Raw genomic sequence first — 43,771 nt, forward strand, 5'->3', positions numbered from 1 at the left:
TGGGTAGACAAAGATCGAAAATTTATGCTTCAAAAAGACTGGAATCGTCCTATTACTGATTCTAGTTTCTTCTTGAATGAAAAGCTCGCTTGGATGGAGCATTTTAAAATTGATCACGCTGTTGTTTTAAATTTATCTCAGTTATACGGAAATGGTTTAAGACTTGAAGAAATGAAGCAAGCCTTGCGATTTCAAAATGATTTTAATGCAAGAGTACAAAAAGAAAATCCAAGCAAATTCACTACAGGCTTTGTAGTACATCCTGGTTTTGTTAGAGGTGCATGCTGGGAAATTGAACGTTGTGTTGAAGAATTAGGCATGCAACTACTATGCTTACCTACGCATTACATGGACACTATTGGGACTTGGCGTTGTATTTTTGATGAAGAAAATGAACCTATTTTTGAACTGGCAGACAAATACAATTTAGCAGTTGAAGTACACCCTTATGATGGTGAAAAATTCATAAAATTAGAGAACACATCTTGGCGTTTTCATTTAATTTGGATGTTAGCACAATGCGCTGATGCGTATCATTTTTTAACCTTAAATGGGTACTATGAAAAATATAAGAATATGCGAATTTGCTTCGCTCACGGTGGACAATTAGCTCAGATAAATTTAGGGAGACGTATTCAAGGTTTTGATGGTCGTCCAGATTTATTTGAAGACAAAACGCATCCAAGAAAAGCTGTTGGACATAAAAATATATTTTTTGACACGTTAGTGCATGATACTGGTGGACTGGAGTTATTGATTAAAAATCAAGGGTCTAAACAAGTTCTTATGGGTTTAGATGACCCTTATCCTTTAGGAGAAATGGAGAGTGAGCAACAAAGTTCTTATCCAGGAAAAATATTAGATCTAGCAGTCGACAGAAATATTATTGATGACATACAACGTGATGCCATTTGGGAAGACAATGTCATTCAATGGTTGTGTGGTGATAATAAAGCTGCGAAACAGAAATTAGTGAATAGAATTCTGTCGTAATTTTAAATTAACTCATAAAAAAAACCCTTTCAACTCATTAAGAATTGAAAGGGTTTTTAGGTAGTAGAATATTTACAATCCTAATGCACTTGTACCTTGTTCAAAAACAACATCAACAGGAATATTAGCATCACTCAAACGATCTAAATCAGCTTGAAGCTCAGGAGAAATGATTCCACTTTCAGCTACTAAGTTTGAGACGCCTTCATAATCACCATTACCTTGTAATGTCAAGATTTTGTTTGATAATTTTTCCATAGCAGTTATCATTTTATCGAAATCTACTTTATAGGTTCCATCTTCATTTCTAGAAAAAGCACCTTGTTCTTTAAAGAAATTAAAACGAATCATATTAGCTTTTCCATGAGCAGAAGACGCTCCAAATCTCACAGAACGGAAAATACCTGCCATAAATGTCACCATATTATCTTTTAAATCTTCTTTTAATTCACCTTTAGCATTTAATTGTTGAATCATATATAATCCCAAAATATCTGCCTTACCTTCTTCTAAAGCACTAGCATGTTCTTTTAATGACGTTCTTACTGTTCCTTTACCATTAATCGTATTCTTTATACCTAAACCATGAGCAACTTCATGAAACATAGTATTGGCAAAAAACGCATCGAATGTAATATGTTTACGTTGACTTTCGTCAATTAACACATCAGAAATTGGCATTAAAATTTTATCAAATTTAGCACGCATCGCATTTTTAAGCTGCAAACGACGTGTTCCTTTTTGCAACTGTACTTCTTCATCATTAGGAAGATTGATAGCAATGGTTTTACTGCCAGAATTACAATCTCCAGCATAATACACAACATCATATGCATTTAAATCACTGTCTGTACCAGGTTTTTCTTGTTTGTATTTTTCATCAACTGGCAAACCTTCTTGAAGCTCAGGTAAGTAAGCACTAAATTTAGCTAACCTTTTACTCCACTCCATATCTTTAATGAGAACGTAAGCTTCGTGAGCAGCTTTGTTTCCAAATAGTTGATCTTCATAGGTTTCAATTGGTCCAATAACAATATCTAGTCTATTATTTTTCATGTCCATCCAAGCTAAATCGCTAAGTTGGTAGTTGTCATTTAGTAACGCTTCAGACCTGAGCTTAAGATACTTCTGTAAATCTTTATCATCTTCAGCAAGTTCAGCACATTGCTTAAGTAAATTTGATACTTTTTTCACTTCCTTTTCAAATTGTTTATGGTAAGGAATTGACATTAATTTTCCGTCATCATCACGACGAATAAACGTATACAAACTTGATTTATTTTTAATATCAGAAGCCTCAAACTCTTCCTTAGTCATGTCTTTAGGATAAAAATTTGCTCCTAAAGGTTTACCATCTATTCCAGAAACAAAAGAAGAATTGCCATCAAGACGATCCCATGGACCATAATTAATTTCCACATATTTTTTGGTATCTTCATCATCAATAGAATTTAATAAAGTGCTCTTATCGCCATAAGATTCAAACCAAAACAAATCATTCATTTTATCGGCAGCTTCAATAAGCAACGGAACCATTTGACGTTCTTTTTCTGTCAAACTACCAAGGTCTGCAGTAAGCTTGAAACTTACATATTTACTAAGGTTCTTCTCCATTGATGTCATCTTTTTTTCAGGTGTAACGACTTCCTCTTTTTTATCTTCTTTACATGAAGTAACTATCACTAATATGGACAGCAAGGCTATTATTTTTTTCATAAAATTTTATAAGTTATTAGTTTTCCAAATTTAATTAAATAAAAAGATTTTAGAAGAGCGTACAGTTATTTTTTTTTATTTTTTTTTAAGGTTTTTAATTAAACCATTTTAAAAACACATCTGCAAACGGATCTTGATTAACTACTGTATAATAAAACAGTGCTCCTAACCATCCATGTAACAAACCTAGAACGTATAAGTTTTTTGATTTTAAATAAATATATCCATAAACTAAGCCTAAAACAAATGTACCTATCATTAACCAGTTTATAGGATAGTGCACCAACGAAAACAATACTGCTGTTATTAATATTACTGAGATCTTGCTCAACTTCACATGTCTTAACGTATTCAAATTACCAGCAATGAGTCCTATGGTAAGAAATTGTTGTATCGTTCCCCAAATTGGATACGTTATTAGTAATGGCAAGATATGCCATGATAAATTAATTGTTCCTTGAACATATCCAATGATAAAAAATGAAAACACAGATAGAGCAGTAAAAGGCATCATCATTTTAAAAACAGCCTTAAAGTTATCTAAACGAAATCCCCAATCTTTTAAAACAAGCTGATCCTTCTTATAACGATAACAAACATAAATTGACCAACTCAAAATAGCAACTATAACGAAGGGTAATCTCCAATTTAAAAAATCCATAACTATAAATTTACCCAGAGCAGTTAAGACTACCCCAATTATTTCTAGCCATCGTACTTTATCAGAGATAGGTCTGGTCAATTTAAGGCTTGAGAATTCTACTAAATATTTTGTGAGTGTTGATTTCATAAGTATCTCTTTTAAAACCTCGCAGTAATTTACCACGAGGTTTATTGTTAGCAATAGCTAACCATCATCAAAACAAAAAAATCATATAGACTATAATTCCTTCAGCAATTCCTGTGATGATACTCATTCCTAAAATATCTTTAATCTTGCTTCTCAAAAAGAATACAGTACTTAAAATAGCCATAATCGCTGCAAGTAATATTTCAAGCGCTTGAATTTTAGATAGTAAAAAAGTGATTCCAGTAAATGCTACTGTAATTCCAGCTGTTATAAGACAAAATTTTATGATTTCATTTTTGGTATAATTACCTTCTTTAAAACCATTTCTTAAATCTCTTAAGATGGATAGAATAAACAGTAAAGGCACTACAGATAGAAAGGGAGCAAAAATAATTTTTATGCCTTTTACTATAGATAAGTCATAATAAAAGAAAAATGCGATGGCAGTAAAGGCCAATAAACCAGTTACTATTATAGACTGAAATGTAAAGAGTAATTCTCTTTTATTAGTATTCGATTTGGGTTTTGGACTGTTAATAATTGGATTCATAATTTAAATTTTTGATGATTGTACTTTTATTATTAAGCCGCTAGAAAAAAAACATGAATTGCTAATGACAGCAAGACACCACTTAAAATTCCGTTGACTTTTAAATTGTTATATAAAATATAATTCAACACATAACTACTAATTGTAGTTGAATTAATTAGGTGAGCAAAAATTAGATGGTCTTCCAGTTTCTGTTGCGTAACATATTCAACTAATTGCATACAACTAATGCTAACAACTAGAGTTGAAATGAGTAGTAAAATCGCTGGTTTTTGATTTTTTAATTTGTACTCATCTGTATTTTGAGGCAAAAAATGTTCTATTAATAGAAAGCGAATAAAAAATAACATTGGTATTGGAAATACTATTGATGCAACAATTTTAACCACATCCTTCAAGGTCTTGATCTCGTCATATCCTAAAAAAACCAAATAGACAAACACAACAACAGAAACACCAGTTGTGATAATAAATGCTGAATTTACTTGCTTAAGTTTCATCTTAAAATGTTAAGATATGTACTTGACTATTAGTTCGTTTTGACAGGAACGAAATAAGACTTTCATACTGTTCAATACATGCAATTTGAATTGACTTTGAAAAGATCACTAATAAACCAAAAAGCGTAATTAAAAGTGTTGTTTTAAAAACTGTTTTCATAATACTTTGTTTTGTTGATTATGAAACAAATGTGCAATGATAACTTGATTTAAAAAACACTGATTATTCAAAATACTGACGATAAAATATTATTATTTAAATAAATAAAGATTATTTTTATTACCATATAAAAAAATATACTGACGACTAAATGACAAACCTTAATACAATTATTGCAACGTTTTCTTCCGATGAGCAGCAGCGATTTATCAAATTTCTAGAAAAGAAGAATAAGCGAAACGACACCAAAAACATCCAACTTTTCAAACTATTAGTCAAAAACGAATTAAACTCAAAAGCACTTTGTCAGACCATTTATAAAAATGACAACAAAGTTGCATATCATGCACTAAGGAAACGCTTACACCAATCACTTATAGACTTTATTGCAAACACTAATCTTGAGGAAGAAAACTCTGTTGACATGCAAATCATTAAGTACATTCTTGCCTCTAGAACATTCTTAATTAAGAAGCAAACTAAAGTTGCTTATGCCATTTTAGAGAAAGCTGAAATTTTAGCTCAAGAGCATTCATTATTTCCAATTCTGAACGAAATATACCACACCAAAATACAATACGCTTATTTAAATCCTTCGGTTGATATTGAGTTGTTAATTAAAGCGTTTAAAATCAATCAAAAAAATCATCATTTAGAAGAAGAACTAAATATGGTTTATGCCAAAATCAGAAAAACCTTAGCAGATATAAATTACAAAGGTGAAGTTTTAGATTTTCAAACCATACTTGATAAATCATTAAAAGAACACAATATTAGCATTAATGATTCCATGTCATTTAAGTCATTATATCAATTAATGACTATCGTGAGTATTTCTGCTTTTGTTACGAATGATTATTTGAATATTGAACCTTTTCTTTTGAAAACTTATTCTAAGATTAAAAGCCATAAACTGAAAGACAAGCAACTGTATTATCATATTCAAATTGTATACATGATTGCAAACACTTTATTCAGAAACAAAAAATTTGAGGCTTCATTGAATCACCTAAAACTAATGAAGACGTTAATGGAAAGTCAACGAAAAAAGCATTTCAAAACTTTCGAAAGAAAATACATTTTACTTAAAGCACTAAATCTCAACTACTCAAATCGAAAAGACCAAGCTATTAAATACCTCGAAGAACACAAACAATCTAATCACCCAGACATTGAATCCGTTTTAGACATACAACTAAGTCTAATTATGGTTTACATTCAAAGTTCTAGATTCAAAGACGCCATACAAATTGTTTCTAAATTCTATCATACAGACAAGTATTATACTGAAAAAGCTGGTAAAGAATGGGTTCTCAAAAAAAGCTTAATAGAAATAATTTTACATATTGAATTAAGCAATATTGATCTAGTTGAATCCAGAATACTAAGTTTTAAGCGCAACCATTCCAACTATTTAAAACAAATTGGTCAAGAGCGAGTTATTAAATATTTACAATTTGTGATTGAATACTACAAGCATCCAGAGTTAGTAACTTCTGAGGCCTTTAAAACCAAAGTTGAAACTTCGTTCAATTGGGTTGAAGCTGAGCAAGAAGATATTTTTGTATTGAGCTTTTTTGGATGGCTTAAGAGTAAAATGGAAAATAAGCCACTTTATACAACAACTTTAGAGCTCGTTAAAATTGCTCAAAAAGTTAAATAGACGTTAAAAACCATTACTGATTAAACCTTACAACAAAGTCTTAGTCTTACCAATATCAATTAAAAACAAATACATACAAATTATGAAAAAATTAATGATGATTGCCATTGCTTTTTTAACTCTATCAGTAACTGCTCAAGATAAAAAAAACAAAAAAGATTTTTTAAAAGATTTATCAGCTGAAGAGATTGCAACTTTAAAAACCAAAAAGATGACTTTAGAGCTTGACTTAACTGAATCACAACAGTTAAAAATAAAATCTTTAATACTGGAAGAAGCAAATCACAGAAAACAACAAAAAGCAAAATTTGAAGAAAAAAAGAAAGACGAAAGACCCTCAAAAGAAGAACGTTTCACTAAGGCTAATGAGCGATTGGACCGTAAAATTGAACTAAAAAAACAAATGAAAAGCATCTTAAATGATGAACAATATAAAAAATGGGAAACGACTCTTAATCAGAGAGGAAAAAAGAAACAAAAAAAGACAACACAGAAATAAATCTTTAGAAAAACAATAATATTGATTGATTGATTTAGTTTTCAAAAAGCATTGGTTTTTTTATCAATGCTTTTTTATTTGTCATTTTAAATTAAAAATCATTAATTTAGTGACTTAAATTTTTATATAAAATTCATGATGATGAAAAAAATATTTACACTCTGCTTTTTTGCCCTTACACTTTTATTTAGCACTCAAGGAATAGATGCTCAAAACATAAAAGAAATAAACGCTGCAGCTTCAGAAAAAGCAAAAGCGGTAGGACAAACTGTAAAGATTCATAAAGACCAATTAGAAGATGTTTACCAAGCATATAAAGTATATGAAACATCTTTCCAAGGCTTAAGCAAAGATTTAGAAGCTAATCGAGAAGAATTAAAAATTATTAATATCGCTTTAGACAACAGATTAAAGGAAATCCTTAATGACGAGCAGTTTGAAAAATACATGGCTACATATAGAGCCAATTAATAATATTCTAAGAACCTTATTATAAAAAAGCCTGCTTAAATTTAAGCAGGCTTTTTCATTATAATTGTTTCGCTACTTTTCCAACAGCAGTAATCGTTTCATCAAGATCTTCATAACTCAAAGCATCTGTGATAAACCAAGTTTCAAATGCACTTGGCGCTATATAAACACCTTCGTTTAGCATGCCATGAAAGAAATTTTTAAAGGCATCGTTATTTCCTTTAGCTGAACTGTCGAAATCAACAACTTCATCTTCTGAAAAATGTATAGAAATCATTGAACCAACTCTATTAATTGTATGTGTAACACCTATTGCACTCAAAACTTTTGAGCACCCTTTATGCAAATAAGCAGTTTTATCTTCCAAACGTTGAAACAATTCGGGATCATTATCTATAGAAGTAAGCATCGCTAATCCTGCAGCCATTGCTAACGGATTACCACTTAATGTTCCAGCCTGATAAACACTTCCCAAAGGAGCTAAATGATGCATTATTTCATTTCGAGCTGCAAAAGCACCAACAGGTAATCCACCACCTATAACTTTTCCGAAGCAAACAATATCTGCATCAACACCAAAAAGTTCTTGACAACCTCCTTTAGCTAATCTAAAACCTGTCATTACTTCATCAAAAACCAGTAAAATATTGTGTGCATCACAAAGCGTTCTTAGTTCTTGTAAAAAACCATTCTTAGGTGGAATACACCCCATATTTCCAGCTACTGGTTCAAGAATTATGCATGCTATTTCGTTCTGATTAGCATCAATAAGTGCTTTTACATTTTCGATATCATTATATCTAGCCAACAAGGTGTCTTTAGCAGTTCCTTGAGTCACTCCTGGACTATTCGGGCTTCCAAATGTAACAGCACCACTACCAGCTTGAATTAAAAATGCATCACTATGACCATGATAACAACCAGTAAATTTTATTATTTTATCTTTTCCAGTATACCCTCTTGCTAAACGAACTGCACTCATACAAGCTTCAGTACCTGAATTCACAAATCGAATTTTGTCAATATTTGGAACCATCGATACAGCCAATTCAGCAATTTTAGTCTCAATTTCAGTAGGCATCCCAAACGAAGTACCTTGCTTAGTTTTTTCAACAACAGCGTTAACAACAGGCTCGAATGCATGACCTAACAGCATTGGTCCCCAAGAATTTATATAATCTATATATCGATTATCATCTTCATCATAAACGTAAGCTCCTTTTGCAGATTTTGCAAAAATAGGAGTACCTCCTACTGCCTTAAAAGCTCTAACCGGCGAATTCACTCCTCCAGGGATAACTTTCTCTGCGTCTCTAAAAAGCGCACTACTTCTTTTGTACAACATAAGTTTTTATTTTACAATCAGAATCTGACCGATTGACAATTCGTTATTTGTTAGATTATTTAATGATTTGAGTTTTTCAACAGTCGTATTATAGGTTTTTGAAAGCGAATATAAAGTATCACCTTTAACAACTTTATGATTAACTTCACTACTTATTTCGTTATTTCTTTCTGTACTACTTCTACCTAGAACTTCATCATCAAACGTGTAAAGTTGATAGCGTTCAATTAGACTAATTAATTTCTGAGGGTATTTCCTATCTGTAGCATAACCCGCAGCTCTTAAACCTTTAGCCCAACCTTTATAGTCATCTTCTCTAAGTTGAAATAATTTCGAATAACGTCCACGAGTCGTTAAGAAAGTAGAATGATCCTCAAAAGAAGATCTTGCATGTTTATATTTTCTGAAACACTCTTGCGATGCATCATCATCATGATAAATTTTCTGACCTTTCCAACCATGACATTTAATTCCGAAATGATTATTAGCTTTAACTGCTAAACGCCCTTTACCAGAGCCAGATTCCAAAATTCCCTGTGCTAAAGTTATACTAGCAGGAATTTTATACTTTCGCATTTCTTCTTTAGCAATCGCACTGTAATTTGCGATATAAGCTTCAGTAGAATTGGCATAAGTTGTTGTTTTTGAAGGCGATTTTGAAATAATATCCTTCTTTGGTTCCGTTTTATTTGAAACCTGCTCAATTTTAGGTTTACTATCCTTCTTTTTTGTAACAATTTTTCGTTTAGAACTACAGCTACAAACCAAAAAAGAGACTAAAAAAATAACACTAACTTTTTTCATAAATTATTAAACGATTAAGGGCTTATTTTGTTGTTGCAATTTTACATTCATGCCTTCAATTCCTTGTAAACCACCTGTATGTATAGCTAAAATTTTTGAGTTTTTATCAAAATAACCTTTGGACATTAAATCATAAATTCCATACATCATTTTTCCAGTATAAATTGGATCCAAGGGCACATTATACGTCTCTTTAAATGTATTAATAAATTGAATTAAATCTTCATTGATTTTTGCATAACCACCAAAGTGATAATCGGTATTAAGCTCCCAATTAGTCTTGGTAACAAATTTAGTGATTTCTTTGCTTAAAAAATCACCTTTTAACGCAGGAAAACCAATAATTTTCTGATCATCAGAACTAGAATTAATTAAACCAGATATTGTCCCACCTGTACCTACTGGACAACATATATAATCAAAGGTTTCATTTACATCATCCAAAATCTCTTCACATCCTCTAACTGCAAATTCATTGGTCCCACCTTCAGGAATGAGAAAAAAATCACCAAACTCTTTCTCTAGTTTCTTTATAAAATCAGGAGTTGACTTGTTTCTATACTGTTCTCTTGAAACAAATTTAAATTCCATTCCACAAGATTTCGAAAAGGAAAGTGTCGCATTTAAAGCATTGAAATCATTCAACTCTTCACCTCTAATTACTCCAATAGTTTTAAAACCATTTTCTTGTCCTGCATATGCTATGGCAGAGATGTGATTTGAATACGCGCCACCAAAAGTTAATAATGTCTTTTTATTACCCTTTTTAGCTTCAAGTAAATTGTATTTCAATTTTCTCAATTTATTACCCGAAACATACTGATGATTTAGATATTCTGGCTTTATAAAAACGTGATTATCAATTGAAATTAGGTTTTTATCCATAAAACAAAACACTTTATCAAATAAGTTAATAAATCTTTAAATTTTAACTAAAATTATATATTTTTGAGTAAATTTGGAAGCCTACATAATTATTGCTCTTCCTGATCTTAGTAAATCCTACATAAATTGACTGCAAAAATAAGTCTTTTTGTTGTGCCTTAAATTTAAAAATTATGATTAGAAAGTTACTTTTCTTCGTTGTATTAACATTTGTGTCTCAAACCGCCTTATCACAAGCCTCTGGTAATGATTGCGCTACTGCAACACCCATAACACTTCAGTATGGTACAACATTGTCTACTGGATTTCATGAAATTACTAACCCTCCAGCATACTTTAACACCTACACTGGCACAAATTGTACGGCAGGAACCACTTTTTATGGTGGTGGTCGCGATGGTGTATATTCAATAACAGTTGACGTAACAGGAGATTACACTTTTGATTTTGCTAATAATGGTACAACATGGAAATCGTTAGCTGTGCATTCAGCATGCCCAATCACTTTGGGTAATTGCTTAGGAAGTGCAGGTACTGCTGGAAATAGAGATCTTCCAACAACACTTACATTAACGTTGACTGCCGGAAATACGTATTACATAGTTATAGATTCTTGGCCACCAGCAGCTCAATATCCACCTACACCAGGTAGTGGTGTATTAAATCCAGCCTATGAATTACTCATAACAGCTCCTCTTTCTAATGACGAATGTATTAATGCTATTGAATTATTTTCAGACGTAGATTGTTCAATTAATACATACACAAACGATATAGCAACTGCATCTGCTGGAGCTCCTGCACCAAGTTGTGCTAATTACCAAGGTGGTGATGTTTGGTTTTCTTACGAAGTAAATTTTACTGGTGAATTCACAATTACCACTGAAGCTGGTGTAATGACAGATAGTGGTATGGCAGTCTATTCAGGAACTTGTGGTTCTTTAACGCAAATAGATTGCGATGATGATTTTGGAACTGGAGCTATGTCAACAATAACAGTTACTGGCAGAACTCCTGGAGAAATAGTTTATATTAGGCTTTGGGAATGGGGAAATAATAATAATGGTACTTTTGGTATTTGCGTAACTACACCTATACCACCAGGTGACACTGGTGTTTTTGATGATTGTGCTAACCAAAGAAGTCAATCTTTAACTTCAGATTTTGTTTGCCCTCCTGGAACAAATACATCTGATACGGTTTTTGGAAACCTTGATGGGCAACCAACTGCAGATAGACAATTTTCTAGTGCAAATTCGACAGTTTGTAATACTAATACTGGTGCTGCTAGACGATATGAAGCGATAAATTTCACAGTCCCTACAACAGGTCTTTATGTATTTGACATGACAGCTGCAGCTGGATTTGATGGGATGGGGTACATCATAGTAAATGATGGACTATACACCATTGGCTCATGTGCAACTGGAACTTTTGTGATTGGTGATGATGATTCTTCTGCTTTTGGTCTTAATTCTAGATTAACTGTAAACTTAACAATGGGAACACCTTACACTCTTGTCACAACAGAATTTGGTGGTGGAGGTACTGGTAATAGCCCATACACATGGACTGTTACTACTGGACCAGACGTTAATTGGGAAACAATATTACCAATTGAATGGTATACTGTGGCTGTCGGAGGAACACCTATAGAAACCGGACCAGGTTTTAACCCAGTAAACTATCCTGGCTCTGGATTAACAGACACTAGTGTGCCTGGTATTTACTCATACTGGTACGCCTGTCCTACTGCGCCTGCGTCAAGAACACGTGTAGATTATGTTATTGGAAAACATTGGTCTGGTGCAACATCAAGCGACTGGAATACTGCATCAAACTGGCATGGAAATTCTGTTCCTACAGATTCACAATGTTTGTACATTCCATCTGGAACTCCAAATGATCCTGTCATTGGAGATGAAATCGATGGCGATGGTTTAAACCTAACCATCAGAACTGGAGCTACCCTGACTTTAGCTGCCAATGCAAATGCAAATAATTTTGGCTCATCATTAACGATACAAGACAATATAGACATACAAGGAACGGGCTCTCTAATAGTTCAAGATGATGCTAATTTAATTCAAGTAAATGACACACCTCCTGCTCCAAACAGTGGAGACATAACACTCAATAGAAACGCAGACATAAGACTCTTAGATTATGTTTATTGGTCTAGCCCAGTACAAAACTTTGATGTCTCTGATGTGTATGGTGCTAACACACCAACTAATAGAATTTATCAATGGACTCCAACAACTGCAACAGGTTATTTAAGCATGCCTGGAAATGTACCGATAATTGTAGGAGATTGGGATTTAACAACTTCAGGAAACATGAGCCTCGGTAAAGGTTACGCTGTTAGAGGACCTAATGGTCACACGGCTGGAGTTTCAACAGCAACTGCATCGTTTGATGGTGTAGCAAATAATGGTGTCATTACACAAGGTATAAGTAGTGGAAATTATTCTGGAGGTGGCTTATTATACAATCCTTATGGTGCAGACAACTTAGCTGTAACTCCATTAGACGACAATTGGAATCTCATTGGTAATCCATACCCTTCAGCTATAGATGCTGATACATTTTTAATGCTTCCAAGTAATAATATTATAGAAGGATCAGTTCACATATGGACGCATGGTACTGCAATTGGTACTGGTAATGGAGATTCATTTTATGATGACTATACGTTTACTTATAGTGATTCTGACTATATCACTTACAACATATCTGGTAGTAGTTATCCTAATGAAACATTTGGAGGCGAAATTGCTTCAGGTCAAGGCTTTTTTGTATTAGCTCTTAATGATAATGAAACTGGCAATGTTACGTTTAATAACAGTATGCGTAGTAGAACTTACAGCAATACAGCATTTTATAGAAATGCAGAGAATGATGAAAATGTCACTAGCACTAACAACTTAGAAAGACACCGTATTTGGTTAAATATAGCTGACCAAAATGGTTCAGCATCAAATACTATGGTTGGTTATATTGAAGGCGCAACTCAACAAAAAGACAGATTATATGATGCGTTTTCAAGAGAAGTTAATAGCTTAAATATATATTCAAAAATTAACGACGAACGAATGGTAATTCAAGGTCGTTCACTACCGTTTGATGAATATGACCAAGTCCCTCTAGGAACTGTTATACCTCAAGCTGGTGAATATACTATTGCCATAAGTAAAGTTGATGGTTTATTTTTAGATGATAATCAGAATATTTATTTAGAAGACACGCAAACAGGAACAATTCACAACTTGAGAGCTACTCCGTACACTTTTACAGAAACTGAAGCCACAGATTATGAAGAAAGGTTCATTCTAAGATATACAAATGAAGCATTAAGTATAGACGATGTAGAATTTACTAATGTGAACATTATAGCGCCAAAAGGTGATTATATTAAAGTTAATTCTGAAAGAACTCCTATTGAAAGTATCGTTATTTACGACCTTTTAGGTAGAGCACTAATTAGTAAAAATGCTGTTGATAAAACAGAGTTTATTATAAACAACCACAATTTATCTAACGGAGCATATATTGTTGAAGTTACACTTACAAGTGGTCAAACTAAAACTCAAAAAGTAATCTTGAAAGACTAAATAGTCTAACAATTTTCTAACTTACACTAAAGACCTTAATTTATAAATTAAGGTCTTTTTCTTTATTGATAACTAGACTTTTAACCAAAAAAAGGAACACTTTAACAAAAAATGAAATAAATCCATAAATTTTTGTTAAAATAATATATTTTTGATTAAATTGTTGAGATTACATTCCCAGTATCTACTAAAACTTTATACCTCCCTAAAATGCAAATAAAAATGCAAAGGATTATGTTTTAAATATTTTAGATTATGATTAGAAAACTACTTCTTGTATTTATAATTGCAATTACACCTAAATTAGTTACTGCTCAAGCTCCAGGAGCAGATTGCGGCTCTGCAACTCCATTAGCTTTAGTTCCTGGTGGAACCATTTCTACAGGATTACAAACCACAGCAGGTTTAGGAGATAACTACGGCGTTGGTATAAGTTGTACTCCAGGATCTGGATTTTATGGAGATGCTACAGATGGCGTGTATTCGATTAATATAACAAGTGGAGGTGATTACACCTTTGCATTTGCTAGCACAGGCAACACCTGGAAATCACTGTCCATTCATTCAGGTTGTGCACCTACAAATGGGAATTGTGTAGGAGGAATAATAACAGCTAGCAATGCAGATGGAAATTCAGGTCCAGTAACTTTGACACCTGGCACCTATTATTTGGTGATTGATTCGTGGACTGCTTTAACACCATCTGCGAATTTCACCTTAGAAATAACAGCACCAATAGCAAATGACGATCCTTGTGGTGCGATTGCTTTAACTTCAAACATACCGTGTTCATATACCACATTTACAAATGCTGGTGCAACAGCTTCTGCGGGAATTACAGCTCCTGGATGTGGAAGTTACAGTGGTGGCGATGTTTGGTTTACAACTGTAGTTCCAGCTAGTGGAACGATTATAGTTGATACAAATACTGGTGTAATAACTGATAGCGGAATGGCTATTTATTCTGTTACTGGCACTTGCCCAACACCAACATTAACCTTAATTGAGTGTGATGATGATGATAGTGCTAATGGTGCAATGTCAGCAATTACTAGAACTGGCTTAACTCCAGGAGAGACAATTTATATTAGAGTTTGGGAATATGGAAATAACAACAATGGTACTTTTGATATTTGTGTCTCTGAGCCTCCTGGACCTCCTGTTAATGACCAACCATGTACCGCTACAAATTTAAATATAAGCACACCATGTTCATTTTCTACATATACTAATGAAAGTGCAACGCCTTCTTTTGGTGTTCCAGGTCCTGGTTGTGGAAATTATAATGGAGGAGATGTATGGTTTACAATTACTGTTCCAGCTGGTGGAGGTATTATTATTGATACTGATACGGGTGTTATGACAGACAGTGGTATGGCAATATATTCAGGAACTTGTGGATCACTTACACTAATTGAATGTGATGATGATGATAGTGATAATGGTGCAATGTCATCAATTACTAGAACCGGTTTAACACCAGGTGATACAATTTATATTAGAGTGTGGGAATACGCAAATAACAATAATGGTACTTTTGACATTTGCGTAACAGAACCACCTCCACCTCCAACAAATACAGATTGTACAACGGCAACAGATATGAATTGCGGACAGTCAATTTTTTCTACTACAACAGGAACAACTGGTAGTTTGGCAAATAATACGGGATGTACCATGAGTGACTATGGTGTATGGTTTCACTTTGTAGGTACTGGAGATATTGCTACAATAGATGTAACTCCTAATGGCTCATATGATACTGAAATTGCAGTGATGCAAGGTAACTGTGGATCATTAACTAACATATCTTGTCAAGATGGTTTTGGCTTAGATTCTTTCACATTTACAACATCTCTCTTAACAGATTACTATGTATATGTAGCACACTATAGCGATATAGGTACTACAACTGGTGATTTTACAATAGATTTATCATGTTCTCCACCAAACTGTACAGCAGGACCTGGAACAGGAATTTCTTCTCTTGGCTTACCTAATCTTGTAGCCACAGATACTAATGGTAGTAATCCAGCTGTTACTTCATGTGGTGTTGTAGGAAGTGTAGACCTTGAAGCTAGTTATTTATTATTAGGGGACCCAAGTGATTATAGTGTATCTTCTATAGCTTACAGTCCTCCATATCAATTTGACTGTTTGGCTAATCAGTTCTCAACTTTTAATGATGATACATGGTCTCCTGTCGTTAATATACCTTTTGATTTTTGTTTTTATGATAATGTCGCAGCTAATGCCTTTTCACAATTTCAAGCAACCGCTAATGGAGCCATGTCTTTTGATACTTATGCAGCTGGTTCGAATTGTGGTTATATCAATGATTGGAATGTACCAAGTGCTACTAATGCTGACGGATTAGGTGGAACACAATTTTATGGACGCTCGATATATGGAGTACATCATGATATTGATCCTAGTCAAGGTGGTGAAGTTGGTTACGAAACGATTACACTTGATACTGGAGAAAGAGCTTTTATTATGTCTTGGCACGATATACCAATGTTTTCTGACAATTCTATTTTGTACAGTGGTATGATGGTTTTATATGAGCATAGTAATGTTATCGATGTTTACATTGAAGAGAAAAATATTGACAACAACAATGTATTTCCTTGGAATGATGGAAATGCAACAGTAGCCATTCAAAATGATGCTACTACAGGTTTAGCTGCCCCAAACAGAAATAGTTTAGATACAAATTGGAACACTACCCAAGAAGCATGGAGATTTACTCCTACAGGTGGTGGCTTAGGATCAATTTCTACATTAACATGGTTTGAAGGCTCTGCGTCAGGAAATGGTAATTCAACAACTGGACTTACATCTTTAGGAAATAATGATATCATAACAGTTGCACCTTTATCTGACACAACGTATACCGCTGAAATAGTTTATAACTTTTGTGATGGTACAACATTGACTAGATTTGAAGAAATCTTAGTTCAAATCTCAAGTACAAAAATTTGGGATGGTTCTGAAGCTACAGATGATTGGATGAATCCACTAAACTGGTCTGACAATGCTATACCAACAGCTGTCGATTGTGTTGTTATCCCAGTCACCGGAAATGACCCTGTTATTTATGATAACGATAATGGAGACGGTTTAAATTTAACGATTGAAACAGGAGCTACTTTAACATTAACTTCTGATACTAATACAAACAATTTTGGTTCATCATTAACTATTCAAGATTATATAGAAATTCAAGGTACAGGAGAGTTATTTGTACAAAATGATGCTAGTTTAATACAAGTATATGACAGTTCTACTTCTGTGGCACCAACACAAATAAATTCTGGTGATATAGAATTATATAGAAATACCAGTATTAGACAAACTGACTATGTATATTGGTCAAGTCCTGTTCAAGGTTATGATGTCTCAAACGTATATGGTACTAATACACCTTTAAATTACATTTATGAATGGATGCCAACTGTTCCTACAGGAACATTTACACCAGGCGTACTCCCAACTGGTGGAATACCAATTTGTTATGGTAACTGGAATCCTTTAAATTCGGGAACGATGAATCTTGGTAAAGGATATATTGTAAGAGGTCCAACAAATCATACTGCAGGTGTGTCTACAGCAACTTCTGTGTTTACAGGAGTTCCAAATAATGGTGTTATTACACAACCTATAGAAAGTGGGTCTAACGCTTTTGGCAATAGTAGTTATACCTACAACCCATATGGCAATGATGTTTTGACAGTAACACCTTTTGATGACAACTGGAATCTTTTAGGAAACCCTTACCCATCAGCCTTAGATGCACAAACATTTTTAACTCATCCTAGTAATAACCTTATAGAAGGTTCTGTTCACATTTGGACTCACGGCACTCAAATTGGTAATAATGGTGATTCGTTCTATGATGATTTTGCATACACATACGATGATAATGATTATATAACTTATAATTTATCAGGTGTCTCAAATCCGAATCCTATTTTTAATGGAAAAATTGGATCAGGTCAAGGGTTCTTTGTATTGGCTTTAAATAATAATGAAAATGGCAGTAACAGTGTTACTTTCAACAATAGTGTGAGAGATAGATCTCATAGCAATACTGAATTTTTTAGACAAATAGATACGAACGAAAATGTTGCTAATTCTGATACAACAGAACGTCATCGTATCTGGTTAAATTTATTTTCTCCAAACGGATCTTCATCTAACATTTTAGTAGGTTATATTGAAGGTGCGACTCAAGAAAAAGATAGATTGTACGACGCATACATTAGAGAAGTAAACAACTTAAGCATGTATTCAAAAATAAATGATGAACGTATGATTATTCAAGGACGTTCATTACCTTTTGATGAAAATGACCAAGTCCCTTTAGGAACTGTAATTCCTGAACCAGGAGAATACGTTATTACTATAGGTAAAGTTGACGGTTTATTCTTAAATGAAAATCAAAACATCTATTTAGAAGATACATACGCTGGAATTATACACGATTTAAGAGCTAGCCCATATTCTTTTACAGAATCAGAAGCTATTGATTATGAAAATAGATTCATATTAAGATATACAAATGAAGTTCTCAGTATTACTGATTTAGAACTTAATGGATTAAATATTATCGCACCTAAAGGTGATTATATTAAGATTACTTCAAACAAAAGTCCCATAGAAAGCATCACTGTTTATGACTTATTGGGTAGAGTTTTATTTAATAAAGACACAATCAACCAATCTGAATTTATTTTAAATAATCATAACCTTTCTAGTGGAGCTTACATTGTTAAAGCAACCTTAGTAAGTGGGAATTCTAAATCACAAAAAATAGTTTTGAATGATTAAAATTTAGTATAATTTATAAAATTCCAAAAGGACCTTGATTTTAAATAATTTAGGTCCTTTTCATTTGTATATGCCTCTCTTTCAAATGAAATATTTTTATAGGCTTTAATCCAGTTTTTATAAACTACAAGACGAACAAAAAACTCAATGACATACCAAAAGTAAAAAGGTATAATTAAAAGTTCCAATTGTTGTCTTAAATGTATTTTTTCATGATTCAAAAGATACTTATTAGATTTCAAGACATCATATTTAAGAAATACAAATGGAAAAAATGTAATTCCTAAATACCCCTTTGGAACCAAATATTTAGATATTAAAATCATAGTTTGTTACACACAAAAATCAATCCATTTTGCATTATCTTTGTAATATATGAAGAAAATCATTCCATTAGAAGAAGGCGACTTTTATTTAACACCTGAAGGTTACCGTTGCTTTACAGAGCAATATCTTTTAAAAAGAGGCTACTGCTGCGAAAGTGGATGCAGACATTGTCCTTATGGTTTTGACAAAAACACTTTAAAAAAAAAGTAATGCACACAACACACGACATATCGTTCCAAGAACAAATAAAAGAAGGAATACCAAATATTCTACCGCAACCTAAACCCTATGAATCTTCAATAAACCATGCACCAAGACGAAAAGACATCCTGTCTTTAGAAGAAAAAAAGCTTGCGTTAAGAAATGCATTACGATATTTTGACAAATCGCATCACGCAGAATTAATTTCAGAATTCAAAAATGAGCTAGATACTTATGGAAGGATATACATGTATCGCCTTCGTCCAGACTACAAAATGTATGCTAGGCCGATTGAAGATTATCCGGCAAAATCTAAACAAGCTGCTGCTATAATGCTAATGATTCAAAACAATTTAGATTATGCAGTTGCTCAACATCCTCATGAACTCATCACCTATGGAGGAAATGGAGGAGTATTTTCAAATTGGGCTCAATATAGACTAACAATGAAATATCTTTCAGAAATGAATGACGAGCAAACACTGGTCATGTATTCTGGACATCCAATGGGATTGTTTCCAAGTCATAAAGAGGCACCTAGAGTAGTCGTGACAAACGGTATGATGATTCCTAATTATTCTAAACCTGATGACTGGGAAAAATTCAATGCTTTAGGAGTTACTCAATACGGACAAATGACAGCTGGTAGTTATATGTACATTGGTCCACAAGGTATTGTTCACGGAACAACAATTACAGTATTAAATGGTTTTAGAAAAATTAAAAAGGAACCTAAAGGCAATCTTTTTGTTACCTCAGGATTAGGTGGTATGTCTGGAGCACAACCAAAAGCAGGTAATATTGCTGGTTGTATCACAGTTTGCGCAGAAGTAAATCCTAAAATCACTCAAGTTCGTTTAGATCAGGGTTGGATAGATGTAAAAATAAGTGACTTAGATGAACTAGTTGCCCGTGTAAAAAGGGCGAAAGATGAAAAAGAAACGATTTCAATAGCATACCTAGGTAATATCGTTGATGTTTGGGAAAAATTTGATGAAGCTAGTATTTATATTGATTTAGGAAGTGACCAAACATCTCTTCACAACCCATGGGCTGGAGGCTATTATCCTGCTGATATGTCCTTTGAAGACGCCAACAACATGATGGCAAACAATCCAAAGTTATTTAAAGAAAAAGTTCAAGAAACCTTACGCCGTCATGCATCTGCTATAAATAAACACACAGCTAAAGGCACCTATTTTTTCGATTATGGAAATGCCTTTTTATTAGAAGCCTCAAGAGCTGGAGCAGATATTATGGCTGACAATGGTATTGATTTCAGGTACCCGAGTTATGTACAAGATATTATGGGACCAATGTGTTTTGACTATGGTTTTGGACCATTTAGATGGGTATGTGCATCTGGAAAACCAGAAGATTTAGAAAAAACAGATCGAATAGCCTGTGAAGTTTTAGAGCATATCAAGAAAAATTCTCCAGAGGAAATTCAACAACAAATGGCGGATAATATTCAATGGATAAAAGGCGCACAAGATAACAAACTGGTGGTTGGCTCTCAAGCAAGAATTCTTTACGCTGATGCCGAAGGTCGTCAAAAGATTGCTGAAGCATTCAATAATGCTATAAAAAAAGGAGATATTGGATATGTTATTTTAGGACGAGATCATCATGATGTTTCAGGAACAGATTCTCCTTATCGTGAAACCAGTAATATTTATGACGGCTCACGTTTTACAGCAGATATGGCGATTCAAAATGTTATAGGAGATAGTTTTAGAGGAGCAACTTGGGTTAGCATTCACAATGGTGGAGGTGTTGGCTGGGGAGAAGTAATAAATGGTGGATTTGGTATGGTTCTTGATGGTAGTAATGATGCGGAAAGACGCTTGAAATCTATGCTATTTTGGGATGTGAACAATGGTATAGCAAGACGAAATTGGGCAAGAAATGAAGGTGCAGTTTTCGCAATAAAACGTGCTATGGAGGTAGAACCAAATCTAAAAGTTACACTTCCAAATACAGTAGATGATAACATATTAGACTCGTTATAATTTAAAAAACAAATGCTATGAAAACATTAAAAACTAGTCTCGTACTCTTAATTACAGTGATTATTACATCTTGTAGTTCAGTAAGAGTTGCGGCAGATTATGATAAAGAAGCTAATTTTAATTCTTATAAAACTTTTGCTTTCTTTAAAACTGGAATAGACAAAGCCGAAATAAGTGATTTGGATAAACGTAGAATTTTACGTGCCATTGAATCTGAATTATTAGCAAAAGGTTTTACTAAATCTGAAAACCCAGACTTACTTGTGAGTATTTTCACCAAATCTAAACAGCGTGTTGATGTATACAACAATTCTTGGGGTATTGGTGGCTGGGGCTGGGGAGGCTTTGGTCCTGGATGGGGATGGGGTTGGAATAACCAACCCGTTGTTTCCACACAATCTGAAGGCACCTTATTTATCGATCTTATTGACAAAGAAAAAAAAGAGCTTATTTGGCAAGGAATGGGTACAGGTTATATTTCTAAAAAAATGGAGAAAAAAGAAGCACAAATCAAAGAATTTGTATCTAAAATAATGGAAAAATATCCTCCAGAAATTAAATAAATAGATTTATAAATAATAGAATGATAAGCATCAACTTGAAAGTTGATGCTTATTAGTTTTATAACATGAGTTTTAAGCTTCATATATAAAAGCCTATATTTGCCGACTTTTAAGGCAAGTATTATGATATTAGGACAAACCACTAGGAAAAACTTTACTCAAAATCCGAAAAATGATATTCTTTCAGGATTAACAGTTGCATTAGCTCTAGTTCCAGAAGCTGTAGCTTTTGCTTTTGTTGCAGGTATTGATCCATTAGTAGGACTCTATGGTGCCTTTATGATGGGAATTGTAACTGCTCTTTTTGGTGGTCGACCAGGAATGATTTCAGGAGCTACCGGAGCTATGGCAGTTGTTATGGTGCACCTCATTCAAAAAGGTAATGAAGTTGGTATTGGTCTTGAAACTCCAATAGAAAATCTTGGACTACAATGGTTATTCATCACCTTGTTATTAGTTGGTGGTATTCAGATACTTGCAGGTGTTTTTAAATTAGGTAAGTTCGTGAGACTTATCCCTCATCCAGTAATGATGGGATTTGTTAATGGTTTAGCTATTGTTATTTTTCTTTCACAATTAGGGCTGTTTCCTAACGCTGTTCCAAAAGACATTTCTATTTGGTCTGATACCTCGGAATGGTTTTCCGCCCTGTTTTCAAATGCTACGTTCTGGAAAATGATGGGATTCATAGGATTAACTATGGGAATCATGTATGGTTTACCTAAACTTACCAAGAAGATTCCTGCAGCACTAATTGCAATTATTGTAGTTGCCTGCATAACTATTTTCGGCGGAATTGAAATGAGCACAGTAGGCTCATTTATTCAAGAAGGAGGTGGACAAGGATTAGAAGGAGGGTTGCCTACATTTCAAGATCAAATATTTGGTTTGTTTAACACATTATCTGGACATTGGGATTTAATCTTTTCAACTGCATTCATTTTAGCCGCAGTAGGCTTGATAGAATCTTTGATGACACTTAACCTCATCGATGAGATGACAGAAACAAGAGGTAATGGTAATAGAGAATGTATCGCTCAAGGTGGTGCTAATATGCTAAATGGACTATTTGGTGGAATGGGTGGATGTGCTATGATTGGACAATCTATTATTAATGTAGATTCAGGTGGACGAGGCAGACTATCAGGAGCAGTTGCAGCCGTTGCCTTATTATGTTTTGTGCTTTTTGGAGCCCCTTTAATTGAACAAATCCCAATTGCTGCTCTAGTTGGAGTTATGTTTATGGTCGTTATCGGAACCTTTGCTTGGAGTAGTTTCAGAATCATTAGAAAAATCCCATTATCCGATGCTATCGTATTAATAGCAGTTTCCGCAATAACAGTATGGAAAGATTTAGCAATTGCTGTAATAGCTGGTGTTATCATTTCGGCACTGGTATTTGCATGGAAAAATGCTACCATGATTAGAGCACGTAAAAGAATACAACCTGACGGTACAAAAACATATGAAATTTGGGGACCATTATTCTTTGGATCAATACAGAACTTTAATTCAAAATTTGATGTCAAGAATGATCCTCAACACATCGAAATAGACTTTGTCGAATCAAGAGTAAGTGATCATTCAGCTTTAGAAGCCATTTTTAATTTAGTAAGTAAATATGAAGCCGAAGGAAAATCTATAAAACTAAGACACCTCAGTGAGGATTGTAAAGTACTACTCTACAAAGGAAACCCTAAATTTAAAGAAGTTATTGTTGAAGATATTGATGACCCAAGATATCATTTGGCAGCAGATCCTGAGAAATTCACGAAACCTTTATCTGAATACAATATATAAAAAAAGCGACCTAATTAGGTCGCTTTTTTTATCATCAATATTAATTAAATTATAAATCTTTAGACATTGCTAAGTATTTTTTTAACTGATCTTCAGTTAAAATTTCTTTCAACGTATCTGAAATATATCTTTCCATTCTTGAAGTAATTGCTTTTTTCTTCTTAGAATCAGCTCCAACCAAAGATTTATTTGATTTCTGTTGAGTTTCTACAAAAAGATTATAAACTTTCTCTTGTTGTTTTTCATTTAAGCCTAAATAATTAACTAAGCTTTCTGTTTTCTTTTTTGCATTTTCCCTGATATAACTTAAATCATAGGTTTTAACTTCTTTTTCCAATTTAGCTTGTGCAGTTACTGACTGATTTCCTGCAAATAAAAATAAAGCTGCTGCTATAAGTAAAATACTTCTTTTCATAATAATGTTAAATAAATTAGTAGCTCAATATACAAAATTTAAAAAGACATAAATCGTTAATCAATAATTATTTAAACACTTACATAATAATATCATTAGTCCATTTATAAGGTTCAGGAATATCTGTATCATCAATAAGCTGTCTAATATCAATTTCTATACCTCTACTCATATTAGTTATTGGTACATCATTCGGACCACCTTCAAAAGGGTTTTCTGTGTTTTCTCCAATAGCTTCCATGGTATGAAACACCCAAGCGAGCATAGTACTAAAAGGAATTGAAAACCAAACAAAATGATGTGCTATAAATTCTTGAATGTGATGTAGTGTTGATGTATGTGATTTATGATTAGCTAAATCAACTAATATATGCTCTCCTATAGATTCAAAGCCTTCCATAATTCCAAAAGGTAAGAGGATTATAAAAATCCAAACAAACAAATAATTTAGTGTAGCAAATTGCCTTGGATAAGGAAAGTTTTTAATTCGTTCGCTTTTACCTTGAAGTGTGTAAAATTCTTTCAGCATGTTTGCCATTTCCATATGCCTAAAATCTTCAATCAACCCTTCTTGCATCAACTCTTTTAATCTACGAGATTGCACTCCTAAAAACTGTGAGGCCTTATTCCCTTTGGCAAAAACTTCATTAAATTCAGTTTCAGAAATATATGACTTAATAGCATCATCAAGTGGTGTTTCTTCTTCACATATTCTATATTGAGACTCTCTAAATTCTTGATTAGACCGTTTCGCTTTTAAGTGCATTTCCCATGGTTTATCTCCACGCAATTGATATCTTAATGCTGTTAACCAAGCCACATGGCGATGCACTAATTCTCTATGAACTTGAAATAGTTCTTCTTTTGAGAGTTTTGTTTTAGTATGATCATTATTGATAAAATCCTTGACCATAATTGTCCAAGTTCGAGACGCATTTACTATTCCTCCCCAAATCTTACGTGCTTCCCATAATCTATCATAAGATGCATTATTTTTAAAACTCACAATAAATGCAACTGCAGTACCTAAAACGCCCAAAGGCAACCAAGGCACATGAAGCCATTTGAGTCCTGCAACATCAAACAAGAAAACAGGGATCGTAGCAAGAATAAGAAACAAAAAAATGTGTCGACGTGTCCATTTTATAACGCCAAGCACTGGAAATATTCGTCTTGTATACATATAAATAATTTATAGTACAGTAAGATACAAAAAGCTAGTAATTAATCAATTCAGTAATCTTAGCCTTTACTTTTTCAGTAGATGGAATCATAGTTTGCTCTAATGTTGAATTAAGTGGAATAGCTGGCATATTTTCACTACCAATAGTCATTACAGGAGCATCTAAATATTTAAAACAGTCTTCTTGAATTTTTCCTGATAAAGCTCTAGCAAAACTATTATTTGAAGGTTCTTCAGTCACAACTAAACATTTACCTGTTTTTTTGACAGACTTCATAATAGTATCTTCATCTAAAGGATATAAAGTTCTTAAATCAATAATTTCAATTTGGTCACGCATATTTAATTCACCTGAAGCATTATAAGCCCAATGCACTCCCATTCCATATGTCACAATAGTTAAGGTTTCTACCGCTTCTTGTTTCCATATTTCTTGTAACACCCACGCTTTTCCAAAAGGCAACACGTAATCTTCTGAAGGTTCCACAGATGTTGCTGTTAAGGTTCCTGGCACCTTGGACCAATACAAGCCTTTGTGTTCTAGAATGACAACTGGATTTGGGTCATAATATGCAGCTTTCATTAATCCCTTTAAATCAGCTCCATTACTAGGATATGCTATTTTGATACCACGAATATTAGTAATAACACTTTCTACTGAAGAAGAATGGTAAGGACCACCACTTCCATAGGCTCCAATAGGTACACGAAGAATCATACTCACTGGCCATTTACCATTTGACAAATAGCAACTTCGACTTACTTCAGTAAACAACTGATTAAGTCCTGGCCAAATGTAATCTGCAAATTGAACCTCAACAATTGGTTTTAGACCAACAGCACTCATACCAACTGTAGACCCAACTATAAAGGCTTCTTGAATTGGGGTATTAAATACACGGTCATCACCAAACTTTTGTGCTAAAGTAGCTGCTTCTCTAAACACACCTCCTAATCGTCCTCCAACATCTTGTCCATATAACAAACACTCTTTGTGCTGTTTCATTAATTCTTCAACAGCAAACAAAGCACAATCTACCATTACTACCTTGTCTGCTCCTTCAGGAGAACGCTCTCCTTTTTCATCAGTAATTGGAGTTGGTACAAAATCATTTGTGAATAAATCTTCTGGTTTTGGATCTTCAGCTTTTAGTGCTTTTTTAAAATCTTTTTCTACTTTCGCTTTCGCGGAATTCTCTATAGCTTGAATATCCTTTTCAGAAAAACCATTATCTAATAATTGTTGTCTAAAAACTGGATAAGGATCACGAGAACGTGCTTCTTCTAAATCATCACGATACCATTCCATACGCACACCAGATGTATGATGATTTAATAATGGTACTTTAGCATGCACTAAAAATGGTCGACGTTCTTTTCTAATTATATTGATTACTTTTTCAATAGCTTCATAACTTTCCATAAAATTTGCACCATCAATTGAGATGGCATCTAAACCATGAAAACCCTGTGCATATTCAAAAGCATTTTGTGCTCTTGTTTCTTCAGCATTGGCTGAAATATCCCAACCATTATCTTGTACCAAATAAAGGATGGGCATTTGTTTTAAAGCAGCCATTTGAAAGGCCTCTGCAATTTCACCTTCTGTGACTGAAGCATCGCCCAAACTGCAAACTGTAATTGGTTTGAGACCTCTCGACTCTACTCGAGGTGACAGTTTAGTAGCTTCATCATCTATATTCTGTAATTCTTTATACTGCATTCCCATAGCTACACCTGTAGCTGGAATTGCCTGCATTCCTGTTGCAGACGATTGATGAGGAATTTTTGGCTTGTCATCATCTTTTAAACTTGGATGTGAATAATAGGTTCTACCAGCAGAAAATGGATCTTCTTTTTTAGCTAACAATTGTAGCATTAAATCATAAGGTTGTAATCCAAATGATAATAACATCGCATCATCTCTATAGTAAGGAAACGCATAATCTTGAGGTAATAGTTGCATACCTAAAGCGGTTTGAATTGCTTCATGTCCTCTGGATGTAGCATGCACGTATTTGGATACTTGTTTGAAATTAGCTTCATATAACTCTGCCATTGCTTTGGCAGTGCATAAATTCGCAAATCCTTTTTTTAATATGTCTTTATTCATTTTTATTTTATTTGTCATTCGGAGCGGAAGCGAAGAATCTCGTAAAAACAATTACCTCGTCATTAGATCTGATATTGACAATTCAACTATATTTTTCTATTGACATCAAATTGCTCAAAATAGTCAGCAACACGACGCACAAAACTACCTCCTAGAAACCCATCAACTACTCGATGATCAAAGGATAGAGACAAATACATCATGCTTCGAATAGCTATCTCGTCTCCTTTTTTAGTTGTGATCACTTCTGGTCGTTTTTTAATAATTCCTAACGCGAGAATAGCGACTTCTGGTTGATTTATTATAGGAGTTCCCATAACACTTCCGAAGGTTCCTACATTGGAAATAGTAAATGTACTTCCCTGAATATCATCTGCCTTTAAATTATTCTCTCTTGCCTTATTAGCCAATTCATTAACCTTGGTCGCTAAATTTTTTAAGTTTTTGGAATCTGCATTTTTTACTACTGGGACAATTAAATTACCACTAGGTAATGCCGTTGCCATTCCAATATTGATATCTTCTTTTACAATAATTTTATTACCATCTACAGATGCGTTAATATTTGGAAAATCCTTTACCGCTTTAGCAACTGCTTCAACAAATAAAGGTGTAAAGGTCAAACGTTCTCCATACTTTTCTTGGAACGCAATCTTATTATCATTTCTCCATTGTACCATATTAGTCATATCTGCTTCAACATAAGCTGTCACATGAGGCGATGTATGTTTAGAATACACCATATGGTCTGCGATCATCTGTCGCATACGATCCATTTCTATCACTTTCCCTTTTCCTTTATCGAAAGTGAGTTGTGGAATGCGATACGCTGTTGGATCTTGAGTTATTGGTTGTGCAAATTTATATGGACGACCATCTTCTATATACTGAAAAACATCGCTTTTTCTTAATCTTCCTTCATGTCCAGTAGCAGGAATCCTACTTAATTCTTCAAAACTAATATGGTGTGCTTTAGCTATTTTAACTACTAAAGGTGAAAAGAATTGATTTGAATTTGATGTTGAAAATGATTGTGATTGAGATTCCTTGACTGGACTCGGAATGACAGTCCGTTTCTTACTAGGCTTGTTTGTGCTTTGGTGAGACCCTTCGCTTTTACTCTGAATGACAGTCGTTTTCTTTTTTGAAGTTGAACCTTTTCCATCTGTTTTTATAATGGCCACGGTTTCTCCTATTTTGATAACATCATTCGCTTCAAAAAGAATCTCTTCAATTATTCCACTTACATTTGATGGCACTTCAGAGTCAACCTTATCAGTAGCAACTTCTAAAAGCATTTCATCTTCTTCAATAGCATCGCCAACATTTTTAAACCAAGTTATTATAGCTGCTTCGGTAATACTTTCGCCCAACTTGGGCATTTTAAATTCTACTTTTGACATTCTTATATTTATATTGTTAGATTCCTCGACTTTACTCGGAATGACAATTTTTATTATTTTGTTCGCGTTAGCGATTAAACGGTCTGTTTGAGCTCCTTGAAAAGAGCAAGTAGTGAAAGCGCGACCCTTGAGGTAACGCCCAACTACTTTTTCATAAAATCACGAAGCGTTTTATAAACATCTTCTTGAATTTTCATTTCTCTAGGCACCTCTCGTAATGGCTCAACTTCTTTTAGAGTGTCTTGACAATCCTTAGGTAATTGTTGATATAATTGCGTGCCTTTAGTTTTCCATTCGATCATTTCATCAGTAACGCTTTTAATTACTTTGGCAGGGTTTCCAACGACTAAACTTCGTTTCGGAATTATCGTTTCAGCTTTTACAAATGCCATAGCACCTACTATAGACTCGTCACCAATTTCTGCATCGTCCATAACAACTGCATTCATTCCAATCAAACAATTTTCGCCCAAATTAGCACCATGAATAATAGCGCCATGACCAACATGAGCACTTTCTTTTAATGTTATTGATTTTCCGGGAAACATATGTACAGTACAATTTTCCTGAACATTTACACCATCTTCTAACACAATTTGTCCCCAATCTCCACGAATTGCTGCACCTGGACCAATATAGCAGTTTTTACCAATAATGACATTTCCTGTTACAGCAGCCAATGGATGCACAAAACTACTTTCATGCACAACTGGAATATACCCTTTAAAACTGTAAATCATAATTATTTAAATCCTTTCAATTTTTCTTTGGTAAAATCGGAAAGCACTAAACGTCCACTTGTTTGAGCACGTTTTGCTAAAAGTTCATCCCAATCGTCTGTACCTTTCCAGAATATTTTTTTCATTTCTAACATAGCTTCAACATTATAAGTGCATAAATGCTCTGCCGTAGTTTTAACAGCTTCGTCTAGTGCTTCTGTACTATCAAAAACATGTGTAAATAAGCCTTTCTGTTTAGCCCATTCTGGTGGATAAAAAGAATTCGCATCAATGGCTATTTGAGACATGGCGCTTAATCCCATTTTTCGTTCTATGGCTGGACCAACAACAAATGGCCCGATACCAATATTAAGTTCACTCAACTTTATTGCTGCGAACTTTGTTGCCATACAATAATCGGTAGAAGCAGCTAAACCAACTCCTCCTCCAACGGTTTTACCTTGAATTCGTCCGATGATAAACTTAGGACATTTTCGCATGGCATTAATAACGTTAGCAAAACCTGAAAAGAATACTTTTCCTGTTGCAGCGTCATTGATGTTAATCAGTTCATTAAAACTGGCTCCAGCACAGAATGTTCGGTCTCCACCGCTTTTTAAAACGATAACTTTTATGGCATCGTTTTTACCAGCTTCGGTAATTGTATTTGCTAAATTAGCCAATACGTCGCCTGGTAATGAGTTGTGCGCAGGATGAAAAAATTCAATATATCCTACTTCGTTTTCTATGGTTTGTTTTACGTATGGTTGTGTCATGATTTCTGTAAAGTTATCTTTTCAATTTTCTTAATATAATCTTTTGAAGTTTTCATATCAGGATTTAACTCCAGTGCTTTATTGAAACTTTCTAATGCTTTTTTATAATCTTCAATTACAAAATAAGCTTCGCCTAAACTGTCATAAGTATTAGCATTTTCAGGGAATTCTTCCGTTAAAAACTTGAATACTTCAATCGATTGTTTATACTGTTTTTCGTTTAATAAATCGTAACCGAAATTATTCAAATCGTTTAGCGCAAAGTCATAGGTAACGGTATCGCTTTTAAGGTTTCTAAAATTTTGAAATGCTTTACTCGGATTGTCGTTGAAATCAAGTCTAAAAATAGATGATAAGTTGAGTTTGGGGTATGTTATTACCATCGGTTCTATATCTCTAAAAAACAGTTGCTCCCAATCTCGAATAGCTTCATCTGAGGTATTATTTACCATTAAAATGATACCATAATTAGAATCTGGACAAATCAAGATACCACTTTGGATTCTGTTTGAGGTTCCCGTTTTTGAATAATAAAAACCTTCTTCTTCGGCAGTATCTATATTTTGCCAGAGGTAACCAATCTGTTCATCATCTTCTTTATCTACAAATAAGACACGTGATGTTTCTTTTACCCAAGGTTCATTTTTATTTTCGATTAGATATTGCATGTATTTAGCTAAATCTGGCAAACTGGAAATTGCACCTCCTGCTGCACCATAAACTGGATCATGATCTATAGGTGCGAGAACATCGCCTTTATACCCTTTAACCAATCTTTCTATAAAGTTTTGAGATGCTTGAAGATAGGTATCATTCATTCCTAACTCTTTAAAAAACATCTCTATCTGCTGGGCAAAAGGCTTCTTATTCACCTTCTCTAGAATATACGCTAGTAATTCAGGACCAATTGAGTTGTAAGCATAAATTGTTCCTGGTTGTTTATCTACCTCAACTGCTTTCAATTCTTTTAATAAATGATCTATAGTATAGACATCAGATTTATAATCATAAGTGCCGTTTGTAACTTTATTTCTAATAGCTTCAAAACCTTTTGTGAGTTTGTTTTTTAAGCCCATGCTATGGGTTAAAAGATGTTTTATGGTAATCGGATGCCCTTTAAATTCTAGATTTGAATAATCGCCTTCTAAATACTTTCGAATGTCATCATCTAAATTAATCTTTTCTTCCAAAACAGCTTTAGCAACTAAGGACCCTGTGAATGTTTTTGTGATTGACGCTATTTCATAAAGGGAACTGTCATTCGGTTTGTTATTAGCAACTTTATCTATTTCACCATAATAGTTATGATACATTTCACCATCTTTATAAATGGCTAATGCAAATGAGTTTACATTACCGTTTTGAAGTGTATTCTCAGCATATTGATCTACAATTTCTGCAAACATCTGAAAGGTTTTTCCTTCAGAAATCATTACCTCCTTAGACTCTTTTGATGAATTACAATTAGCAAGAATCAAAAACAAGAATATCACTTTTAAATGTTTCATTTTACAGAATTCCGAATTGTTCAAAATGATGATTTAAATGTTTTCTTTCTAGTAAATACCATTCGTACTTATTTAATTCTCCAAAAACCATATTATTTAAAACCGCATCAGGATGCTCTTTGAAATATTCTAAATATGCCTCTCGTTGTGATTTAAATGCTTCAATGGCTGTTGCTAAATCTTCATGTTTCAAATCATCAAGTGTATCTTTTTCTAATAAAGGGAACTGACTGTTTTTTGGAAACTTATCGTAATTCCATAGGCTATTTTTTACTTTTCCTAAAATCTTTTCAGGTGTTGACACTTTAAAATCCTGAATATCTCCAGCTGCGATTTTATATGTATACTCCAAATGTTCAATCATGTGTTGAGGTGACATAATTCCCCATTTTGGTTTCAAGCCTTCTGATAGTTTTGACAAACATTTATCAATATTTTCATTAGTCATTTCAACAAAGGCCTCTTGTTTCTTTTGAACCATTGTAAGAATTGTTGCAACAGCAACTAAAGGGCTATCTTTTTCATTTTTTTGACTTTCAGGTCTATTTTCGAAATTAGCATCGAAGACTTCAACATGCCATTTTACAATTCCGCTAGGATGTTCAGCTGAAGCGACGTCTCTATCTACTTTTTCTTTACAAGTCAATCTTACATAGATAGTGTCGTTGTGATATAATGGTCGTAAAAATCGAATACTATCTAACCCATAATTAGCTGCAACAGGTCCTTTGTTAGGATACACAAATAATCCTGCAGCTGCAGAAATAATGAAGTAACCATGTGCAGTTCTTTTTTCGAAAATACTTCCGTCTAAAGATGTAATATCAGTATGCGCATAAAAATGATCCCAAGTTAAATTGGCAAAATTACTAATGTCTGTATCCGTAAATGTTCGTTTATGTGTTTTGAGTGACATACCTGGTTGAATGTCTTCCCAGTAATATTTAAATGGATGTTGCTCTGCTTCTTTATATTTAGCGTTTTGTTGATAAATCCCTGTTATTTCAGTAATAGTAGAGGGTGAACCTTGAATTGCAGTACGCTGTAAATAATGTTTAATACCTCGCATTCCTCCCATTTCTTCTCCACCACCAGCACGACCAGGACCACCATGAACTAAGTATGGTAATGGTGAACCATGACCTGTACTTTCTTTAGAACTTTCTCTATTAAGAACTAAAATTCGTCCATGATGAGATGCTGCGTTAATCACATAATCTTTAGCAATTATATCATCATTAGTAACTATTGAGGACACTAAAGAACCTTTACCCATTTGTGCTAAAGTAATCGCTTCATCTAAAGATTTATAAGGCATTATTGTACTTACTGGACCGAAAGCTTCACGTTCATGAATGACTGGGTTTTTGAATGGATGGTCAGCTCTTAACAAAATTGGACTAATGAAAGCCCCTTTGTTAGCATCTGCTCCAATGGTATTAATTTTATCTAAATCTCCATAAACGATCTGTGCATCTTTTGCCAGATCATTTACTGAATCTTTTACTGCTTGAACTTGTTGGCGACTCACTAAAGCTCCCATTCTAACTTCTTTTAACCTTGGATCTCCAATAGTTACTTTATCTAAAGCTTTTCCGAGAGCAATCTGAACATCTTCAACTAAGTTCTCAGGCACAATGATACGTCTAATCGCGGTACATTTTTGTCCAGCTTTAACTGTCATCTCTTTCCGAACCTCTTTAATAAATAAATTAAATTCAGGTGTTCCTGGAATAGCATCTTCTCCTAAAATAGAGGCATTTAAGGAATCTGCTTCCATTGTAAATGGCACAGATTCTTGAATTAATCTTGGATGCGCTTTTAATAAACGACCAGTAGCTGCAGAACCAGTAAAAGTGACCACATCTTGTGACTCAACTGTATCTAAAATTGTTTTTACCGTTCCATTTATGATTTGAAGCGCTCCTTCAGGAAGAATACCAGAATCAATTATTGTTCGAGCTACAGCTTCTGCCAGGTATGATGATGAAGGTGCTGGCAACACTACTGCTGGTACTCCAGCCATCCAGTTTACAGCACACTTTTCTAGCATTCCCCAAACCGGAAAATTAAAGGCATTAATATGAACAGCGACTCCTTTTTTTGGCACCATAATATGATGCGCCATAAAGCGTCCTCCTCTTGACAAATCTATTGGATCGCCTTCAACGTGATAGGGTTGGTTTGGAAATAATTTTCTTAATGATGCATTAGCGAATAAATTTCCAAATCCACCTTCAATATCAATCCAGCTATCAACTTTAGTCGCACCTGTTCGATAACTCAATTCATAAAACGCATCTTTTCGTTTTGTAAGATATAATGCTAATTTCTTAAGCATATTACCACGCTCTTGAAATGTCATTTTTCTAAGTTGTTCGCCTCCTTTGGTTCGTCCGTAGTTTAAGATTTCAGGAATATCTAGACCTTCAATAGCAACGCTAGTAAAAGCCTCACCAGTAACAGCATCTAAAATTGGTGTCCCATCTTCTTTTCCGGTTGTCCAATTACCTTGAACATAATGTTGTATTTTTTCCATGTTAACTCTTGTAGTCTTCTATTTGTTTTGCGAAACTATCTTCATCTTTAAAAGCGATTAAATTCCCATCTGGATCTTTAAATTTAGCAATGGTTCCCCAACTATGCTCTTGATAATCAACACTTATATTTTGGCTTTTCAATCTATCAGAATATTGTTTTACATCTCTTACATTAATTCTAATACAGCTATAATTTCTGCTTTTAGGATCATTATTTAAGTACTCTAATCTATCTTCTATTTCAACCATAAGATATGTTCCAAAAAAGTCAAAACAAGTCAATTCTTTATTTTGAAACAAAATAGGAAGGTTTAATATTTCTTTATAAAAAACAATGCATTGCACGTATTTTTTTACATACAGAATTAAGCCTGTCCTTTTTATATCCATCTATAAATTTACATTTTCAATTATCGCTGCATACCCCTGTCCGACACCAATACACATTGTAACTAATGCATATTTTTTTTCTTGTTCTATCAATTCCAAAGCTGCAGAATATGCTATTCTTGCTCCTGTAACACCTAAGGGATGACCAATAGCGATTGAACCACCATTTGGATTTAATCTTGGATCGTCATCTGCTAATCCCCAGGCTCTAGTACAAGCTAATGCTTGAGCAGCAAAAGCTTCATTTAGCTCAATCACATCTATATCATCCATAGTTAGTCCTGCTTTTTCTAACGCTTTATTAGACGCTTGCACTGGGCCTATTCCCATAATTCTAGGTTCTACACCAACAACTGCTGAACTCACAATTCTAGCTAATGGTTTAAGATTATATTTTTCAACAGCGTCCTCTGAAGCAATTATTGTTGCTGCTGCACCATCGTTTAATCCTGAAGAATTTCCTGCAGTTACGCTTCCTCCTTCTTTTTTAAACGCTGCTCGTAATTTACCTAACACTTCTAATGATGTATTTGGTTTCACAAATTCGTCTTTGGCAAATCGGATTGGATCTTTTTTTCGCTGTGGAATTTCTACAGTAATAATTTCTTTAGCTAGTCTACCATTCTCTTGAGCTTTGGTTGCTTTCATCTGACTCCAATACGCAAACTTATCTTGATCGATTCTTGAAATGGCATATTTAGATACTAAGTTTTCGGCCGTATTTCCCATACCATCTGTTCCATACATTTCTTTCATTTTAGGATTAATAAAACGCCATCCAAATGTTGAATCGTAAAGCTTAGAATCACCACCAAAAGCAGTAGATGGTTTAGCCATTACGTATGGTCCACGAGTCATATTTTCGACACCTCCTGCAACAAATACATCACCATCACCAGCTTTAATTGCACGATTGGCATGAATAATTGCAGACAAACCAGAACTACACAATCTGTTTACTGTTTCTCCTGGGACAGTAAATGGTAATCCTGCTAATAGAGAAGACATACGTGCTACATTACGATTATCTTCTCCAGCTTGATTAGCACAACCCATAATGACATCGTCATAAGCTTCTTTTGGTATGCTTGGATTTCTATTAACAACTTCTGAAATCACCAATGCTCCTAAATCATCTGTTCTAACAGCAGATAAAGTTCCTTTATAATTTCCAATTGGAGTTCTTACTCCGTCAATGATGTATGCTTCTTTCATTCTTCCCAATCTTTTTGAGTTCTATATACAACGCCTTTAAAAAGCGCAACTAGTTCATCACCACGCTTTACTTCGATGATATTAAACCCTAATTTATTATTTACTTGTTCTATTACTGATTCAGCTACTAGATAATCCCCTTGATCTAATGCTTCAATATGATTGATACTTGTTTCAATAGATACCGCATACTTTCCATGCGTATTAGCTGCAAAACCAAATGCAGTATCAGCTAACGAGTAACTTATTCCACCATGAGCTTTATTCATACTGTTAAGCATATCTTTTGTTATGGTCATTGCTACTTTACAGCGACCAATTTCACATTCTAAAATCTCAATACCTAACCATTGACTATAGGCATCTTGACTTAACATTTTATATGGAATATCTTTTCCTTTCATTTTCTATTTAGTCTTTAAGAGCAGAAAAGACATGGTAATCTCTCATTATGAGATTCTTCGCTTTGCTCTGAATGACAATATTAATTAAAGAATGTTTTTTTTTTTTTTTTCAATTTTCTTAATAACGGACTACAACGATATCTATCTTCATGATATTCGTCATACAATCTATCTAATGCTTCAACACATTTATCGATTCCTATTTCATCTGCCCAAGTTAATAACCCTTTAGGATAATTAACACCTTTAGTCATAGCATTATCAATGTCTTCAGCAGAAGCAATATTTAAAAACAACGCATCAGCAGCTTCGTTAATTAGCATCACTAAAATACGATTGCATATTTGTTCAGCAAGCACCTTATCTTCAATTGGATTAGTTTTTTTTGCTCCCTCAGAATAATCATAATACCCTCTTCCTGATTTACGGCCTAAATAACCTGCTTCAGAAAAACGTTTTTGGGTAAATGCTGGTTTGTATCTGGGATCGAAATAGAATGCTGTAAACACAGTTTCTGTTACTGTGTAATTAACATCGTTTCCAATAAAATCCATCAATTCAAATGGTCCCATTCTAAAACCTCCAATAGTTTTTAAACTCCAATCAATAGTAGCAAAATCTGCAATACCCTCTTCATAAATTTTTAGAGCTTCGCCATAAAATGGTCTTGCCACTCTATTAACAATGAATCCAGGCGTGTCTTTGGCTACTGCCACTACTTTTTTCCAATCGGAAATCGTATCAATTGATTTTTGAAGTACATTTTCAGAGGTTTGAATCGCAGGAATGACCTCAACCAACTTCATTAAAGGTGCTGGATTGAAAAAGTGAATACCTACACAACGTTCTGGTTTTTGTAATGATGCAGCAATTGATGCTATTGACAAACTTGAGGTATTTGAAGCAATAATACAATCCTCTGTAACATAACTTTCTAATTCAGAAAAAACTTTCTTTTTAATATCAAGATTTTCTATAATAGCTTCGATGGTCAAATTCGAATCAGACAACTCCTTTAAACTATTTACATAGGAGATATTAGATTGAATTCTATGTTTCTCTTCTACATCGATTCGTCTTTTTTCAATAAGACGATTTAATATTTTCTCTAAGGCTGCTTTAGCTTTATCTAATGCGACTTGATTGGTATCGTATAATTTCACTAGACAGCCAGCTGTTGCAGCAACTTGTGCAATACCACTTCCCATTGTTCCACCACCTATTATTCCTACATTCATATTATTTTCCTTTGAATTCTGGTTTACGTTTTTCGATAAATGCAGCAACACCTTCAGCATAATCTTCACTTTGTGCTGCTTCTATTTGTAACTTTGATTCTAATGCAAGTTGTTCTTCTAAGCTATTAGTCATAGATTGATTAAAGAGTTCTTTAATAAACCCAAGCGCTTTTGTTGGCATATTAGCTAATTTTAAAGCCAGTTTATGAATAGTTTCATCAAATTCAGTAAATAAGACACATTTATAAATCATTCCCATTTTTTCTGCATCGCTAGCTCCAATTTTATCACCTAACATCGCTAGAGCTAATGCTTTTTGATACCCAATTAATCTTGGTAAAAAGAAAGTTCCTGCACTATCAGGAACCAGACCAATTAAGCTAAATGCTTGAATAAAGCTTACTTTCTCGTGTGCAACAACTATATCACAAGCTAAGGCAATATTTGCTCCAGCTCCTGCCGCAACACCATTGACAGCTGCAATGACAGGCTTTTTAATCTCACGTATTCTTGTGATGATTGGATTATAATGTTCTTCTAATATTTTTTTAAATCCAGGATTTAAATCTGGATCAGTGACTTCTTTTAAATCTTGACCAGCACAAAATGCTTTTCCGTTTCCTGTTAGTACGATTGCTCTCACGGCATCATCAGCTTCACAATCATCCAATATAGATTGTAGGCTTAAAGCCATTTCGCGATTGAAACTATTGAAAACTTCTGGTCTATTGAGCGTTATGTACGCTACTTTGTTTTCAATTTTTAAGAGAATTGAATTATTGCTCATACCTTATTATTTATTTATTTTCCAGACCATTTTCGCGTTAGCGATTGAACGGTTTGTTTGAGCTCCTTGAAAAGAGCGAGTAGTGAAAGCGCGACCCTTGGGTAACGCCATACTTACTTTAAACATTTAAAATAGTCAAACGGTTCTTGACAATCATCACACTGAAATTGTGCTTTGCATGCAGTAGAACCAAATTGACTTACTAATCTTGTATTCTGAGAACCACAATTGGTGCACTTCACTAATCGTTTCTCATTTAGTAATACATCTTTATCGGCTTCGGCTTCTAAAGGTGCTGCTATACCGTAATCTTCTAGAGCTTTTCTACCTCTTGGTGTAATCCAATCTGTCGTCCAAGCTGGATGCAAGATTAAATCAACTTCAGATTGATAACCTGCATCAAGTAATGCTTTTTTTATATCATCTCCAATCACATCCATTGCTGGACATCCACTGTAAGTTGGTGTGATTTCGACTTTTACAAGATTGTTAATAATGATTGCAGAACGAACAACTCCCATATCCATAATTGACAATACTGGAATTTCTGGATCAGAAACTTGTTCAAGTATTGGCAAAAGATTTTTGTCGATATTCTGTTCTGTAGTTGTCATATTACCATTCCATATTGGGATAAGCACGTTGCATGTATTGTAAATCGGCTAATAGATAACCTAAATGTTCTGTATGCACACCTTCTTTTCCACCTTTTTGAAACCACTTTGATTCTGGAACTTCAAGTGTAGCTTCTTCTAAAAGTTGACTAACTTGAGTATAATATGTCTCTTTTAGTTTAGTGACATCAACTCCAACACCATCTTGTACCATAGCTTTATCTGCTTCAGTTTGATGGAATAATTCGTCGGTGTAGGTCCATAAACTATTAATAGCCTCTTGCATTTTTTCTCTACTTTCGTCTGTTCCATCTCCTAAACGCTTTACCCAATCTGAAGAAAAACGTTCATGATAGCTCACTTCTTTGATACATTTGTTAGCAATTGCAGACAATGTTAAATCGGTACTTTTCTGTAATTCAGAAAGGAAAGCCAAATGATACACATCAAATAGAAATTGACGACCAATAGTAAATGCAAAATTAGTATTAGGTTGTTCAGTTAATAATACGTTTTTGTAGTCACGCTCTTTTCTAAGCATTGCAATATCATCTTCTGTTCTGTTGTCTCCAGCGATTTTTGCTGCATATTGAAAATAGCTTCGTACTTGTCCGAATAAATCTAAAGAAATATTAGTACAAGCGATATCTGTTTCTAAACTTGGTCCATGACCGCAAAGTTCTCCCATTCTTTGTCCTAGAATAAGGCTATTATCAGCAATACCAAGAATATAGTTATATAGATTCTCTTTCATTACATATGTTTTACTTCGTCAGGCAAATCATAAAATGTTGGATGACGATAGATTTTATCTTGAGCAGGTTCGAAAAGTTCTCCGTTGTTTTCAGGGTTAGATGCTGTAATATGTTTAGATTCTACCACCCAAATACTTACACCTTCGTTTCGTCTTGTGTAAACATCGCGAGCATTTTCTAGAGCCATATCTGAATCTGCAGCGTGAAGGCTACCACAATGTCTGTGTTCTAATCCGTTTTTACTTCTTACGAAGATTTCCCATAATGGCCAGTTTTTTGTTGACATAACTTATAATGCCTGCAAAAGCAGGTATCTTATTAATTAAAACTTTACTTTCTAATTTTATTATTATTTAGATTCCAGTTGACACTCAAATCCGACCAACTTGGATTCATTTCTTCTATTAATTTAATCTTCCAATCTCTTTTCCTTTTCTTGAATTGCCTTTCTCTTTTTTCTGCTGCACTTCCATTTTCATACTCCTCAAAATATATCATTTTATCACAGTTATATTTTGCTGTAAACGATTTTGGATGAATTTTCAATTTATGTTCTTTAACTCTTTCTTCAATATTGTTTGTTACTCAAATATAAATTACTCCATTGCGCTTATTTGTCATTATATAGACATACCAATGTTTCATTTTATCGATTATGAGACCTCTTTTTTCAAAGAGGTTCTGTTTCTTTTCTTTTCTGCATAAGCCATTGCCGCATCTCGAACCCATGTTCCACGTTCCCATGCACCAACTCTAGCTTTCATTCGTTCTTTATTCATTGGTCCATGACCTTTAACAACTTGCCAAAACTCATCCCAATCAATTTCGCCAAAATCATAACTTTGACGCTCTTCATTCCATTTTAAGTCAGGATCTGGAATTGTTAATCCAATTAGTTCAGCTTGAGGGACAGTTTGATCAATAAATTGCTGACGCAAATCATCGTTCGATTTACGTTTTAATTTCCATTTCATAGATTGTTCTGTATGCACTGAAACGTCATCTGTTGGACCAAGCATCATTAAACTAGGCCACCACCAGCGATTTAAAGCATCTTGAGCCATATCTTTTTGCTCTGGTGTTCCTTGAGCCAATTTCATCATGATTTCAAAACCTTGTCTTTGATGAAAGCTTTCTTCTTTACAAACACGAATCATCGCTCTGGCATAAGGTCCATAAGATGTATTACACAAGGGTACTTGATTAATAATTGCAGCTCCATCAACCAGCCAGCCTATGGCTCCCATGTCTGCCCATGTAATCGTTGGATAATTAAAAATACTAGAATATTTAGCTTTTCCTGTATGCAACTGTTCATACATTTCATCTCTAGAAATCCCTAATGTTTCGGTAGCCGAATACAAATAAAGTCCATGTCCAGCTTCATCTTGAACCTTGGCTAAAAGTGCTACTTTACGCCTTAAAGAAGGCGCTCTAGTAATCCAATTTCCTTCTGGTAACATCCCAACTATTTCAGAATGGGCATGCTGTGACATTTGCCTGATATGTGTTTTGCGATACTTCTCAGGCATCCAGTCTTTAGGTTCAATTTTTTCATCACGAGCAATACGCGCTTCAAATTGTTCTTCTAAATTTTTAATCTGATCTTCACTCATAGTTTTTAACTTTTAGTGGTACAATTTTTCTTTTTCAATATATTTTAGACATCAAAATCTACAACTACTTTTTCAGTAGTTGGAACAGCTTGACAACTTAAAACTAGATTTTGACTTACTTCTTTATCGTCTAATGCATAATTAATTTTCATCTCAACTTCACCTTCTTTTACTTCACATTTACATGTACTGCACACACCACCTTTACAGGCAAAAGGCAAATCAGCTCCTGCATTTAGTGCAGCATCTAAAATGTTATCATACTCCTTTGTCATGGTAAACGCAAATTCTTTTCCACCATCTACAATAGTAACTTCTATGCCTTCAACATTTTGTTGGGCTAAACGTTCAGCGCGTTTAATGTCTTCTTCGGAAAGTCCTGTTACAAATAATTCGTAATGGATTAAATCTTTTGACAATCCAGCACCTATAAGATACTCACTCACATAATTCACCATGGCTTCTGGACCACAAAGAAATACTTCGCTCGTATCTGGAATATCAATAAATGTATTAGTAAGTACTTTCATTTTGACATCATCAAATCGCCCATTGAACAATTCGATATCGCGACGCTCCTTAGTTAGGAAATAGTATATCTCCAATCTTCCAAAATAGGTGTTTCGAAGTTGCTCAAGTTCTTCTTTAAAGATTATGGATTTTGCAGTTTTGTTCACATAAAACAACTTGCAAGTTGAATTAGGTTCGGCTTTTAAATGTGCTTTGATCATTGATAGAACAGGAGTGATACCACTACCTGCAGCAAAAAACAAATAGTTTTTTGAAGCTTTTGGTTGCACTTCGACACCAAAATTTCCGGTTGGAGCCATCACCTCAATCTGATTTCCAGCTTGTAATTTTTGATTTATATAGGTAGAAAACTTTCCTCCTGGAATCTGTTTAACAGCGACTTTCCATTGATTTTCAATTGGGCTTGAGCACAAAGAATATGAACGACGAATATCTTCGCCATTGATTTCTTCCTTTAAGGTTAAATGTTGTCCCTGACGAAACTTAAATGTGTTTTGTAAATCCTGAGGAATATCAAAAGTAACTACTGAAGTATCTTCAGTTTCTTTGTAAATATCTGCTACTTTTAAGGAATAAAATTCTGCCATATTGCAACTTAGTAATTCAACTAACACTTGTTAGTTTAGTGAACAAAGATACAAAATTTAATTCTTAATTAGTTGTTAATTCCCTCGATGAGAATTTCGCTCAAGTTGTTAGCTAAATCGTTTGCGTTAAGGTCTTCTTTTTTTGGGATCCACAAATACAATGAACGCAAAGTTGTTAACATTGAAAACATAATAATTTCTGGGTTACTGTGTTTAATTTCCGAAGAGGAAATCCCTTCTTTAATAATATTTAAGAAGTTTGTTTCATAGTCATTACGGAGTTTTAAATAATGGTCTAGCTGATCTTCAAGGTGCATCCAATCACTATTTAATGATGCCATAGCATTTGTATTATTAGCTGTAATATTTACGTGTAGTGAGACAATGTTTTTGAGTTTTGAAATGGTAGACACATCTGATTGAATGATATTTCCCATTCCATCAGTAAATTCTTCAGCAACAGTAATAATTATTGCTTTTAATATATCTTGTTTAGAGTTGATATGATTATAAAGGCTTGCTGCTTTGATTCCCATAGCTGTTGCTAGATCTCGCATAGTTACTGCACTAAACCCTTTTTCTTTAAAAAGCCTAGCAGCAGTTGCAATAATTTCTTCTTTACGGGCTTCTGATTTCATTTACAACTTTATGCTTTTCAAAGACTCGAAGTCTGTGATTGTTGACTGTTTATATTCTAAAGTCCAGCCTAATGAATTCGTTAAAATGTAAAACTTTGCCAATTCGCTTAAAAGCCTGTTTTTAGCGTTTAATTTCAACTCAGAAGCTTCTACTTTTTTCATTAAAGACTTTTTTACAGTGTCTTTAATTTCATTATAGTCTTTCGCTTCAAATTGATTAAAATAGTCGGCTTGAATATCATAATATTTAAAATCGGGATTTACTTTAATTTCTTCTTTTGGAATACTCAAGATTTCAAGTGTTCTAGTAGCTTCATTTATTTGATATTCAATTAGACTTAAATCATATGCAATAGAAACATCTGCATTTACGACAACTAATGCTTTTTTTTCAGCTTCTATCAAGTCTCCAATAATACTTTTAGAATTCTCGTAAGAAAACACTTCACTAAAATGACCTTCAGTTACCACTAATTTACCAACATTTTTAATCTGCTTTTGAATAAGCGCTGAGTTTTCTTGAAGAATTATTTCTCCTTCCTTTTGATCTCCACAATATTTAAAAGTAAAAAGTACAATTAATGTAATAATTACACCGAATAGAATTTTTCGC

Annotated in this window: 39 protein-coding genes; 10 read left to right on the forward strand and 29 right to left on the reverse strand. The window is 33.9% G+C overall.

Features of this window, described 5'->3' with window-relative positions; genetic code table 11:
* The coding region (locus AB8B90_RS01575) for an amidohydrolase family protein (RefSeq protein WP_405332990.1) at nt 1-993 on the forward strand (993 nt) is incomplete at its 5' end.
* 72 nt (nt 994-1,065) lie between these two features.
* On the opposite strand, the gene AB8B90_RS01580 is transcribed toward AB8B90_RS01575, so the two are convergent.
* The 5 genes from AB8B90_RS01580 to AB8B90_RS01600 all read right to left on the reverse strand — a co-directional run bounded on the left by AB8B90_RS01580 (nt 1,066) and on the right by AB8B90_RS01600 (nt 4,709).
* The gene (locus AB8B90_RS01580; RefSeq protein ID WP_405332992.1) at nt 1,066-2,709 is read right to left on the reverse strand and encodes a dipeptidyl-peptidase 3 family protein; all 1,644 of its coding nucleotides are present in this window, start codon (nt 2,707-2,709) and stop codon (nt 1,066-1,068) included.
* Nucleotides 2,710-2,803: 94 nt separating this feature from the next.
* Nucleotides 2,804-3,499, reverse strand: a complete 696-nt coding sequence (locus AB8B90_RS01585; RefSeq protein WP_405332994.1) for a CPBP family intramembrane glutamic endopeptidase — start codon at nt 3,497-3,499, stop codon at nt 2,804-2,806.
* 67 nt (nt 3,500-3,566) lie between these two features.
* Nucleotides 3,567-4,049, reverse strand: a complete 483-nt coding sequence (locus tag AB8B90_RS01590) for a hypothetical protein (protein ID WP_405332996.1) — start codon at nt 4,047-4,049, stop codon at nt 3,567-3,569.
* Between the two features lie 32 nt (nt 4,050-4,081).
* Nucleotides 4,082-4,549 carry a hypothetical protein gene (locus tag AB8B90_RS01595; RefSeq protein WP_405332998.1) on the reverse strand — a complete coding sequence of 156 codons (468 nt, stop codon included), beginning with the start codon at nt 4,547-4,549 and terminating at the stop codon, nt 4,082-4,084.
* Between the two features lies 1 nt (nt 4,550).
* Nucleotides 4,551-4,709, reverse strand: a complete 159-nt coding sequence (locus AB8B90_RS01600) for a hypothetical protein (RefSeq protein ID WP_405332999.1) — start codon at nt 4,707-4,709, stop codon at nt 4,551-4,553.
* A gap of 151 nt (nt 4,710-4,860) precedes the next feature.
* On the opposite strand from AB8B90_RS01600, the gene AB8B90_RS01605 reads away from it, so the two are divergent.
* The 3 genes from AB8B90_RS01605 to AB8B90_RS01615 all read left to right on the forward strand — a co-directional run bounded on the left by AB8B90_RS01605 (nt 4,861) and on the right by AB8B90_RS01615 (nt 7,342).
* Nucleotides 4,861-6,372, forward strand: coding sequence for a hypothetical protein (locus AB8B90_RS01605; RefSeq protein WP_405333001.1), 1,512 nt, complete (start codon nt 4,861-4,863; stop codon nt 6,370-6,372).
* An 82-nt stretch (nt 6,373-6,454) separates the two neighbouring features.
* Nucleotides 6,455-6,871 carry a hypothetical protein gene (locus AB8B90_RS01610; RefSeq protein ID WP_405333003.1) on the forward strand — a complete coding sequence of 139 codons (417 nt, stop codon included), beginning with the start codon at nt 6,455-6,457 and terminating at the stop codon, nt 6,869-6,871.
* Between the two features lie 141 nt (nt 6,872-7,012).
* Nucleotides 7,013-7,342: a hypothetical protein gene (locus tag AB8B90_RS01615; protein ID WP_405333005.1), complete on the forward strand. Its 330-nt coding sequence runs from the start codon at nt 7,013-7,015 to the stop codon at nt 7,340-7,342.
* A gap of 58 nt (nt 7,343-7,400) precedes the next feature.
* Here the strand turns inward: AB8B90_RS01615 and hemL are convergent, their stop codons facing one another.
* The 3 genes from hemL to AB8B90_RS01630 are packed head-to-tail and all read right to left on the reverse strand — an operon-like array spanning nt 7,401 to nt 10,376.
* On the reverse strand, nt 7,401-8,687 hold the full coding sequence (hemL, locus tag AB8B90_RS01620) for a glutamate-1-semialdehyde 2,1-aminomutase (protein WP_405333007.1): 1,287 nt from the start codon (nt 8,685-8,687) through the stop codon (nt 7,401-7,403).
* Between the two features lie 6 nt (nt 8,688-8,693).
* A complete protein-coding gene (locus AB8B90_RS01625) occupies nt 8,694-9,491 on the reverse strand; it encodes a glucosaminidase domain-containing protein (protein ID WP_405333009.1) in 798 nt (265 codons plus the stop codon).
* A gap of 6 nt (nt 9,492-9,497) precedes the next feature.
* Nucleotides 9,498-10,376 carry a 1-aminocyclopropane-1-carboxylate deaminase/D-cysteine desulfhydrase gene (locus tag AB8B90_RS01630; protein WP_405333011.1) on the reverse strand — a complete coding sequence of 293 codons (879 nt, stop codon included), beginning with the start codon at nt 10,374-10,376 and terminating at the stop codon, nt 9,498-9,500.
* Nucleotides 10,377-10,549: 173 nt separating this feature from the next.
* Between AB8B90_RS01630 and AB8B90_RS01635 the strand changes: the two genes are divergently transcribed.
* The 6 genes from AB8B90_RS01635 to AB8B90_RS01660 all read left to right on the forward strand — a co-directional run bounded on the left by AB8B90_RS01635 (nt 10,550) and on the right by AB8B90_RS01660 (nt 23,726).
* Nucleotides 10,550-13,990, forward strand: coding sequence for a T9SS sorting signal type C domain-containing protein (locus AB8B90_RS01635; RefSeq protein WP_405333012.1), 3,441 nt, complete (start codon nt 10,550-10,552; stop codon nt 13,988-13,990).
* 255 nt (nt 13,991-14,245) lie between these two features.
* Nucleotides 14,246-18,823 carry a T9SS sorting signal type C domain-containing protein gene (locus AB8B90_RS01640; protein WP_405333014.1) on the forward strand — a complete coding sequence of 1,526 codons (4,578 nt, stop codon included), beginning with the start codon at nt 14,246-14,248 and terminating at the stop codon, nt 18,821-18,823.
* 375 nt (nt 18,824-19,198) lie between these two features.
* On the forward strand, nt 19,199-19,360 hold the full coding sequence (locus AB8B90_RS01645) for a DUF5522 domain-containing protein (RefSeq protein ID WP_405333016.1): 162 nt from the start codon (nt 19,199-19,201) through the stop codon (nt 19,358-19,360).
* A 17-nt stretch (nt 19,361-19,377) separates the two neighbouring features.
* Nucleotides 19,378-21,363 (forward strand): urocanate hydratase, encoded by a 1,986-nt coding sequence (locus AB8B90_RS01650; protein ID WP_405333058.1) that lies wholly within the window; start codon nt 19,378-19,380, stop codon nt 21,361-21,363.
* 17 nt (nt 21,364-21,380) lie between these two features.
* Nucleotides 21,381-21,926 (forward strand): DUF4136 domain-containing protein, encoded by a 546-nt coding sequence (locus AB8B90_RS01655; RefSeq protein WP_405333018.1) that lies wholly within the window; start codon nt 21,381-21,383, stop codon nt 21,924-21,926.
* A 123-nt stretch (nt 21,927-22,049) separates the two neighbouring features.
* Nucleotides 22,050-23,726, forward strand: a complete 1,677-nt coding sequence (locus tag AB8B90_RS01660) for a SulP family inorganic anion transporter (protein ID WP_405333060.1) — start codon at nt 22,050-22,052, stop codon at nt 23,724-23,726.
* Nucleotides 23,727-23,775: 49 nt separating this feature from the next.
* Here the strand turns inward: AB8B90_RS01660 and AB8B90_RS01665 are convergent, their stop codons facing one another.
* The 21 genes from AB8B90_RS01665 to AB8B90_RS01765 form a co-directional block, all read right to left on the reverse strand.
* Nucleotides 23,776-24,141, reverse strand: coding sequence for a hypothetical protein (locus AB8B90_RS01665; RefSeq protein WP_405333020.1), 366 nt, complete (start codon nt 24,139-24,141; stop codon nt 23,776-23,778).
* Nucleotides 24,142-24,220: 79 nt separating this feature from the next.
* Nucleotides 24,221-25,324 carry a bestrophin family protein gene (locus tag AB8B90_RS01670; protein WP_405333021.1) on the reverse strand — a complete coding sequence of 368 codons (1,104 nt, stop codon included), beginning with the start codon at nt 25,322-25,324 and terminating at the stop codon, nt 24,221-24,223.
* Between the two features lie 34 nt (nt 25,325-25,358).
* The gene (locus AB8B90_RS01675) at nt 25,359-27,437 is read right to left on the reverse strand and encodes a thiamine pyrophosphate-dependent enzyme (RefSeq protein WP_405333023.1); all 2,079 of its coding nucleotides are present in this window, start codon (nt 27,435-27,437) and stop codon (nt 25,359-25,361) included.
* Nucleotides 27,438-27,523: 86 nt separating this feature from the next.
* Nucleotides 27,524-28,840, reverse strand: a complete 1,317-nt coding sequence (locus tag AB8B90_RS01680) for a dihydrolipoamide acetyltransferase family protein (RefSeq protein WP_405333025.1) — start codon at nt 28,838-28,840, stop codon at nt 27,524-27,526.
* Between the two features lie 143 nt (nt 28,841-28,983).
* Complete coding sequence (locus AB8B90_RS01685; RefSeq protein WP_405333027.1) at nt 28,984-29,580, reverse strand: transferase hexapeptide repeat family protein; 597 nt, start codon at nt 29,578-29,580, stop codon at nt 28,984-28,986.
* A gap of 2 nt (nt 29,581-29,582) precedes the next feature.
* The gene (locus tag AB8B90_RS01690) at nt 29,583-30,335 is read right to left on the reverse strand and encodes an enoyl-CoA hydratase/isomerase family protein (protein WP_405333029.1); all 753 of its coding nucleotides are present in this window, start codon (nt 30,333-30,335) and stop codon (nt 29,583-29,585) included.
* Complete coding sequence (locus AB8B90_RS01695) at nt 30,332-31,843, reverse strand: serine hydrolase (protein ID WP_405333031.1); 1,512 nt, start codon at nt 31,841-31,843, stop codon at nt 30,332-30,334. Before AB8B90_RS01695 ends, AB8B90_RS01690 begins: the two co-directional genes overlap by 4 nt.
* 1 nt (nt 31,844) lies before the next feature.
* On the reverse strand, nt 31,845-34,382 hold the full coding sequence (gene paaZ, locus AB8B90_RS01700) for a phenylacetic acid degradation bifunctional protein PaaZ (protein ID WP_405333033.1): 2,538 nt from the start codon (nt 34,380-34,382) through the stop codon (nt 31,845-31,847).
* 1 nt (nt 34,383) lies between these two features.
* The gene (locus tag AB8B90_RS01705; RefSeq protein WP_405333035.1) at nt 34,384-34,773 is read right to left on the reverse strand and encodes a VOC family protein; all 390 of its coding nucleotides are present in this window, start codon (nt 34,771-34,773) and stop codon (nt 34,384-34,386) included.
* Entirely contained in the window at nt 34,774-35,988 is a 1,215-nt protein-coding gene (gene pcaF / locus AB8B90_RS01710) for a 3-oxoadipyl-CoA thiolase (protein ID WP_405333037.1), read from the reverse strand.
* On the reverse strand, nt 35,985-36,392 hold the full coding sequence (locus tag AB8B90_RS01715; protein WP_405333039.1) for a hotdog fold thioesterase: 408 nt from the start codon (nt 36,390-36,392) through the stop codon (nt 35,985-35,987). The genes pcaF and AB8B90_RS01715 overlap by 4 nt, the downstream gene beginning before the upstream one ends.
* 80 nt (nt 36,393-36,472) lie before the next feature.
* Complete coding sequence (locus AB8B90_RS01720) at nt 36,473-37,630, reverse strand: 3-hydroxyacyl-CoA dehydrogenase NAD-binding domain-containing protein (protein ID WP_405333041.1); 1,158 nt, start codon at nt 37,628-37,630, stop codon at nt 36,473-36,475.
* A 1-nt stretch (nt 37,631) separates the two neighbouring features.
* Nucleotides 37,632-38,417 (reverse strand): enoyl-CoA hydratase-related protein, encoded by a 786-nt coding sequence (locus AB8B90_RS01725; RefSeq protein WP_405333043.1) that lies wholly within the window; start codon nt 38,415-38,417, stop codon nt 37,632-37,634.
* A 113-nt stretch (nt 38,418-38,530) separates the two neighbouring features.
* Nucleotides 38,531-39,031 carry a 1,2-phenylacetyl-CoA epoxidase subunit PaaD gene (paaD, locus tag AB8B90_RS01730; protein WP_405333045.1) on the reverse strand — a complete coding sequence of 167 codons (501 nt, stop codon included), beginning with the start codon at nt 39,029-39,031 and terminating at the stop codon, nt 38,531-38,533.
* Between the two features lies 1 nt (nt 39,032).
* A complete protein-coding gene (gene paaC, locus AB8B90_RS01735) occupies nt 39,033-39,785 on the reverse strand; it encodes a 1,2-phenylacetyl-CoA epoxidase subunit PaaC (RefSeq protein ID WP_405333047.1) in 753 nt (250 codons plus the stop codon).
* A complete protein-coding gene (gene paaB / locus AB8B90_RS01740; RefSeq protein ID WP_405333049.1) occupies nt 39,785-40,072 on the reverse strand; it encodes a 1,2-phenylacetyl-CoA epoxidase subunit PaaB in 288 nt (95 codons plus the stop codon). The genes paaC and paaB overlap by 1 nt, the downstream gene beginning before the upstream one ends.
* Nucleotides 40,073-40,116: 44 nt before the next feature.
* Nucleotides 40,117-40,359: a GIY-YIG nuclease family protein gene (locus AB8B90_RS01745; protein ID WP_405333062.1), complete on the reverse strand. Its 243-nt coding sequence runs from the start codon at nt 40,357-40,359 to the stop codon at nt 40,117-40,119.
* A gap of 80 nt (nt 40,360-40,439) precedes the next feature.
* Complete coding sequence (gene paaA, locus AB8B90_RS01750) at nt 40,440-41,402, reverse strand: 1,2-phenylacetyl-CoA epoxidase subunit PaaA (protein ID WP_405333051.1); 963 nt, start codon at nt 41,400-41,402, stop codon at nt 40,440-40,442.
* A gap of 44 nt (nt 41,403-41,446) precedes the next feature.
* Nucleotides 41,447-42,520, reverse strand: coding sequence for a 2Fe-2S iron-sulfur cluster-binding protein (locus AB8B90_RS01755; protein ID WP_405333053.1), 1,074 nt, complete (start codon nt 42,518-42,520; stop codon nt 41,447-41,449).
* 68 nt (nt 42,521-42,588) lie between these two features.
* The gene (locus AB8B90_RS01760; protein WP_405333055.1) at nt 42,589-43,158 is read right to left on the reverse strand and encodes a TetR/AcrR family transcriptional regulator; all 570 of its coding nucleotides are present in this window, start codon (nt 43,156-43,158) and stop codon (nt 42,589-42,591) included.
* The coding region (locus AB8B90_RS01765) for a DUF4230 domain-containing protein (protein WP_405333056.1) at nt 43,159-43,771 on the reverse strand (613 nt) is incomplete at its 5' end. It lies immediately after the preceding gene.

The sequence above is a fragment of the Psychroserpens sp. genome, assembly GCF_045105015.1.
GTDB lineage: Bacteria > Bacteroidota > Bacteroidia > Flavobacteriales > Flavobacteriaceae > Psychroserpens.

Coding starts and splice junctions, on each gene's coding strand:
- AB8B90_RS01580 (WP_405332992.1), bottom strand. CDS start 2,709: ATGAAAAAAATAATAGCCTTGCTGTCCATATTAGTGATAGTTACTTCA.
- AB8B90_RS01585 (WP_405332994.1), bottom strand. CDS start 3,499: ATGAAATCAACACTCACAAAATATTTAGTAGAATTCTCAAGCCTTAAA.
- AB8B90_RS01590 (WP_405332996.1), bottom strand. CDS start 4,049: ATGAATCCAATTATTAACAGTCCAAAACCCAAATCGAATACTAATAAA.
- AB8B90_RS01595 (WP_405332998.1), bottom strand. CDS start 4,549: ATGAAACTTAAGCAAGTAAATTCAGCATTTATTATCACAACTGGTGTT.
- AB8B90_RS01600 (WP_405332999.1), bottom strand. CDS start 4,709: ATGAAAACAGTTTTTAAAACAACACTTTTAATTACGCTTTTTGGTTTA.
- AB8B90_RS01605 (WP_405333001.1), top strand. CDS start 4,861: ATGACAAACCTTAATACAATTATTGCAACGTTTTCTTCCGATGAGCAG.
- AB8B90_RS01610 (WP_405333003.1), top strand. CDS start 6,455: ATGAAAAAATTAATGATGATTGCCATTGCTTTTTTAACTCTATCAGTA.
- AB8B90_RS01615 (WP_405333005.1), top strand. CDS start 7,013: ATGAAAAAAATATTTACACTCTGCTTTTTTGCCCTTACACTTTTATTT.
- hemL (WP_405333007.1), bottom strand. CDS start 8,687: ATGTTGTACAAAAGAAGTAGTGCGCTTTTTAGAGACGCAGAGAAAGTT.
- AB8B90_RS01625 (WP_405333009.1), bottom strand. CDS start 9,491: ATGAAAAAAGTTAGTGTTATTTTTTTAGTCTCTTTTTTGGTTTGTAGC.
- AB8B90_RS01630 (WP_405333011.1), bottom strand. CDS start 10,376: ATGGATAAAAACCTAATTTCAATTGATAATCACGTTTTTATAAAGCCA.
- AB8B90_RS01635 (WP_405333012.1), top strand. CDS start 10,550: ATGATTAGAAAGTTACTTTTCTTCGTTGTATTAACATTTGTGTCTCAA.
- AB8B90_RS01640 (WP_405333014.1), top strand. CDS start 14,246: ATGATTAGAAAACTACTTCTTGTATTTATAATTGCAATTACACCTAAA.
- AB8B90_RS01645 (WP_405333016.1), top strand. CDS start 19,199: ATGAAGAAAATCATTCCATTAGAAGAAGGCGACTTTTATTTAACACCT.
- AB8B90_RS01655 (WP_405333018.1), top strand. CDS start 21,381: ATGAAAACATTAAAAACTAGTCTCGTACTCTTAATTACAGTGATTATT.
- AB8B90_RS01660 (WP_405333060.1), top strand. CDS start 22,050: ATGATATTAGGACAAACCACTAGGAAAAACTTTACTCAAAATCCGAAA.
- AB8B90_RS01665 (WP_405333020.1), bottom strand. CDS start 24,141: ATGAAAAGAAGTATTTTACTTATAGCAGCAGCTTTATTTTTATTTGCA.
- AB8B90_RS01670 (WP_405333021.1), bottom strand. CDS start 25,324: ATGTATACAAGACGAATATTTCCAGTGCTTGGCGTTATAAAATGGACA.
- AB8B90_RS01675 (WP_405333023.1), bottom strand. CDS start 27,437: ATGAATAAAGACATATTAAAAAAAGGATTTGCGAATTTATGCACTGCC.
- AB8B90_RS01680 (WP_405333025.1), bottom strand. CDS start 28,840: ATGTCAAAAGTAGAATTTAAAATGCCCAAGTTGGGCGAAAGTATTACC.
- AB8B90_RS01685 (WP_405333027.1), bottom strand. CDS start 29,580: ATGATTTACAGTTTTAAAGGGTATATTCCAGTTGTGCATGAAAGTAGT.
- AB8B90_RS01690 (WP_405333029.1), bottom strand. CDS start 30,335: ATGACACAACCATACGTAAAACAAACCATAGAAAACGAAGTAGGATAT.
- AB8B90_RS01695 (WP_405333031.1), bottom strand. CDS start 31,843: ATGAAACATTTAAAAGTGATATTCTTGTTTTTGATTCTTGCTAATTGT.
- paaZ (WP_405333033.1), bottom strand. CDS start 34,382: ATGGAAAAAATACAACATTATGTTCAAGGTAATTGGACAACCGGAAAA.
- AB8B90_RS01705 (WP_405333035.1), bottom strand. CDS start 34,773: ATGGATATAAAAAGGACAGGCTTAATTCTGTATGTAAAAAAATACGTG.
- pcaF (WP_405333037.1), bottom strand. CDS start 35,988: ATGAAAGAAGCATACATCATTGACGGAGTAAGAACTCCAATTGGAAAT.
- AB8B90_RS01715 (WP_405333039.1), bottom strand. CDS start 36,392: ATGAAAGGAAAAGATATTCCATATAAAATGTTAAGTCAAGATGCCTAT.
- AB8B90_RS01720 (WP_405333041.1), bottom strand. CDS start 37,630: ATGAATGTAGGAATAATAGGTGGTGGAACAATGGGAAGTGGTATTGCA.
- AB8B90_RS01725 (WP_405333043.1), bottom strand. CDS start 38,417: ATGAGCAATAATTCAATTCTCTTAAAAATTGAAAACAAAGTAGCGTAC.
- paaD (WP_405333045.1), bottom strand. CDS start 39,031: ATGACAACTACAGAACAGAATATCGACAAAAATCTTTTGCCAATACTT.
- paaC (WP_405333047.1), bottom strand. CDS start 39,785: ATGAAAGAGAATCTATATAACTATATTCTTGGTATTGCTGATAATAGC.
- paaB (WP_405333049.1), bottom strand. CDS start 40,072: ATGTCAACAAAAAACTGGCCATTATGGGAAATCTTCGTAAGAAGTAAA.
- paaA (WP_405333051.1), bottom strand. CDS start 41,402: ATGAGTGAAGATCAGATTAAAAATTTAGAAGAACAATTTGAAGCGCGT.
- AB8B90_RS01755 (WP_405333053.1), bottom strand. CDS start 42,520: ATGGCAGAATTTTATTCCTTAAAAGTAGCAGATATTTACAAAGAAACT.
- AB8B90_RS01760 (WP_405333055.1), bottom strand. CDS start 43,158: ATGAAATCAGAAGCCCGTAAAGAAGAAATTATTGCAACTGCTGCTAGG.